Raw genomic sequence first — 48441 nt, 5'->3', positions numbered from 1 at the left:
CTGCCCTTGCTAACTGGAAGATGGATTATCGCCTATTTTGGGGTATTTTTCAGAGGTGCCCTAGACGGTGAGCCCTATGTGGATGGCGGCGTTGCCGACTCGATTCCGGTCAAACACGCTTATGACATGGGCGCGCGTGACATTACCGTGGTGCTGTCTCGGCCGCGTGGCTATCGCAAACGCCAATACCCGCAAGCCATGCTGGACGGGCTGCAGCAGCGCATGCAACAGCGTTTTGGCGACGAAGCACAATTGCTATCGGCCATGATGCTGCGCGCCGACGACTACAACGGCAGCCTGGAGTTTATCGACCAGCCACCCGAAGATTGTCGCATTCGCGTGATTGCGCCGCCGCCACAATTTGCGGTTGGCCGCTTGACCATGAACATTGATCGCCTGCATCAGGGCTATCGCATGGGGCTGGCGGCAGGCACCGAATATTTGCTGAGCTACGACGAGTATTTTGGCGCCAACCTACAACAAAGTGCCGGCCATTCGCTGTTTTCATTATTGCAGCGTTAAAGGCTGGCGAAGGAAAAACTAATCAGTCAAAAACAGCGCCAGCAGTTCGTTTAAGTACTGCTGGCCGCGCTCGGTGGCATAGATGCGTTCGTTTACCTCAAGCAGGCCTTTTTGCTGGGCTAGCTTGAGCGGTTGAGCCACGGCATCCAGTGACAAACCGGTGCGGTCAGTAAAATCTTGTGCGCTGATGCCTTGGCGTAAACGCAAGGCATTCATTAAGCACTCCAAGCCGGCGTCATCACGCTCGATGCGCTGTTCGGCGCTTAAAAACGCTTTGTCTGGGTTTAAATAATCGCGTGGCAAGCGGGTTTTTTGGCTGCGAATAATCTCGCCTGAGGCCAAAGTGATCTTGCCATGAGCACCAGCGCCAATGCCTAAATAATCGCCAAATTGCCAATAATTGAGGTTATGGCGTGCGGCTTTTCCGTGCTGTGCAAAGGCGGAAATTTCGTAGTGTTCAAAGCCGGCTTTTGCTAGGCGTGCAAAGCCCATTTCTTGAATGTCCCACAGTGCATCGTCTTCTGGTAGCCGTGGCGGGCGCTTATAAAACTCGGTATTGGGCTCGATGGTCAGCTGATACCAAGACAGATGCGGCGGCGCAAAGCTGAGTGCAATGTCTAAGTCAGCCTGAGCTTGCTCCAGGGTTTGCTCTGGTAAGCCGTGCATTAAATCGACGTTAAAATTATCAAAGCCAGCTTGTTGGGCGATTTCAATGGCACGGCGTGCTTCGTCGCCGTCGTGCACGCGGCCAAGGCGCTTTAAATGCTGAGGCTGAAAGCTTTGAATGCCCATCGACAAGCGGTTTATGCCAAGCGCTCTGTAGGCAGCGAACTTGTTGCTTTCAAACGTACCTGGGTTGGCTTCTAGGGTGATTTCACAGTCATCGCTCAAGGTCAGCACACGCTGCAAGCCCTCAAATAACTGCTGGTAAGCCTTTGCTGAAAACAAACTCGGCGTGCCGCCACCAAAAAAAATGCTGTGTATTGGGCGCGCTTGTACCCAAGGTAAATCCTGCTGCAAATCCGCTAGTAAGGCTTGCACGTATGCCTGCTCGGGCAGCTCACTGCCTGCGGCGTGAGAGTTGAAATCGCAATAGGGGCATTTGCGAATGCACCAGGGCACATGAATGTACAGACTGAGCGGGGGTAGCGGCATGTGACGATCCAACGAGAAAATGCTGAGCAGCCGATACACGGCCGAGCAGGTATCTTAGGCGAAAAAGCTGCGATAAGCAGCGGGGAGCTTGCTTATTGTGGAGCAAGCCGCCTGCCTTTCCATCACGTTGACTGGCGTCGTTATTGAAAGGCAAGCGCTGTCATGGCCATTAGGAGGCTTGGCGCTGCTCGCTGTCGCCGGTTTGCTCTAACGCATCCAGCAATGAGGTCACACGGGTTTGCCATTCGTGCTGCTGGTGGGTCAGTCGAGTGTTGTTTTTCTCCAGCTCGGCGTTGCTCTCTTGCAATTGTTGCAGCTGCTGTTGCAGTTGCTGATTTTGCTCATTCAGTTGCTGGTTTTGCTGCTGCTGTTGTTGCAGTTGCTGCTCGGTTTGCTCCAGGCTTTGCTGCTGCTCTTGTTGCAGCTGCTCCATGACTTCTAAATCTTCGCGCAGTTGTTGGTTGTCTTGGCGCAAAGATTCAATGGTGGTAACTGCCTGACGGATTTTTTGTTCTAACAATTCAAAGCTGTTCAAAATAACTACTCACACTGTTGTACGTGGAAATATAAAAATACGCCGGCCTTATGCCTGCCAGCGCTGTCGCAATTCTTGTAGGGCCTGACCGCGATGCGATAGTTCATTTTTTCGTGCCTTAGTGAGTGCGGCAGCAGTGCAGCCCTCACTGGGCACGAAAAATAGAGGGTCATAGCCAAAGCCCTCATTGCCATCGGCGCTCAGGGCAATGCGGCCTTCCCAGCTGCCCTGAAACACTTGCGGTGTTGGGTCGTTGGCGTGACGCATGTACACCAATACGCATTGAAAGCGCGCGCTGCGCTGCTGTTCGGGCACATTTTCTAGCGCCTGTAATAACTTGGCATTATTGGCGCCATCACCGCTGCCAAAGCCATCGGCGTCGCTGGCATAGCGCGCACTGTAAATACCGGGCGCGCCGTGCAGGGCATCGACCTCCAAGCCGGAGTCGTCAGCCAAGGCGGGCAGGCCAGTTTGTGCGGCGGCATTGCGGGCTTTGAGAATGGCGTTTTCAACAAAGCTGAGGCCGGTTTCCTCAGCCTCTGTTACCTGCAGTTCGTTTTGGGCGATGAGCTCTACCTGTTGGTCAGCAAAGTGCTGGCTGAACATGGCAGCAAATTCGCGCAGTTTTCCAGCGTTGCCGCTGGCGAGTACGATCTTGTGGCTCATTCTTCCTCGTAGAACTTCTGGCTAAATTTAACGTTGAAGGTTTGGCTGCTGTCTTCCGGTGAGACCTGTAAATCGACATGATACAGGTCGCCATCATCAAAGCGGAAGGTGGTGAGATAATACACCGCGTTGCGCTCTTTAACCTCGTTAAAGGTCAAGGTTTTGGCCTGGCCAATTAAATTGCGTAATTGGCCTTCGACACTGGCGGTCATGGCGACGGGCAGTGGCTCACCGGCGACGTTTTTCAGCACCGAAATGCTGACAAATCCTAACGCTTTGGAGCGGGTAATGCCGTACGCTGCGGCGGTTTCTGGCGTTAAAAAGGTCGAGTTTAGGCCGATGTAATGCACCTCATAGTCGCCGAACACCTGCTTTTGCTCACCTTGGTTTTGTGCCTGTGTCAGGCTGGCGAAGGCCAATAAGGCTAGGCTGGCAATGGTCTGGAGCATGCGTGTCATCTGAACTACCTCAACGGCTGATATGATAAACGGCGATTTCACCCAGCATGGATGGCCACAAGCGAATGGCCCAATGGCGTTTGTGCTGCCCATCCACCACGGCCTTATGCAAAATGCGGATGCCGCGCTGGCGACACAAAATTTCAAAGTCGCGAAAGGTGCATAAGTGAATGTTGGGTGTGTCGTACCAATTGTACGGCAAGGTCTCGGACATTGGCATCCGGCCTTTAAACATTAAATAGCCGCGCGTGCGCCAGTAGCCAAAATTGGGAAAAGTCACAATCGCTTCTTTGCCAATGCGCAGCATTTCTTCCAGCAACAGGTCGGGCCGACGCACGGCTTGCAGCGCTTGCGTCATGATGACGGTATCAATGCTTTGATCGGTAAAGTTATCCAGACCGTCATCCAGGTTTTGCTCAATCACATTGACGCCATTGGCAATGCAGGCGGTGATTTTATGCGGGTCAATTTCCAAGCCATAGCCACGCACATTTTTATGCTGTTGCAGGTAGCGCAATAGGGTGCCGTCACCACAGCCAAGATCCAGTATCTGGCTGCCTGGGCGAATATGCTGCTGCAGCAGCTTGAGGTCGTCGCGTAACTCCAAAGCGGTATTCATACATTGACCTCCCGCGCGACGCGCTGCATGTAGGCACTAAAAATCGCCAAATAGCGCGGAATCGGTAGTAAAAAGGCGTCATGGCCACTTTCCGATTCGATGCAGGCGTAAGTGACGTCTTTATCGGCATGCACCAAGGCGTTGACGATTTCTTCCGAACGCTCCGGCGGAAAGCGCCAATCGGTGGTAAAGGAAGCCACCAAGAACCGACACTGAGTTTGCGCCAGGCAAGCGACCAAATCGTTATTGTAGTCGGCAGCTGGGTCGAAATAATCCAGTGCTTTGGTCATCAACATATAGGTGTTGGCATCAAAGCTGTTGGAGAATTTTTCGCCCTGGTGGTGCAAATAGCTTTCGACCTGAAACTCTGGCGCAAAGCTGTAGTTGAGGCGGCCTTCTTTTAACTCGCGGCCAAATTTCTGCCGCATGGCATCGTCGGATAAATAGGTCAGGTGCCCCAGCATGCGGGCCTGCATTAAGCCGGCTTTGGGAATGGTGCCGTGCTTGAGGTAATGGCCGTCGTGAAAATCCGGGTCTTTGGCGATGGCCTGACGCGCCACTTCATTAAAGGCGATGTTCTGCGCTGACAACCTGGGTGCCGAGGCAATCACCACCGCATGGCGCAAGCGTGTCGGAAACTGAATGCTCCAACGCAATACTTGCATGCCACCTAAGCTGCCGCCCACCACCGCCGCCCATTGCTCGATACCGAGCACATCGGCCAAGCGCGCTTGACTATTGACCCAATCACGCACGGCGACGATGGGAAAGTCCGGGCCATAAACTTCGCCGGTTTCTGGGTTAATGCTGGTGGGGCCGCTGGAGCCGTTGCAGCCACCGAGATTATTCACCGCGACGACAAAAAACTCGCGCGTATCAATGGGCTTGCCCGGGCCGATGCAGCTGTCCCACCAGCCCGGCTTGTCGTCGTCCATGCTGTGATAGCCGGCAGCATGATGACTGCCGCTTAATGCATGACATATCAAAATGGCATTGGAGTGGTCGGCGTTGAGTTCGCCATAGGTTTCATAAACCAGGTCGTAGCTGGGCAACACCCGCCCGCTACGCAGCGTCAGTGGCTGATCAAAGTGCTGTGTTTGCGGTGTTACCAGCCCGACCGAATCAGTAGGAATAGTGTCCGGCATAGTGGCGAAAGGTCCACAGTAAAAGCGCTGAGTGTATCAGCTCTGCCCGGCCCAAACAGCCACCCGCCGTATGTTGGTCAACGATTGCTCAATCGGTGTCCGGTAGCAGGTCGTCTTGGAATTGCTCCCAATTATCCGACACTTCATCCGGTTGGCTAAAACAAGCAATGTGGTAAACAGCTTCGCCCTCTTGCACCAGTGGAATGTTTTGCTTGCCGATGATGATGCCATCTTGCTTGGTGATAATGCTGTCTAACAAGGTGCCATAAGGGTCGACGATGTCGGCCAAGATATCGCCCCGTTCCACTTGGTCACCGAGCTGTTTGCGGTGACGAATAAAACCGGAATCGGTGGCACGCAGCCAGCGACTGTAATGCGCCTCTACGGGCTCATACGAGGGTTTGCGGCGCGACGCCGGCAGCATCCCTAGGGCGCGCATCACATTTAACGTACCGCGCACCCCAGCGCGAATGGCCAACTCGTCAAAGCGTAACGCTTCGCCAGCTTCATACAGCAGCACTTTGGCGCCTTCTTCGGCCGCGGATTGGCGTAGCGAGCCGTCGCGCACATTGGCATTTAAAATCACCGGCACACCAAAAGCAGAAGCCAAGCGCTTGGTGTCGTCATCGCTTAAATCGGCGCGAATTTGTGGCAAGTTGGAGCGGTGAATGGCGCCGGTATGAAAATCGATGCCGTAATCACAGCGCTGCACGATTTCGCGCAAAAATAAATCGGCCATGCGGGCGGCCAGTGAACCGCGTGACGAGCCAGGGAAGGAGCGATTTAAGTCGCGTCGGTCGGGCAAATAGCGAGTTTGGTTGAGCACCCCATAAACGTTCACCATGGGCACGGCCAGTACGGTACCGCGCACTTTCTGCATGGCACGGCTGTTGATGAGGCGCTGAATAATTTCCACGCCGTTGAGCTCGTCACCATGAATCGCAGCACTTAAAAACAAGGTGGGGCCGGCTTGCTTGCCGCAATGCACCTGCACCGGAATCGACATTTGCGTGTCGGTGTAAAGCTTAACAACGGGTAATTCGATCTTGCGTACTTCACCCGGGTGAACCGTAGTGCCAGCGAGGGTAACAGGGCTGTTTTTGCTGGTCATATTGCTCTTCCTGGGTCAAAGTCTGGCTTATTCTAATGTAGGTGTTATAGCAGGTAAGCCGCGATCGGCGAAGAGGAAAACATTTATGGTGACGATCAAAGAACGCCATCAGGTATTGGATTGGTTGGTCAACAACTTGATGTCGCCAGAGGCGCTGGCACACCCGCTAGCAACGCGTGACTTCAGTGCCGACGACTGGGCCTATGTGGTGGAAGGGGTGCCGCATGAGTACCGCCCACTGTTATGGCGCTCGCTGCTGCCAGCATCGCAACCCGCCATTTTGTGCGCCATGCGCGATGATGCTCGCAAACATTTGCTGGCGGAGCTGGCCAGTGACGAGGTCAATGAACTGCTCGCACTGAGCAGTGCCGATCAGCTATTGGTGTTGTACGAGCAATTGCCGTCAAAGCTGGCGCGCCAGGTGATCTCAGAGCTACCCAAGCAGGCGCGCAGCTCGGTGAAAGATGCCCTGAGCTATCACGAAGATCAGCTTGGCCGCTATGTAAACCATGATGTGGTAACGGTGTTGCCGCAAACCCTGGTGGCGGATGTGCTTTTGGATTTAAAACAGCGTCAGTTGCCGCCTTATACCGATGTGCTGGTGGTGATGGATGAGCAAGAGCGCTACTTAGGCTTGGCCAGCCTCGATGCTTTATTCAGTGCTTCGCGCAAGGTGGCCGTCAGTGAGGTAATGATGTCGGAAGTGGGCATTTTACCGAACGTAAGCTTGCTGGACGCCTCCAACCGCGTCAAAGCATCGGGCTTGAGCATGTTGCCGGTGGTGGATGAGCAGGGCATTTTGCTGGGGCGTTTTTCGCTGCGTGATTCGTTGGATGTGATGCAAGAGCACTACGAAGAGCAGCTCTCGCATATGGGTAACGTCAGCGATGAAGACCTGTTTGCACCCGTGGCCATCAGTGCGCGGCGTCGGGCCGTGTGGTTAGGTATTAATTTGGCGACCGCATTTTTAGCGTCTGCTGTGATCGGTTTATTTGAGGCGGTATTGGTACAGGTGGTGGCGCTGGCGGTGTTGATGCCCATTGTCGCCAGCATGGGCGGCATTACTGGCAGTCAAACCCTAACTCTGACCATTCGTGGCCTGGCTACCGGGCAGCTGTCGGCGGCCAACTTAACACCACTGGCGAACAAAGAGCTGCGGGTGGCGGCGATCAATGCCGTATTGTGGGCGGCGGTGGTCGGGGTCGTGGCTGCCTGGTGGTTTGGTAACGGCTGGTTGGCCTTCATTATTATTTTGGCCTTGGTTGTTAATATGTTGGTGGCCGTTGTCAGTGGCATTGTGATTCCCGTTATTCTCAATCGGGTTGGCATCGATCCGGCGCTGGCAGGTTCGGTGATTTTAACCACGGTTACCGACGTTGTGGGCTTCTTTGTTTTTCTTGGCTCGGCGACGTTATTGTTCTTATAGAGGTTGTTCGTCGTTCTGGTATTGTCTGGCAAGTATCTGCTTGTCAGGCAGCGCTTTTATCTAACCGCAAAACCTTTAACTACAAGGAAGCATTTTGGATTTTCCCGAATTTCAAACTCAACGACTGACACTGAGCCAGCTCACAGAGCAGGATGCGGCCAGTATTTTTCAGCTTTTCTCCAATCCGTCAGTGATGACCTATTACGATATGCCGGTGTTTACCGATGTCGAGCAAGCGCAGCAGTTTATTGAGCGCATGCGCGCAAGGTTTGAAGCCAAAGCTGGCATTCGCTGGGGTATTCGACTGCAAACAACGGGTGAGCTGATTGGCACTTGTGGCTTTAATGTATGGAATCCCCACACCCAAGCGGCGACGGTGGGCTACGATTTGCGCCCTGATTATTGGGGCCAAGGCATGGTTGCAGAGGCGCTGCATGAGCTGGTGCAGCGAGCGTTTGTAGGTGGTCTATTCGACTGCGCATTAAATCGCATTCAAGCCGATACCGTGCCGGGCAATACTCAGTCTGAGGCGGTGCTAAAAAAGGTAGGGTTCAAAGAAGAAGGTCTGCGCCGCGAGTGCGGTTACTGGCAAGATCAATTTCATGACCTGAAATGTTTTGGCTTGCTGCGTCGTGAATATCAAGCGCCCTAAGGGGGGCGCCAGAAAACTCCAGCTCTGTGGCGCCGATTTTTGCTGTAGCTCTTGCTAGAGCGGCAAGCCGGCTTGGTGATCTGGAGCCCACTGGTGACCCAGAGCGGGCACCGAATTATTCAAAGGTTCTCTACTGTTACGAGTGTTGAATGCATTGTTAAACGGAGCTATGCCTATGTCGATAAATCCCTTGTTAGTACTTTGCAGTCTGTTATTGCTGACGGCCTGCAGTGAGCCGTTGCCTCAGGATAAGCTCGACTATGCCGGACACTGGCAAGGTCAGGGGATGGAGTTGACCATAGAAGCAGATGGCAAGGTGTCTTATCGGCGTCGCGAGGGCATTACAACCACCACCATTAACGCACCGCTAAAGCATTTTAAAGGCGACGATTTTATCGTCGGCATAGGGCCGTTTGATACCACCTTTGTGGTGAGTCAGCCGCCTCAAATGACAGCCGAGGGTTGGCGCATGACGGTGGATGGTGTGGAGCTGTATAAATAGCGCTGTTCGTTTTTATTAATATCCGCAGTTTTATCAAGATCGGGTGGCGCCCTCGTGTACGCTAACAGAGCTGGTGCGCCGCGATCGTTTGACAGGAGTCTTTGCTGTGTCTTTTCCCTCTCCTTTGGTTGATTGCCAATGGCTAGCCGAGCATTTATCGCAACCAAATTTGGTGTTGCTGGATGCCAGTATGCAAACCGTGATCGGCCGAGAGCCCATAGTGTATGAACAGCCGGCTTATATTCCTGGTGCTCAAGTCTTGGACCTTGAGCAAGAGTTTTGTGATCAAACGTCGTCCCAGGTGCATGCCTTTCCCACGGCGGATATTTTTGCGGATGCTGCCCGAAGGTTAGGGATTAATCGTGACAGTCGGGTGGTGATTTACGACAACCAGGGCATTTATTCCGCCCCCAGAGCTTGGTGGATTTTTAAAACCATGGGGGTTGCGCAGGTGGCTGTATTAGACGGTGGCTTGCCGCAATGGCTGGCGCTAGGGCACGAGGTGGTGGCTGAGCTCGCCAGCCCGCCCATTACAGGCAATGTCTGCGCTCAGTACAACGCCAGCCATATCATTAATAGTCAGCAACTGCTGGCACAATTGCAGCAACCAGGCGCTTGCATCATCGACGTGCGCTCGGCGGAGCGCTTTGCAGGAAAAGCGCCGGAGCCACGCCCAGGTGTGCGCTCTGGCCATATTCCAGGCTCTATCAATATTCCCTTTGCCAACGTCCTAGATGGCAACCGTTATAAAACTGCAACGCAGTTGCGCGCTTTGTTTGCTCGACAGCTGCCAGATATGCCCAAACCTCTGGTGTTTTCATGTGGCTCTGGCATTACAGCTTGCATTGTTTTATTAGCCGCTGTGATCGCCGGCTTCGATCAGCCGGTTTTATACGATGGTTCTTGGGCTGAGTGGGGCAGTGATCCTGAGTTACCGATCGAGACTGAATAAATGATAGTGCTAGTAAGACATGGGCAAATCGAGACGGAATAAATGATAGTGCTAGTACGACATGGGCAAACCGAATGGAATCTAAGTAAACGCTTACAAGGCTGGCAAAGCTCGCCTTTAACAGCGTTATGAGAGCAGCAGGCGCAGGATGCGGCGCGCGCGGTCACTGAGCTTGTGTCATCGCAGCCACTGTCTTTAATCACCAGCCCATTGGGGCGGGCGCGCCAAACGGCGGCGTTTTTTGCCGCAGCGTTGAATGCCAAGCCACAGCCACAGCCACTGATAAAAGAATATGGTTATGGCGAGTGGGAAGGATTGACCTCTACCCAGGTACAGCAGCTGCACCCACATGAATGGGCCGCGCGCCAGGCCGATAATTGGAATTACGTTGTGCCGGGTGGTGAAAGCTACGCTATGGCCTTTGAGCGTGCCCGCCAATGGCTCGCAACACTCGATGCCAACCAAATAATCGTAGCTGTGAGCCATCAAATGATGGGGCGGGTCATTCGCGGTGCGTATTTAGGTTTAACAGCACAGGCCACTATGGCTCTACAGCAAAATAATGGCGAGATTATTCTGCTGGCCCAAGGGCAAGAGCAGGTCGTGCGGGTTTGAGCGCATTAGCCGTCTTTAAGGAGCAGGCTCACACTGATGGCGATACACACAGCCACCGTCATCCAGCGAATAAATCCGGCACCCTGCTTCATCGCCGTTGCTGCGCCTAAGCGCGCACCAACGGCCTGACCTAGGGCCATGCTCAAGCCCACCACCCATAAAATATGGCCGCCAATAATAAACACCATCAGCGACACAATGTTGGTGGTGAAATTCAGCAGCTTGGCGTGCGCGGTGGCATTGACCAAGCTCAGGCCTCGACCGACGGTATGGCCCAGAGTAAAAAAGGTACCGGTACCCGGGCCAAAGGCACCGTCATAAAGGCCCACGCCAGTGACCACGCTGGCATTAAAGCTGCGGCGACTCATGCGTGGCGCTTGGTCGGTGGTGCCTGCTTGCGGCGCCAGAATTAAATACACAGCAATCAGCATCAAAGCGATGGGCATGGCAGTCATCAGCCAATCGCTATTAATTTGTTGAATCAGCCAAGCACCCACGGCGGCACCGATGGCAGCGCATGTGATGGCGGGCCATTGTTTGGGCACAGAAACTAAGCCCTCGCGTACAAAAAAGCGTGTGGCAGAAAAACTACCAAAACAGGCTTGTAACTTATTGGTTGCCAGCGCAGCGACCGGCGGCACGCCCGCCAGCATCAGTGCCGGAATCGTCAGCAGGCCGCCGCCACCGGCAACGGCATCAATAAATCCGGCTACTAGCGCGACCAGCGCCAGCAGTAACAGAATCTCAGGAGCAAGTTCCATAGTATTTCCTGTATCAATAAAGTCGCGCATGATGCCTGAAACACCGGTTCTTTTGTACGTTTGAGCAGTTGTTTACTACTGAAGCTTTGCCTGCGTTGGCTAACAGTCTGCTAACGAAGTAGGCGTCATTTATGTCTACTCAGTTCAGCCAAAGGTGTGAGTTCGGTATAGTTAATGGCCTATCAGTAGCGGATATTTGCCGTCATTGGGTATAAATCGTCGTATTTTATCTATTGATTTGGCGCTGCTGCCTCTAGGTTCTGAGAGTTTTTCTTATTTGGGCGTTTTCGTTGTAGTCCGGGTTCGATAGCTTTGCGAACTCACTAAATGCATTAACAAGAAGAAACGATCATGAAGAAACTGGGTATTTTGCTCTCTGCCTGTTTGAGCTGTGTGGTACAGGCGGATGAAAAGCCGTCGGCCATTGTGGTGGGTGCTGGCTTGGCCGGCCTGACGGCGGCGTATGAGTTAGAGCAGCAAGGTGTGGATGTCACCGTGCTGGAAGCGCAGCAGCGCATTGGTGGCCGTGTGCACACGCTTTATAACGTCTTTGAGCAAGGCCAGTACGCCGAAGCGGGGGGCGAGTTATTGGATGGCATTGAGGTACACACCCAAGTGCATGCCTATGCGCAAAAGTTCAAACTCGATTTCGAAGAAGTGGGCTACGACTATGACACAGCGTACTTTATCGATGGCAAGCGCGTGCCTGAGTCAGAGCTGGAAGTGCTGATCGGCGCCAAAGCCATGGCTGACTACGATCGTTTCTGGGAAGAGCTAGAAGCATTGGCAAAGCTGGTACCTAACCCGGCACAACTGGATCAAGCACCCAATGCCAAACAGCTGGACCAACAGTCGGTAGCGCAATGGCTGGATGGCTTAAACCTAGCGCCCAAAGCACGCACATTGGCCGAGCACCACATTCGTGGCGAGTATGCCGAACCGACGCAAATGTCACTGCTGTTCTTGGCGCATCAAGCCAAAGTTTATGAAGGCGTGGACGACGATCAAATCGAAATTTATCGCATCGCTGGCGGTAATATCAAACTGCCGAAAGCGCTGGCCGCAGGCTTAAAAAAACCGGTATTGCTGAATCATGCCGTCACCGAGATTCGTCACACCGATAAGGGCGTTGATGTCATCGCGGCTGGCAAAGCGTTTCACGCGGATTACGCTGTGGTCACTGTGCCCGCCAAGGTGCTGAGTCAGATCCGCTTTGTGCCGCAGCTGTCGGCGCCGCTGAGCAATGCTGCCGCATTGGGTTATGGCAGCCATACCAAGGTGATGTTGCAATACAGCAAGCGCTTCTGGCTAGATGCCGAGCTTAACGGCGATACCGTGGCAGATTTGCCCTTAGGTTGGACTTGGGAAGCCACTGATCAGCAGCAGGGCGAAGCCGGTATTTTAACTGTGTATACTTCCGGCCGCTTTGCCGACGGCGATCGCTATAAAACCGACGCTGAGTTAATTGCGGCTGCGCGCGAGCAAGTAGCGCAGGTTTACCCAGGTGCCGATGCGCTGTTTTTGCGTGCCGAAACCCAAGCTTGGCTGCGTCAGCCATGGCAGCAAGGCGGTTACAGCGCTTACGGGCCAGGCGATGTGACGCGTTTTTGGCAGGCTTGGCGCCAGCCACAAGGGCGTTTGATTTGGGCGGGTGAGCACACTGCGGATCGCTACGTCGGCTATCTGGAAGGTGCCATTCGCTCTGGCCAGCGTGCTGCTAAGCAACTGTCTTTATAAGCTACCTTAAATTAACGGGCGCGCAAGGCGCGCCTCAACCGGAGACCCCTATGCGCATCCTAATGTTATTGGCCAGCTTGCTGCTGGCAAGCACTGCTGCCAGTGAAGCGCCAACGGCAGAATTTACCGCCAAGCACATTAAAGTGGTCAACCTCGTGGCCCCGGAATGGCCAGAGTTTTCTAACAGGGATGGCACAGGGCTCTATTGGGACCTGCTACGTGAGATTTACCAGCCTGCCGGTATTCGTTTAAAGCCGGCCACTGTGCCTTGGAATCGGGCGATGAAAATGGTTACCAAATATTCGGTCTATAACGGCATTATTGGTGAATATCGCGACACAGAAGAGCCGTTGCGCTTTCCTGATTATGCCATTGATGTTGAGCGCTTGGCGGTCTTGTATCCGATCAATAAAGGCTATCAATGGAACGGCTATGACACCTTCACCAATCGCACCGTCGGTTGGATCAAAGATTACGAGCTGATCGATGAAGACAAGCGCGACTTTACCCTGCGCGAGTTCCGCGATACTGCCGACGGTGTGGCGCTGTTGATGGATGGCAGTCTCGATATCTTAATCGATGAGTGGGATGAAATTGCCATGGCACTGCAAGAAGCGGGTTACGGCATTGAAAACTTTGAAATGCACGACATGCCAGAAGGCACGGATGTGTATGTGGGGTTTGCTGATACGGATATCTCCGATCATTTAATCAAGGTATACAACCGCCGCATTCCAGAAATGGTGAAGTCAGGCAAGCTGCAAGCCATTTACGAAAAATGGGGGGTGGGTGAAATTCCTGCCAACGTTCAGCGCTTAATTGACCAGCAATAAAGCCTGCCCCGGAATAAAAAAGCGCCTATTGCTAGGCGCTTTTTTTAGGCCTATTGATAGCGTTGGCCTAAACAGTCTAATGCTTAGCGTTTGTTTTTCTCGCCTAGGAAAATAGCGACTTAAAATTGACACACTTCGCCGTCACCCTGCCGACTTTCTTTTCATGCAGGGAACCAAGATGCAAAAAATAACGCTTAGCCTGGCGCTGCTGATGGCCAGCAGTGCGCAGGCGCAGTTCATCATTAATGAAGTCGATGCCGATCAAAGCGGCACCGACAGCAGCGAATTTATCGAACTGTATGACGGTGGCCTGGGCCAGCAATCGTTGGCTGGTTACAGCCTGGTGTTGTTCAACGGCAGTGGCGCCAAAAGCTATCTCAGCGTTGATTTGAGTAATTATCAAACCAATGCCGAGGGCTATTTGGTGCTGTGTGGTGATACCAGCGCCGTTGCCAATTGCGATGTTGATATCGGCGTCAACACCAACTTGATTCAAAACGGTGCGGATGCGGTAGCGCTTTATCAGCGTCCTGCGACGGACTTTCCGAATAATACCGGCGTGGATGCCAACGCTGTGGTCGATGCGTTGGTATATGACACCAACGATGCCGATGCCACTGACTTGCTGGTGCTGTTAAACGCGGGTCAAGGCCAGATCAATGAAGACGCTAATGGCGATAAAGATAGCCATTCCAATCAGCGCTGTGGCGCAGGCGTGGCGCGCAATACCGAGGGTTATCAGCAGGCCGTGCCAACGCCTGGGGCAGACAATCATTGCGGCACGGTTGATCCTGACCCAGATGTGGGCCTGGGTGCTTGTGGCGACGTTTCACATAATCAGTATCAACTCATCAGCGCAATTCAGGGGCGCATGGACGACGCCGATAACGACGCCAGCCCATTGCGCGGCCAAACCGTGGTGGTCGAAGCGATTGTCACCACAGATCTGCAGGGTGGCACCCTGGCCAATGGCGACAGCTCTTATCAATACAGCGGCTATTGGCTGCAGCAGGCTGAAAGCGAATACGACAACGATCCACACACCTCCGAGGGTGTGTTTGTTTACGACTATCGCTCCGAGGTTAGCGTGGGCGATCGTGTGCGCTTAGTGGCACAAGTCGATGAATATAACCAAATCACGCAGCTGAAAAATGTCACTGACATTAAAGTGTGTGCCAGCAACCAAGCATTGCCAGCGCCGGTGGCGGTGACTTTGCCGGTCGCCGATCTCAATGTTTGGGAAGCGCTTGAAGGCATGCGCATTCACAGCCAGCAAAACCTGGTGGTGAGTGACTTATTTGGCACGGGTTACGGTTTTGGTAATTACGGCCAGTTTGTGCTGTCGTCGCAATTGCATTACCAGCCAACCGAGGTGGCATTGCCAGGCAGCAGTCAAGCTCAGGCATTGGCCGCAGCAAGACCGCTGGATGTGTTGTTGGTCGATGACGGCGTCTCCAGCCCGTATCCTGAATTTATTCCCTTCCCAGATGAATCTGGCTTTGCTGCCAGCAACCCAATGCGCATTGGTTATCGGGTACCGACGCTCACCGGTGTGTTGCATGAATACCGCAATCATTACAGTGTCATTCCCGAGCAGATCATCATTGACCCGGTGGCAGAGCGCACGACGGCGCCAGAAGTGGCGTTAGACGCTGAGCTGGTGATTGCCGGCATGAATGTGCTGAACTTCTTTAATGGCGATGGCCAAGGCGGTGGTTTTCCGACTGAGCGCGGTGCACCGACGGCAGCGGCGTTAGCGATGCAAACCGCCAAAATTGTCTCTGCCTTGCAGGCAATGGATGCCGATATTGTCGGCCTGATGGAAATAGAAAACGACGGCTACGACAGTCGCAGTGCCATTGCCGAGCTGGTAAATGCACTGAATGCCGTGCAAGCGGCGGGCGATGAATATGCCTACGTGAATCCAGGGCGTAGCCGGATTGGCGACGATGCCATTGCCGTGGGGTTGTTGTATCGCCCAGCGAAAGTGAGTCTGGAAGGTGGCAGCGTTATTTTAGACAGCAGCAACTCGCCTTTGGATGAGCAGGGTGAGCCCCTGTTTATCGATGATAAAAACCGCCCGTCTTTGATTCAGTCGTTCCGCTACCGCGACTCGGTATTTACCGTGTCGGTGAACCACTTAAAATCCAAAGGCTCGGCCTGTAATGAACCCAATGAAGGCGAACATGGCGTTGGCAACTGCAACCTGACGCGCACCAAGGCGGCACAAGCACTGGTGGAGTTTTTGGCCACTCAGCCGACGGGAGTAGAGTCGCAAGCAACCTTGATTTTGGGCGACTTAAACGCCTACAGCCAAGAAGATCCGATGCAGGTGTTTTATCAAGACGGTTTCACCAACTTGAAATACACGGATAAAAGCAGCGAAGCAAAACCGTTTTCTTACAGCTTTAGCGGCTTTTTAGGCAGTTTGGATCATGCGCTGGTATCGGCAGATTTATTAGAGCATGTGGTCAGCGTGGATGCTTGGCACATCAACTCGGTTGAAGCGCCGATTATGGATTATTTAACCGAAGCCAATGGTCAGCGCTATGACTCGGTGGATAATTATGCCGCCGCCGATGCCTACCGCTCTTCCGATCACGATCCGATTGTCGTGGGCCTGACCTTTGCAACTGCCAACCAGGCGCCGGAGCAAAGCGCTGTGATCAGCGATGTTGGCATTGAAAATACGCATACCCGCTACCAAGTCGACTTAAGCCAATACTTTATTGATGCCGATGGCGATGCCCTGAGTTATGAGTTGCTGGCTGAGTACCCGGGGATTACTTTGCAGCCGCAAGGTGAGCTGCAGGTAGAACTCACGGCTAGTCAGTTGGACGCTTTGCCGCTGACAGTCGAGTTCAGCGTCAGTGATGGTCAGGCAAGCTTGGTGGCCAGTGTGACTTTGCTGGATGAGCGTGAGCCACAATCGCCTTGGCAGCGTTGGTGGAAGTGGCTACAAGACTGGTGGCAGTCGCTTTGGCCTTGGTAAACGACTAACCCCAGTGCGGGCATTGCCCGCACTGGGGTTTTCTTTTTGTGCTTAAACTTCGACGCCAGCACTGGCGAGAAACTCGGCCTCGGTCATCTTGGTGGTGGCGTTTGCAAACTCATAATACGGCGGTTTGTGATCGATATATATTTGTGATGTCAGGGTGAAATCGACATCCGCTGGGAATAACCCCGCTGGCACAATATATTCTTGATTGTGATTCAGCTGGTAAAACAAATGTGTGCCGCAGTGTGTGCAAAAACCACGGTTTGCCCATTCTGATGATGCATAACGAGTGATGGCCTGCTCATCGCGAATTTCAACTTCAGTGCCAACATGCACGGCCATCATGGGGCTGCCACTCCAACGACGACACATACTGCAATGGCAAATACCCACGTCGCTGATGTCTGTATTCACGCTAAGGCCTGCTTGGCCGCACAGGCAAGATAACGAATAATGCATAACAATCTCCTTATTTGAGTCGGATGGCACAGCGCTTTGAATATACCTACCTCGCCAAGATGATGCTTGCGATCGCGCAGGCTAAGCGCAAGTTGGTACTTTTGAGCTATGCTGGTGTCCTGAGTCAGAAGTTCGCATGCTTTCAGCGAGCCATCCAAGTTCTGTGGCGAGGTGTGCCTCACAGGCAATGGTGGTTCCATTGGCAAGAGGCAGAACGAAGCCAGAGGGCTTGAAGGGCCCGCCCTAAGGGAACGAATGGAAAGCCCCATTACGGCGTTGCTGTTCTTGAAAAGATCCCGATATTTCCTGCAAACAGCGCCTTGTACTAGCGCTTTCCATTCGCTCTGAAACTACGCGAATTTCTGACTCAGGACACTAGAGCGCACATCTTTGGGGAATTAACGCATGTCTCACTCTGAAATGACTCTGATCGCCGGCACGGAATCCACCTGGTCATTGCGGGTGTGGATGTGTTTCCAATTGCTCAAACAGCCTGTGCAACTGGAAGTCATAAACCTGGCAGCGCCAGGGCACGTATCGCGGGTGATGCGCCAATCCCAATCGGGCTTGGTGCCGGTGCTAAAAACCGAGCACGGCGCCATTCACGATTCCCTGGCCATTATCGAATACTTAAACGAACGCTTTGACGGTGCGCTGTATCCCGAATCCACCAGCGAGCGTGCACTGGCGCGCAGCCTATGCGCAGAAGTGCATGCCGGCTTTAACAATTTGCGCGCCCATTGCGGTTTTTCGGTAAAACCGGTGGCACCTATGACTCAGCGGCCAATGGAGCTCAGTGATGAGTTGCAGCGCCTAGAGCGCATTTTTGCTCGTGCCAAAGGACGCTTTATGTTTGCCAAACCGGGTGCCGTCGATACCATGTTCGCCATCACCGCCTATCGGCTCGAGTCCTATGGGATTCAGCTCAATGGCATGGCGGCGAACTATCAAAAGTCGTTAATCGAATGGCCGTTGTTGCAACAAACTCTGGCGGAAGGGCGGCGTTGGCTGACCGTTGCCGAGTAATGCTTCGACGCCAGCCGCCGCTAATTGAGAACGGGCGAACGAATGCTGTTAAAGGTCGAGCTTAAATAACTGGCCGTGGCCGTTATTAAAGATGACGTCAGGAAAAGCAAAATCATTGTCGATTAACTCAAAACCAAACTCTTCATGCAGCGCAATAGACGTGTGGTTATTGACGTTAGCAAAGTAATAAACCGTGTGGGTGTGTTGTGCCAATTGCTGTAACCGCTGCGCGGTTAATGCGCGGGCAATGCCACCACGTCGATAAGCCGGGTCGACAATCAAACCCGATAAATACCAGCCTTGCGGCGAATAATCGTCGCCCAAGAATTGTGTTGCTTTGCCATAGCCCACCACACGATCCCGTTCGATAGCGACGAGTGCAATGGTATTTTCTGCTCGCAATAAACGGCGCAAATGCGCACGATCGATGGCATAGCCCTCACGTTGTTCTATCAGTTCGGCGATGGCGGCAAAGTGCTCTCGGCCTGCGGTGACGATGTGGTAATCGAGAGGCTGGGATTGGGCGTTGGGCGCAAAGGGTTCAAACATGACATTCATAGTGCGGGCGGCGCCGCCAAACAGCGGCACCGGTTTATCTCTACAGCGACATTTTAGGGCGCAGAGCATAGAGATCTAACTGCCCGGCGACAATGATTAAAGCGTTTCTTCATACGATGTCGCACCAACCGATAAAAGCCTAGCTGCTACACTTTAGCCGATTGAGTTGAGGTGTCACTATGGGCATACGCAAATGGCTAGCGTTACTGATGCTTGGGTCTGCTAGCGCACTGGCAGAGCCTGAGCAATTGCGCCTGGCGGTACCAGATTCAGCCTATCCTCCTTATGTGATTAGCGACGAAACTGGTGTGCACGGGACGTTAATTGCCCCTCTGCGCGCTGCTGCGGCGGCAGCAGGTATCGAGCTGGTATTTACTTTGGCACCCGAGCTGCGTAGTCACAGATTGCTACAGCGTGGTGTGATTGATGGCCGTATGGAGTCGCCGGATTGGATTGAGAACCCAGATGATTTTTTATGGACGGCGTTGATGCTGCCAATGCGGGATGTCTTGATCTATCACCAGCGCCATCGTCCTGCAAAAGAGAGCGACGTTGCGTTAAAAAACTACGAAATTATCGCTCATCTGGGCTACGCCTACCCGCAGCTGCAAGCTTGGTTCGATAGCGGCCAGGTGGCGCGCTTGGATAAAACCTCGGAGCTGAAAATGCTGTTGGCATTGACTAATCCTAATGCCACACGAAATGGTCGAGCGGCTGTGATGGAGCGCGGTGTGGCGCAATGGTTGCTCAAACAAGCGCCAGAGTTGCGCCAGCAGCCTCTGGTAATAGGCGAGCGCACATTTGGCTGTGCTTTGATGGGCTTTCAGTTGCGTAATACAGAGCGCATCGCTGAGTTACTGCAACGTTTAAATAAGCACAGCCAGGAATCAGCCAACCATCGGTGCTAAAACACCTGACGATTTAGAGCGGGCGTATTTAGAAATTCCTTAACTGTATGGCCGAAAGCGCTTGTGACTGTGGCTAGCGCACTTTGCACGGCGGCTTTACTCTGGCGTTTTCTCGCTGGAGTGGTGTATGCATATTCCTTCTTCTTTTCGTAGCACGGACCAGGCGCTGATGCTGGATCTGATTCAGCAGCAGCCGTTAGGCACCTTGGTGGCGCACAGCAGCGAAGGCCTAAGCGCGCATCATTTGCCACTTATCGTCCGCCATAGCGGCGAGGCGCTGCAGCTGCAGGGGCATATTAATCGCGGCAATGCTTTGTGACAGCAGTGCCCTGCGGGCAGCGAGGTGTTGGTCATCTTTACTGGGCCGGATTGCTACATTAGCCCCAATTATTACCCCTCGAAACAGCGGACGGGTAAGGCCGTACCCACTTGGAATTATTCCGCCGTGCATGTGCGTGGCCGCATTACGTATCAGCACGATGATGAAGAAATTACTGCTTTTTTAGCCGATCTTTCCCAGCATTTTGAAAATCAGGGGCAAGAAAAACCTTGGCAGTTGTCTGATGCACCGGCCGATTACATTGAAAAGCTCTGCCGTGCTGTGGTGGGCGTTTTTATTGATGTTGAACAGATCGAAGGGCAGTTTAAGTACAGCCAAAATAAATCGTCGGAGGATTTTGCCGCCTTGTTGGAGGGCTTGCAGCAAGAGGGGCAGCGTCAACAAGAGGTGGTTCAGTATATGAAAAGACTGGCGAGCAAGGAGTCAGGTCTTTCGACCTGACTCCAAACATCTGATTTAAAGCGCTGGGCCTCAAGCGTACTCGATGCCATTGGCCTCCAACGTAACTACTGTGCCTGCTTTGCCGGCGAGAATATCAGCCAAGTCGCTTAGCCGACCAATGGCTGCCATTTTGCCAGTGCTTTGCACAAATTCGCAGGCGCCCAGCACTTTCGGCCCCATTGAGCCGGCGGCAAAGTCCATTTCTAGTAGTGCATCAGGGTGCGCGCGGCGAATGGAGCGCTGGTCTGGCGTGCCAAAATCAACGCAGACTTCCGGCACATCGGTGAGCATGATAAAAGCATCAGCATCCAGCTGCTTCGACAGCAAACCGCTGGCCAGGTCTTTGTCGATGACGGCCTCCACGCCGTGCAAATGCCCCTGCTCATCAAAGCTCACTGGAATGCCACCGCCACCAGCACAAATGACAATCACGCCTTTGTCGACCAGCATGCGAATGGTGTCGATTTCAATGATGCGCTGCGGCTTGGGCGAGGGCACAACGCGTCGCACGCCCGTGCCGTCGGCAGCCAAAGACCAGCCTTTTTCTGCGGCTAACTTTTCACCGTCTTCGGTACTGTACACAGGGCCGATGGGCTTGGTGGGTTTTTGAAAGGCTGGATCGTTGGCATCCACCGCAATTTGTGTGAGCAGGGTTACAATATGATCGTCTTTGGGCACCACATTGCCCAGCTCCTGCTCAATCATATAGCCGATCATGCCGACGCTTTCTGCACCCAATACATCCAGCGGAAAGGCCGAGCCACTTTCATAAGCGGCATCCATTAACGCCAGTAAGCCGACTTGTGGGCCATTGCCGTGGGCAATGACCAGTTCATGCTCGGCATGCACAGCGGCTAGGGATTTAACCGCCTGGCGCACATTATCGCGTTGGTTTACGGCATTCAGCGCTTGGCCGCGCTGTAACAATGCATTGCCCCCGAGGGCGACAACAATTCTCATAACGCCTCCGGCTTTTTATTGGCCTAGGGTAGCAACCAGCAGCGCTTTAATGGCGTGCATGCGGTTTTCAGCTTGCTCAAATTGAATGGCTCCGGGCGACTCGAATACGTCTTCAGTCACTTCCATGGCGCTTAAGCCAAAGCGCTCTTCAATTTTTCGGCCCACTTCGGTTTCTAAGTTATGGAATGCTGGCAAGCAGTGCATAAATTTCACCATTGGGTTGCCAGTAGCAGCCATTAACTCGGCATTGACTTGGTAAGGTTTGAGCAAGTCGATGCGTTGTTGCCAGGCATCGTCGGATTCACCCATAGACACCCACACGTCGGTGTGTACAAAGTCTGCGCCTTTAACGCCTTCTTGCGGATCTTCGGTGAGGGTAAGTTTGGCGTTGTAGCGTTGCTCCAACTCGCGCGCGGCGGCGATGTATTCGTCCTCTGGCCATAACTCTTTGGGGGCGGCAATGCGTACATCCATGCCCATCAAGCAGCCAGCAATCATCAGTGAGTGGCCCATGTTAGAGCGTGCATCACCGCTGTAGCAGTAGCTGATTTCATGCCATGGCTTGCTGTTGCTGTATTCACGCATGGTCATTAAATCGGCGACCATTTGTGTTGGGTGGTATTCGTCGGTTAAGCCATTAAAAACCGGCACTCCAGCGTGCTCCGCCAGTTGCTCGGCGATGACCTGGCCAAAGCCACGGTATTCAATGGCGTCGTATAAGCGGCCCAACACCCGAGCGGTATCGCGTACCGACTCTTTTTTACCCATATGTGAGCCAGTCGGATCAAGATAGGTCACGTTGGCACCTTGGTCATAGGCTGCGACTTCGAACGAGCAACGAGTACGAGTTGAGGATTTCTCAAAAATCAGCGCAATGTTTTTGCCTTTTAAATGCTGTACTTCCGAGCCTGCATATTTGGCGCGTTTTAAATCGCGCGCCAAATCCAGCAAAAACATCATGTCGCGCTGGCTAAAGTCGATCAGTTTTAAAAAGCTGCGGTTGCGTAAGTTAAACGCCATGGTAAACCTCCGTGGGGCTTTCGCCCCATTGCTAACTTCATGCAGGCTCGGCCTGCATAAAGTGAATTAAAATGTAATAGCTTCACGTTCGATTGGGCAGGTCATGCAGTGGCCGCCACCACGGCCGCGGCCCAGCTCAGCCGAGTTAATGGTGATGACTTCAATGCCGGCATTGCGCAGTAAATCGTTGGTATACACATTGCGGTCGTAGGCCACGACTACACCTGGCTCTAATGCCACCACGTTATTGCCGTCATCCCACTGCTCGCGCTCGCGCTCGCAGGCGTCGCCGCCGGTGGTAACAACATGCAACTTATCTAGGCCCAAACAATTGGCGACCACATCAAACAAATGTGCTTTTTCTTCGGTTAACTCCAAGCCGCCGTCGTTACCTGGGCGCAACGAGAAACAATGAATTTGATCGCACACTTCTAGGTAGGCCGTGGCTTTATCGACATCGCACAATGAGAACACGGTATCTAGGTGCATGGCGGCGCGTGAACGCGGCATTTGGCAGGCAACCACACGCTCAGCAGCACCGGCGGCAAACAGGGATTTGGCCACTTGCCCCACGGCCTGACGGGTGGTGCGCTCGCCCATGCCAATCAGTACGCAGCCATTGCCAATGGGCATGACATCGCCGCCCTCTAAGGTAGCCAAGCCATGGTCTTCATCTGGGTCGCCCCACCAAATATTGAAATCCTTATCGGCAAAGAATGGATGGTATTTATAAATCGCTGCCGCCAATAAAGTTTCTTGCCGGCGCGCGGGCCAGAACATTGGGTTCAGGGTGACGCCACCGTAGATCCAGCAACTGGTATCACGGGTAAAGGTGGTGTTAGGCAGCGGTGCGATTAAATACGCTTCTTCATTGGTGTAGCGAGCGAAAATATTATCGTGCATAAAGGGCGTTTCTGCGGCGGAAACACCACCAATTAAGCACTTGGCCAGATCTTGGGGTGCTAGCTCATTAAGCCAACCACGAAATTCGTCTTTAAGAATTTCGCCCACCATATTGGCAGTGAGTTTATGGTCAAGAATGTACTGCCGGCCTTCGGGTAAAGCGACGGTTTCTGCCAGTAACTCGTGCATTTCCAATACGTTCACGCCGCGATCGCGGACTTTTTCAACAAAGTCGCGATGGTCCTCGCGTGCGCGCTTGACCCAGATAACGTCGTCATACAGCAGGTCACTGCAGTTGGTGGGCGTCAGGCGCTCATGGGCCAAACCTGGTGTGCACACCATGACTGTTTTTAACTTGCCAACTTCGGAATTGGCGCCCATTAATTTACTCATAATTAACACCTTAAAAAAATTAGAGCATGGTACCCAGGCTCAGTACCGCCATAATGAAAATGGTCAAAATCAGCAGCAACGGCCAGGTAAATTTCAACCAAGTTTCGTAAGGCACACGACCAATGGCCAAGCCACCCATCACCACAGCAAAGGTCGGGTTAATCATATTGACCAGACCGCTGGCAGATTGAAATGCAGTCACTACCAGGTCGCGGCTAACACCGGCAAAATCGCCCATGGGTGCCATAATCGGCATGCTCAGTACGGCCAAGCCAGAAGACGAAGGCACAAGAAAAGACAAGGCGACTTCGATCCAGTAAACGACATTAATAAAGACAACAGGCGATAAGCCTGAGACTATATCTTCAGACCAAGCCAGAGCCGTATCGCTTAAGTGGCCGGCCTCCATGATGACGACAATGCCGCGGGCCAAGCCGATAATTAATGCCACACCTAATAAGTCACGTGCGCCGTCAATAAAGTTATCGACTAGGTCTTGCTCTTTCATGCGATTGACTAGGCCAACGACAATGGCACCGACAATAAACAGTGCTGCCATTTTTGCCATCCACCAACCAGCAACGGCAACGCCCCAAATCATGATGGCGAAAACCGCGGCAAAGATAACCAAGGTTAAGTCTTCTTTGAGGGTCATTTCCTGCGAGTGACGGTCTTCACTGCTGCCGAGAAAATGCTGTTTATTTTCTTCGTGTTTGTCTTTCACCAAGGAATGGTTGATATCGGCACGCACGCGTGCAGCGTAGCGCATGACGTAGATCACGCAGATCAGCCAGCCGCCGCCCAAAATTAAAAAGCGCAGGCCCATGCCTTCGGTAAAGGCAATGCCAGCGGCATCCGAGGCAATAACGGTGGCAAATGGGTTAATGGTGGAGCCGAGGGTGCCGATGGCACAACCCAGCATAATGACTGCCACGGCAGTGACCGTGTCATAGCCGGCGCGCAACATGATGGGAATCAAAATCGCATAAAATGCCAGCGACTCTTCTGCCATGCCATAAATGGTGCCACCAGCAGCGAATAACGCCATCAGAATGGGAATGAGCCACTGCTCGCGCCCAGCGAATACGTCCATAATGCGTTGAATGGCGTGGTCGATGGAACCGGTGGCGTTCACAACGCCTAAAAAACCTCCAAGCATTAGCACAAACAAGGCGACATCAATGGCGCCGGCTTCATAACTGTCGCTGTTATAAAAACCATTAATGGGCGCAAGAGCGATATCTGCCAAGCCTTGGGGGTTGGATTCCACCGCTTCAAAGCTGCCCGGTACGGGCACTTCGCGACCTAATTCTTCGTTCATGACGCGTTCGTATTGGCCAACGGGAACCACCCAAGTGAGGGCGGCCATCAGCGCAATCAGCGCGAATAAAATGGTGAATGCTGTCGGAAAACGAAAGCCTTTCATAACTCCTCCGATCGTTTACAGAGCCAACACGCTTCGATTGGTCTCTGGACTCCTCGCTACTGGCATCTGTGGCCAGCTTTTGTTTTTTACTGATTGATTTGTCTTTTATTTTCGTGGCAGATAAATCAGCAGCAGTGATTGAGCATAGTTACGATATAAGACTTCGCGAGTTTGCCGTCATGACTTGGGTCATTAACGGAATCTGGCTTGAAAAAAATAGACGTTACAGGGAGGAGGAGGTTAGACAACTCATGCTCGCAGACGTGATTAGTCGAGACGTATTCAGCCTTTTATGCGAAAAATATTTATAAGAGCAGGTGTAAATATTTTTTTATAATGTTGTTTTTACTGAGTATGTAGGTACTAATACCAGCTAGGCTGATTTATAAAAAACATGCCATATAGACGTGACAGTTCAGGCCAAACTGTCACGCCTAGCAAAAATTAAGGCTGTGGCATTACAACGCTGTCGATGCCCGACTTTAATCCGCACAGCGTGGCATTGTCGTCGCCATCGCAGGTGTGGGTAATGGAGCCATCGAAGTCGTAGCGATAATACAAGCGCTCGCCCACCGCCTCGATGCCGCTCACCATAGAGTTACGTGGCAGGTCCAGTGTGACGACTGGCTGCAGCTGTTGCTCTGAGTTCAGCGTTAAGACGGTGCCATAGCCGTAACTGATCTGGCTGTTGCTATCGACCTGTTTATAGCCACTGATGCCGGCCAGCCATAAGCGGCCATCGGCGGAGACGGTGGCGTCGAGCAGGGCATCTTCTTGGTCAAAATGCAATAAATGCGCGCTTTGCAGCTGCGCCGTAGCGCCATCTAGGATTTGCAGTGCAACATCCCACTCGGTGCTGCCTGCGGCGGCGTTATTTTTGGCCACTCGGCTATTACTCACCAGCACCAGCTGATCTTGCTGCCACACGGCATTGACCAGCGACTCGCTTTGATCTGGCACGCCAACAACGGCGCGTTGCAAAAGCTGGCCGTTGGCATCATAAATGGCCACGCCGGTATCTGAGCCTTCGCCTGGGTCGGTTAGCTGAGTATTAAAGTGCGTGTTAAGAATGGTGAGGTCGTCGTTTTCGTACAGCTCAAACGCCACGGCAAGGCGGCCATCCTCGTGCACCGCTAGGCGGCTGATGTTGGTGAGTACGGTTTGCCATAGCCAGCTGTAGGCCGGCATTACCTGGCGACTCCAACCAATGGTGAAATCGTCCTGCAGTTGGTAGAGCTGCACCCCATAGGTATGGGCCAATAAATACAACTGGCCGTTGCGGTACTCAAGCTGGGCTAAGGTGCTTTCCGACAGTTGAGGGCGATCATCAACGCTGGCATAACGAAAATCGGTGCGCACCAACTGGCCGACTTCAAAATGGTAGTAAGCAAGGTCATTTTCGCTCGGCGGATGCAGTAGCCAAGCCTGGTGCTGAAGTTCACCGGTCAAAGAATAACGGCTTAACCGTAACTCATAGGCGGTAAAAGAGGAGTCGTTATCGGCTGCGCTTGGCAGTGCTTCCAGTACGATCAGCTGCTGGGCATCGGTTAGGGCGATATCGACCAAAATGGCGTTAGCGGGTTGATATTGCCAGGTCTGTTGCTCGCCGCTGTAACAGTGCAGTTGTTGTTGCCAACCTTCTTGCCACGGTCTGCTGGCCAATTGAATGGAACTGCCATCTGACGTGCGTTCGATAACGCACCAATGGCCTTCCTGGCTCACGTTTAAGTGGCTGTACTGTGATTTGTAGGCCGCCGTTAATTGCTGTGGCGTGATCTGGTTGACGGGCTCAGGCAGCGTAGGTGTTGGCTCTGGTTGTGTCGTGGCAGAATCTGAGCTAGAGCTGCTGCCGCCACCGCAGGCAGTGAGCAGTACGGCCGTGATAAAAGGCATGAATAGTCGTTGCATAAGTCTTTCCTTAACGTTGCGGCGGGCGCTCAAATATTGCCAAGATCTATGCCAGTAAAGGTTTCCCTAAGCTCTAACATGCGCAGCCATAAATCCCGGCATTGCAGCGCCGGCAGAGGCGGACAAGGCACGGGAAAGTTATCCACATCGACAAAAAACGCATCTGGACCATTTTCAATGCCGACACTTAAGGTGACATGGTCGGCAATGCCATACAGTCCTTGTTGCTGGCCGGCTTGGGCTTGCAGCAGTTCACGTGCTGCTTTCAGGCAGTGAGCCCCTGTCCAATGTGGTTGCTGCGTCTGTAATTGTTGTTGTTTATCTAGCAACCGTTGCATGACCCAGCGCTGCAATTGTACCTGTTCAGGATGTGCTTGGGCGCGATAACGGCGAATGCTGTGTTGCAGGGTTGGATTAATATCCTGCGGCGAGGTGAGCTGCGCCGCAAACTGATAGCGGCGCTGGGGGCAACTGACTAAAACGGATAATAGGCTGTTCATGCATTATTTTGGCGGCAGTCGCAGAGTAAACGCAACTGCCAGAGCCCAGTTGGGTGTCACCACTTCAGTGGACTTAGAATAACAGAGCAGCCGGTTGGTATCGGCGCATTAGCCTCTGGTGGCTACCGAGTTATTCCCCGGCTTGTTGGCGGACGCTGCCTGGGTTAACAATCAAGTTTCGCAGATCAAAGCCGGCCTCACGGGCAGTCTGCTTGAAATGCGCTAACTCGGCTTGGCTAATGCGTGGTGTGCGCGATAGTAGCCATAAATAGTCCGTGCTGGGGCCAGACACATAGCTACGCTGGCCATTCAGCCAAAACACCACATAAGAACCATAAAACGGCCCAAAAAAAGACACCTTTAAATGCGCGGTATCGGTTGCGCCTACAAAATACGCTTTGCCCTCGGCTTGCTGGTACTCGTTATCTTGCTGATGAAAACCCCTATTAATCACCCTGACGCCGCCATCGTCGCGTAAGGAATAGGTCGCGGTAACATCGATAAGCCCCTCCTCAAAGGAATGCGGTAAGCGCGCGATTTCGTACCATTGCCCTAGGTAGTTGGAGAGTTGAAACGATCTAACAGGTGTTACTTGCTCGGGCATGCCGGTCGATTGCAACGCGCTGCAGCCGCCGAGTGCCAGCAACAGCACAAATAGCAAGCTTGTAGCGATGATTTGTTTCATCTTATTTATCCTGTCCATCCCATTTGCACCAAGGTCATATAAGCCGCCGTGCCGGCCACAATACTCAGTAATGCTTGGCGAAACAGCACATGCAACAGAGCTACCAGTGCCAGACAAGCGGTGGGGGCCAGAATATCGGTACTGAACGTAACGTCCTGTTTAATGGCGTATAGCACCAGCAACACCATTACCATGGCGGGTAAATAGCGCCCTAAATGAGTTAATACCGGGTGGTCGGCCACTTTATATAGCAACACGAACGGCAGCAGCCGAGTGGCAAAGGTTGCCAAGGCCAGAAGTGCGATCACACTGCTCAAATACAGGAACGACTCCATCTCAACTCCTACCGGCGCGCTGTAACAACAGCACGCACAAGCTTAAAAGAATAGCGATCAGCAACATATGCTCGCGACTGATGAGCAACAAAGTTCCCAAACCAATGCTCAGCGCCAACCAAAACGGCCACGGCTCACGAATACTGTGATATTGCTCAATGGCAAGCACCATAAACAGTGCCGGCAGTACAAACTCGATACCTGCGGTAGAAAAGCTCACCTGTGAGCCGATAAAAGCGCCCAAAGTACAGCCTAATACCCAGTAGATCTGATTGAAGGCAGCGATGCGTAGCTGCAACTGTCCTTCATCTATGCCCTGAGGCGCTCGGGTAGAAGACAGCAAGGAATAGGTTTCGTCGGTCAGGCTAAAAATCTGATACCAGCGTCGCCAACCGCGACTGCGGATGCGATTCAGCAGCGACAAGCCATAAAACAGGTGACGTGCGTTTAACAGCAGCGTGGCAATAACCATTTCTGTTAGCGCTGCCTGGTTTGCCAGCAGGCCAACGGCTAAGAACTGACCCGCACCAGCGTAAATAAACAGCCCCATTGCCGTCGCATACAGCCAGTGGTGCCCAAGTTCGGCAAACAACACCCCAAATGCCGCCCCCAAGGGCAAATAACCAAACAACACTGGCAGCGATGTGCGTAACGCCAGTTGATTGACCGATAACATAGCGAGCCTGCGCCAGACCAAAGAGGCGGGGATGATAATTGGGTCAGCAGAGAGAAGCAAAGCAGGCCTCTGGGCAGGCACCCTTAAGCCTTCGGCTTTGCTCTGCATCTAGCCAGTGGAGCCACCACTGCTTGAGCGGCACACCTCGCCAGAGAATTCGGGTGGCCCGTTGAAACCATGCGCAGTATGGTAAAAGTTAATTCGAAACGCGAGCTACACCAACCAGATAACAATGGCCGCCGCACTGAGCGCCAGGGTCGTCAGCGTCAAATAACAAACACCGCTAATACGGCGGCTATAGCGCCGCTTACGTGGGCCACCCTGCAACTCAATGGGCGGTAGGCCTGCCTCTTGACGTGCCTGATTCTCTTGCTGCAACACCTGCGTTTCATAGGCGCGCAACTCAGCTTGCTTGAGGTCGTATTCTTGTAATAACTCGGTGGTATTGCCGCGTTGTTGGCGCGTATTCAACCACGAAGCAGGTCGGTGCAGCGGGTTGCGCTGGTTGACCATTGAAAGTGCGGGGTCAGGCATTGGAGATCGTCCGATAAAACCCTAGTGGTGGATGGCGTGAATACTAGCAAAACTACTGCCTACGAAGTAGCTACAAAATGCGCCGTTTAGTAAAAAAAGTGCTGCCTATCTCACGCTTTTGTCCAGCACCCATGCTGTCTAGCGGCTAGGGCACCAAAGTGGTGCATTTTGATATAAGAGTTACTAATTGCGGGAAACACGCACCAATGTCGCTAGCAAACACTGGTTCAGCCAACCTCGTCACAAAACGCGTAAGTAGTTAGTCGGGTGTGTTGCTGCCATAGGGCTAACAATCCCCATGAGCTGGGGCTATTCGTGCACCTAGCTCATTGGTAGTCACAGTCAAACAACAGGGCAGCAAAGACCAAGATTCGTTCGCTTTATGTGTGACGGCTGCATTTCACGACGATGTAGGTAACAACGGCGCTCATATGTCACTTTTGGCGACATGTGTTTTTATGCAGCATTGGCATACAGCAGGATCAAGAGAAAATGACGACAGGGAGAGAGGGGAACGCTGTCTGCTCGTCTCATGCGGATGGGGTCAAGCACTACTAGCATTTTTAAGGAGTTTTTTATGCGCGTGGCAGTTACGCTAATGGCGGTTATCGCTTTACCTGTGGCAGCAGGGCAGATGTATGTCTGCACGGCCAGTGACGGCAAAAAAACATTTCAGCAGCGCCCCTGCCAAGGTGAGGTGCAGCAGTCTACACGAAGCTATAAGATCAGACAGACGTCGGCAGACAGTCAGCCTAAGCCGGTATCGCTGGAGGGCAATGAAATCTACCAGCAAATGAAGGCAGACAACCGCCGTGCTGAGATCAAGCGAGAGTTAAAACGCTTGTACCGCGATTTGGATAAAGCCCAAGCCAACATGGATCGCGAACTAAGAGTGCTGCGGGCCAAGAAAAGCCGTGCCAACAATAACTTGGCGGGGGCTCAATGGGAGTCGAGCATTAGCGCTGAAATGCAAGCCATTACCACCCGTTATCAGGTAGAAATGCAGCGTTATCAGGCAGATATCACGCGCTTAAACGCCGAAATGGCCAGGCTGTAATCATCAAAAGGAGGCGAGCGCTGGACCTACTCTTGCGCTCCTCTGAGTAATTTTGCACAGCTTTGCACGAGTGCGTCAGACATCCAGAACGGGTACTGAGTTATCCATAGGTGCTGTTGTAGAAAAATCCGCAAACATGGGTTTAGCCCACTGAAGAGCGCCATAGCACAGCCGAGCGCAGTGCCTCTGCCATAGCCACCCATGTGCGGATGCGGTTGGAGCCGCTGAGAAAAGTGTATATAATCCGGCACCTTACGGCATCGGCCTTGGTGGCTGTCCGTTTTCCGCCCGTAGCTCAGCTGGATAGAGCGCTGCCCTCCGGAGGCAGAGGTCAGAGGTTCGAATCCTCTCGGGCGGGCCATAGAAAACCCTCATATCCCCACTGCATGCAGTGGGGATATGAGGGTTTTTTTGTGCCTGCTTGAGCGACTTGGTTCAAACTCTCAGGTTCGACCAATGGCCGGGAGCCATTGGACCCGCCGTAGGCGCCCGCAGGGCCGAGGGCAGGATGCCTGAGGGGTTATCCTCTCGGGCTGCGCCTATGTTTCGGGGTCAGAACTTAAGTTCTGACCCCGGTAGTAAAGCTCCTCGAACTGCATGCAGTGGGGATATGAGGGTTTTTTTGTGCCTGCTTGAGCGACTTGGTTCAAACTCTCAGGTTCGACCAGTGGCTGGGAGCCATTGAACCCGCCGCAGGCGCCCGCAGGGCCGAAGGCAGGATGCCTGAGGGGTTATCCTCTCGGGCTGCGCCTATGTTTCGGGGTCAGAACTTAAGTTCTGACCCCAATGGGGCGCTGTAAGCAGCGACGAATCCTAGCCAACTTGTTCAAAACAACATCATTCATCTTTAACCTCCTCGAGAAACGCTTGCACAATGGCCTGCCTAGATTCCTGCAAATCGCCATACATGCTGTACACCTGCACGGCAAACGCATCGTCATCATACTGGCTGCCCAGCAGCAGCTGACCTTGAGTCACCACTTGTAGTTGCAGCACGGTTGATGCTTGGGATAAATCGACCAAGTCAACATCACTGCCCAAGGTGATGGCCAGTTGCTGGGCCAGCTCCCAGCGCTCGGTGTTGGTCAGTCGGGTGGATGCCAGAAAGGCAATGTCCCAATCACTGTGCTGTGTTGCTTGATGCTGGCTTCTGGAGCCAAACAGGTACACCAGCTTTAGGTCGGCAATGGCTTGCAGTTGCTCAATAATCTGTGTGGTTTGCGCCGGTGAAATGGCTGGGGAGGGCATCGTACGTCACCAGGGGCCAAAGGGAAGAGCTGCATCATAGCAATGGCTAACAGTAGCGGCCAGACGATGGCCCACCTCTAAGTTGCTCGATAATCGGTTGCCTGCATACGGGTGCTGAAAAATCATTGCCAGCGGGTTGAGCTGTAACCCTTACATCTCGCCTGGCCAGTGTTGTGCCGGCATAACGGCGGGGGCATCGCCGGATTGCAGTCGGTCTTCACTGGGGGCGCGGTCGAAGAAGCGGCGATAGGCGCGGGAGAAGTGCTCGAGTGAGCCAAAGCCGGCACTGCTGGCGACCTCAGCCACGCTCATATCGGTTTGTTGCAGTAGCCGATGGGCGCGCGTCATACGCAGCCACAGGTAATAGCGCATGGGGGTAACGCCGACTTCGTGTTTGAAACGACGCTCCAGCTGGCGCACAGATAAGCCCACACCATCGGCTAAGGCGCTGCTGCTGAGCGGGGTTTCCAGATGGCGGCGCATCAGGTGGATAACGCGGCGCACTTGCGCCGAGGTCTGTAATTGGCGCTCTGGGGCATGGCTAAGTTGTGGCTGCTCGGCCGAGCGCTGGCGGCGTTCGAGCAGGTGGTTGCGGAGTTCTTCTAACAGCGCCGGTTCGATGCGTTGTTGCAACCAGGCCATGACCAAGTCGAGCACTGCGGTACCGCCGGCACAGGTCAAGCGCTGCGAAGTCAGGCTGTAGAGTTGGCTGCTGGCGTCGACTTGGGGGTAGAGTTCACGAAAGGCCTCAAGGTTGTCCCAATGCACGGCAGCGGGCTGCTCGTCCAGTAGGCCAGCAGCGGCCAGCACCTCGCTGCCCATTTCAATGCCGGCCAGCGGCACGCCAGCTGCGGCACATTGGCGCAACCACTGGCTGAGACGGCGATCATCTCGCAGGGCTTTGGTTTCAAAACTGGCCAGCACCCAAACGCTGTCGAGGCTGTTGGCGGCGGGCCAGTCACTGTCGGTACTGAGGCTGACGCCGTTGGAGGCGGGTGTGTTGTCGCGGCTACCTAGCAGCTGCCAGCGAAAGCGCTGTTCACGCGCCAGCCAGTTAACGATGAACAGCGCATCCAGCAATGCGCCTAGCCCAGCAAAGGAAAACTGCGGTAGCAACACAATGCCAAGCCGGTGCACGGCGGAACTTGAGGCCATGGGGTGATTATCTCCGGAACGGGTCGCCGTCGCGGTCCAGTAGGCGCATCAGAGCGGCGAAGTGGTCATGGCTGAAGCCGTCTGCCAAGTACTGTTGCCATTGGGCGGCGGTCTTGCGCGCCACGGCATCACTTACGGGGCGCAAGGGCAAGCCGCTGGCCCGAGCGGTAAGGTAGTAGCGACAGGCGCGTTCAAAATAATAAAGATTATCAAACGCGGTGGCTACGTCGACGCCGGTGGCGATGACACCATGGTTGCCCATCAGCAGGATATCGGCAGCGCCGAGTTGCTGTGCTAGACGCTCACCTTCATCCTCCAGACCCATGCCATCGAAGCCGCGGTCGATACTGATGCGCTCAAAAAAACGCATCCCCGCTTGCTCCAGTGGCGGCAGTTGCGGTTGCTCTAGGCAGGCCAATGCCGTGGCGTATTGGCTGTGCGCATGCAGTACGCAGCCGACCTGATGGCCTAGTCGGTGCAGCGCACCGTGAATCGACCAGGCCGTTGGGTCGAGGCGTGGGTCGGGCTCGCCCCAAGCGTCCACTTCCAGCAGGTCGCTGGCGCACAGCTCTGCAAAATGATAACCCGCTGGGTTGATCAGGAAGCGGCTACCGTCATCGCTGGTGGCCAGGCTGCAGTGATTGGCGGCGGCTTCGTGCATGTCCAGTCGCGCCATCCAGCGAAAGGCGCAAGCCAGTTGTTCGCGTGGGCTGCCTAAGTGACGACTTGGCATAGCAACTCCTTACAGTTGGTAGTGAATCCAGCAGGTTTTCTGCGCCATGTATTTGTGCAGACCTGACAGGGCGTAATCGCGTCCGATACCAGACTGTTTCATGCCACCAAACGGTGTTTGTGGGCTTACGGCATCGACACCATTCACCGTCACGGTGCCAGCTTGCAGCGCCTGAGTGAGGCGATGAGCGCGGCTGAGTAACGTGGTCCAGACGGAAGCTGCGAGGCCGTAGTCGCTGTCGTTGGCCAAGGCGACCGCCTCATCTTCATTGCTAAACCGAGTGATAGTTAGCACAGGGCCGAAGATTTCCTCGCGGAACAAGCGCTGATCTGGGCCAACACGATCAAACACGGTGGGAGCAACAAACAGTTGGCCGCCGGCGACTTGCAGCGCTTCACCGCCACATTGCAGTGTTGCCTCACGCTTGCCGGTGTCGAGGTAGTGGCACACCTTGTCAAACTGCGCCTGGCTGACTAGGGGGCCTAAGCGTGTCGCAGGGTCGAGCGGATCGCCGGGCTGTAAGCGCGAGATGCGATCAACTAAAGAGGCCACAAAGGCATCGGCGATGCCGTCTTGCAATAGCAAACGTGAGTGCGCCGAGCACACTTGGCCTGCGTTGGTGAAAATGCCGGCAATCACGGCATCCACAGCGGCGTCTAGGTTGGGGCAGTCTTCAAAAATCAGATGTGGGCTTTTGCCGCCACACTCCAGCCATACAGGTTTCATATTGGATTCACCGGCATACACCATAAAGCGCTTGCCGATCTCGGTGGAGCCGGTAAAGCCAATGGCATCGATATCCATATGGCGTCCCATGGCTGCGCCAACGACTGGGCCCAAGCCAGGAACCACATTCAACACGCCATCTGGCAAGCCCGCCTCACGGCACAGCTCGGCTAGACGCAGTGCCGATAGCGATGATTCTTCCGCCGGTTTGAGTACCACGCTGTTGCCAGCGGCCAGCGCTGGTGCCAGTTTGACCACGGCGTTGTGCAGGGGGTAGTTCCAAGGGACCACCGCACCAATGACACCCAAAGGCTCGTGCACCACTGTGGCTTGTACGCCGTTGGGCGCTGGAGCAACCTGATCGAACAGCTTGTCTTGCAGCTCGCCATACCAGTCAAATAAGACGGCGGCTTCTTCGACATCATCGAGGGCATCGCTGATGCATTTGCCCACTTCTAGGCAGTCGAGCAATGCCAGTTCGTGCCGGTGGGCGCGAATCTGGCTGGCGATGGCCAATAAAATACGCCGCCGCTCGCTGGCATCGGCGCGTGACCAGTCGCCTTGGTTAAAGCTGCGTCGCGCCGCCGCCACGGCGATGTCCACATCCTGCTCGCTGGCGGCGGCAATGCTGGCCACCGGCTGTGCAGTCATGGGGTTAATAGAGTCCAGCGTGTCGCCATTGGCTGCTGGGCAGCGACGACCGTCGATCCAGGCATTGCCGTCCGCCTGCAGTGCTGCGGCTTTGGCTTGCCAGTCTTGATGGCTTAAGTACATGGTTGCTCCTCAAATCTTGCGGTCATGGTGATGCCAGGCATCTTGGGCCGGGCTTTGTCGTTATAAATCCAGTACCAGGCGCTGCCCTTTGGGGGCGGATACACAGGGGTAAAGGGTGTCGTGACACTGTTTTTCGGCGTCGCTTTGCAGCACGTCGGCATGCTCCGCCTCGCCGGCAATGATGCCGACGGCACAAGTGCCGCAAGCGCCTTCGCCACATAGGGTCGGGGGCGCAACACCGGCATCCTGTAGCGCCGCCATCAGGGACTCGCCCGGCGCCAGCAGCAGGGTTTTGCCACTGCGTTGTAGCACCACCTCGCAGGCCTGTGTGGTACGGCTATCGGCATCGCTGTCGCCGCGAAAGCGCTCTAATCTGAGCACCCCAGCTGGCCATTGCTGCGCTGCTTGCTCCAGACGGTCAAGAAACCCCTGTGGACCACAGGCATACACCTGGGTATCGGCCGTGACAGTGTCAATCAGGCTGGCTGGATCGACGGCGCCGTGCGGTTCAGACAGGTGCAACTGCCAGTGTGTCTCTGGCAGCCATTGCGACAGCTCATCGGCGTAGGCGGCATCATCGGCGGTACGCACCAAATAGTGCAGTTGGGGGCGCTCCCCGCGTGCTACCAGCGCTCGAACCATGGCGACAATCGGCGTGATGCCGATGCCAGCACCGAGCAGTACGCGTTGCTTGCCCGGGCTGTCGTCGAGGGCAAAGTGATTGCGCGGTGCGGAAGCCTCCAGTTGGGTACCGGCCGGCTGGCGCGTGAGCCAATCGGAGCCGCCACGCGATTGCGGATCACGTAAAACGCCAATGCGATAGACGCCGTTGTGACCGTCGTCGAGCAGCGAGTAGTGCCGTACCAAGCCGTTGGGGAGATAGAACTCTAAATGCGCGCCGGCCTGCGCTTGTGGCAGTGGGCGGCCATCGCTGCTCGCCCACTCCAGCTCGTAGATGCGCTCCGTCAGGGCTTGGCTGCGTTGCAGCGTTAAGTTCAGGCGGGTGCTCATAAAGACCTCGTCATATTAACGCTGGCTGCGCTGCCAGTCTGGGTGAATCCAGCTATCGGCGTCCGAGGCTGGCAGGGGGTCATGGCCCAAAATCATATCGCTGGCTTTTTCGGCGATCATGATCACCGGCGCATTGGTGTTACCACTAACAATCACCGGCATGATGGAAGCATCCACCACCCGCAGTCCTTGCATGCCATGCACAGTCAAGTCGGGTGCTACGACGGCTTCAGGATCGTCGACAGGCCCCATTTTGCAGGTGCCAGCGGCGTGGTAGCCGGTTTCCATGGTATCCCGTGCCCAGAGATCGAGCTCATCGTCGCTCTGGCATTGCAGGCCAGGGGAAATCTCCTCGCCGCGCAACGCATCAAACGCCGGTTGTTGCACAATTTCGCGCACCAAGCGCACGGCGGCGCGCATGTCGGCGCGATCGCGCTCGCTGGCCAAATAGTTAAAGACGATTTCGGGTGCTTGGTTAGGGTCGGTACCGTTTAGACGCAAGCGTCCCAAGCTGGTAGGGCGCATCAAGTCGATATGAATCTGGAAGGCGTGCTCGCGCAGGCTTTCAACCGTGCCGGGCTCAACGGCCAACGACATAAAGGTGAGCTGCAGGTCTGGGTGTTCGACGCCCGGCCCTGAGCGAATAAAGGCGCCGGCATCAAACTGATTGCTGGCAGCTAGGCCGGTTTGGTTAATAAACCAGCGCATGCCTACCCACCATTTACGCGGTGCATGGGTGAGCGGGGCATTAGAAACTGGCTTACGACAGCGAAAGGCGACCACAGTATCCGGATGATCGCTAAGACGGCGACCAACCCCATCGAGGGTGTGCACGGCGGGAATTTGCCAGCGTTGTAGCTCATCCTGTGGACCAATGCCCGAGAGCAGTAGCAGTTGTGGCGTATTGATGGCGCCACCACACAGCAGCACTTCGCGTCGGGCGTGCACTTCCCGTGCTTGGCCATTTTGGCGGTAGCGCACGCCAACGGCACGCTTGCCTTCGCTCAGGATTTTTTCTGCCAGCGCACCGGTATGAACCGTGAGATTGGGCCTAGCGGTCGCGCGGCTAAGGTAGCCACGAGCGGTGCTCCAGCGCTTACCGGCAAATGTGGTGCGATCGACGCGGCCAAAGCCTTCTTGGCAATAGCCGTTAAAATCATCAGTGAGTCGATAACCAGCTTGCTGACCGGCGTCGATAAAGGCCTTGGCCAGAGGGTCCGATGGGTCTCCCTGGCTGACGTGTAAGGGGCCGTCGGCGCCATGATAGTCATCAGCGCCCCCAGCGTAGCTTTCACTGCGGCGAAAATAGGGCAACACATGTCGATAGCTCCAGCCTTTACAGCCGGCGGCTTCCCAGGCGTCGTAATCGCGGGCATGGCCGCGAATGTACACCATGCCGTTGATAGAGGAGGAACCGCCCAGAGTTTTGCCGCGCGGGGTGGCAATCTGACGACCGTTCAGATAGGGCTCAGGTCCAGACCAGTAGTGCCAGTTAAAATGTGGGCCATCAATAGCGGCCCCCATGGCTGCCGGCATATCAATGGTCCAAGAGCGGTCGCGTGGGCCCGCTTCGAGTAGCAACACTTGCTGCTGGCCACTGGCGCTCAGGCGATCGGCTAGCACACAGCCAGCCGATCCTGCCCCAACGATGATGTAGTCATACTGCTGAGCAGTCATGCGGTTCTCCTGTTAATCCGTCGCTGACTGGCCGTGCAGCGCTTGATAGACCAGCCGGTGGAAATGCAGCACTAGGTGCTCGCTTTCATTGCTGCGAGCGGCATCAATCATGTAGCGACCTTGGTCATAACCGAGTGAATGCAGGCCTTTTTGAACCGTGATGTTGAGGTCAATATCCTCCGGCCCTAGGTCTTCATTCATCCATTGAATGCTGGCTTGAGTGACTTCTGGCAATTGTTCGTAGGGGCTGTAGTAGCCAAAGCGCAAGATGGTGCGCTCAGCATCCAGCGGAATCATCATGAAGGTTCCCATGCACTGCGAGAACGGGAACTGATAAAAAGTATTGTGGGGGAATAAACCGATATTAAAGAAGCCATCCCCTTCTTCTGCTTGGCGGTCGAGCGCCACGCCGTAGGCTTCTTTGGCATCAAAGTTTGGCGGTGCGCCGTATGTCCACCAGTTGTCGAAGCAGCGCAGCTTGTAGTCAGAGAAATTAATTAATGAGGCCAAGTCGATGTGGTGCGGGCCGGATAATTGAAAGTGATAACCTTCAATGGAGTTATCCATAATCACTTTCCAGTTAGCCGGTACGATAACGTCGTCTTCCTGCACCAGTCGCATGTCGTCGAGCTTCGGAATTGCCGCCCGAATAGCATCCTCGGCACCCGGGAACAGGGTGTTCATATCCTCTGCATCGGCGTCAAAATTAAAATAAACGCTGCCAGCAAATACCTGTAAACGCACCTTAGGGATATGAAAGTCGTCGACATTAAATGCTTTGATATTTTGGCTGCGCGGGGCTGCACGCAAATCGCCATTATGGGCGTAGCACCAAGAGTGATACAGACAGCGAATGGTGCCTTTTTGTACACCGCGGGTTTCGGTCAACAGGCGGTTGCCGCGATGCTGGCAAACATTATGAAAGGCATTAATTTCGCCGTCTTTATCGCGCATTAAAATAACGCTTTGGTCAAAAATATCCCGTACAACGTAAGCGCCGGGCTCGCTCAACTCATTAACATGGCAGCCAAAGTGCCAGGCTTTCATGAATATCTCTTGCTGTTCTTGCGCAAAAATATCTTTGTCAAAAAAATAACGTGATGGCAGGGTCAGCGCTTGTTCTGGGTCCTGGGCATGCCAGGGAGTCTGCTTGTTATGCATTGTATTACCTCATCATGCCTTGGTTGCGAGGGCCGCAGTATAGGGAGGAGATGACGGCGGTAATTGAGGCTAAACGACATTAATTTTTGTGTGGTTTTGACTTATTACGGCATACATCTGTCGTAATAAATCAATATTGCCGTAAAAATAGGGGGGTGTGAGCTTGATAAAAAGCGACATAAGAGTGTCGTGAATGTCGCTTGTTGGCGACAGAGCCACTTAGTCATTGAGGGTCTAGCGCGCCGCTCTGCCGCCACGCAGCATGTTGCTGACGCGCACTGATGTATTGGCGCGCAAGCTGTCTTGCCGGGTTATCTTGCATAGGGCCTTTTCCTTTGGCCGGTTAGTTTAAATCCACCGGTGCCGTTTTTCTGAATCGTCACTCACCCCACCGCTGCCTTGGCTTTAAGGCGCCAGCAGGGCCAGCAGCTGCTCGCTGTTTTGCGGCAGGCCGGCGGCGTTGCTGTGGTCGAACAGTTGATCGGCCAGGGCTTGTTTATCGCGCTGCATTTGTTGGATGCGCTCTTCGACGGTGTCGCTGGCGACCAGCTTGTAGACGAACACGGGTTTGTCTTGGCCGATGCGGTGGGCGCGGTCGGTCGCTTGGTTTTCGACCGCTGGGTTCCACCAAGGGTCCATGTGAACCACCACGTCGGCGGCGGTCAGGTTCAGGCCGCTGCCACCGGCTTTGAGGCTGATTAAAAAGACGCGCGCGTCACCGCTTTGAAAGCGCTCAATGGCTTGCTGGCGCTTGCGTGTTTGGCCGGTGAGCTTGCTGTAGGTAATTTGCTGCTGTTTGAGTTGGCTTTCGATCAGCCCCAGCACCTGAGTGAACTGCGAGAAGATAAGTATGTTGCGGCCTTCTTCTAACAGTTGCGGCAGTTGCTGTTGCAGCCATTCAAATTTTGCGCACTCCTTGACCTTGGCGGCCTGGTCGAGCTTAACCAAAGCCGGAGAAATACAAGCCTGACGCAGCTTGAGTAGGGCGTCGAGAAACTGAATATGGCTGCGCTCCATGCCTTGGCTGGCGATCAGCTCTTGCATGCGCTTTTGCATGCTCATGCGAATGCTTTCGTACAGGGTGCGTTGCTGACCGCCCAGTTCGACGTATTGCACGATTTCGGTTTTCGCTGGCAGTTCACTTACCACTTCTTCTTTGGTGCGACGCAGCATAAAGGGGGCGACCAGTTTGGCTAATTCTTGCTGACGCTGGGAGTTGCTGTGTTTTTCAATGGGGGTGCGGTAGTACTGCTGAAACGATTTGCGCCCGCCCAACAGGCCAGGCAGGGCAACATCCATCAAGGCCCACAGTTCACCGAGGTGGTTTTCCAGCGGCGTACCACTGAGGCACAGACGAGTATCACATTGCAGCTGGCGTACTTGCTTGGCGGTTTTGGTGAGTGGGTTTTTGATGTTCTGGGCTTCGTCCAAAATCAGCAGGCTAAAGCGGCGTTTGCGGTAGCGCGCTGCATCGCGTACCAGCAATGGGTAGCTGGTGAGTACCAGATCGCTGTCTTTGATGTGGCCAAAAGCGTCGTCGCGCTCCGGGCCATGAATCAGGGTGACTTTGAGTTCTGGGGTAAAGCGGCTGGCTTCGTGCTGCCAGTTGCTCATCAAACTGGTGGGGGCAACAATCAGGGCGGGCTTGTCCAGCTCGCCGCGATTTTTCAGTGCTTGAATCAGCGCCAGTGTTTGCAGGGTTTTGCCCAGCCCCATGTCGTCGGCAAGAATGCCGCCAAACTGGTAGCGGCGCAAAAACAGCAGCCAGTCGAGCCCTTCTTGCTGGTAGGGGCGCAGGGTGGCGTGTAGGCCCTGCACTGGGCCATGTTGCTCGATGCCGTTAAAGTCCTGCAGCTGTTGACGCAGTTTTTGTGCTTGCGGAGCCTGGCGTTCGTCCAGCTCGGGCAGGTCGCTCATGCGGCTCAGTTGAAACGCTGGCAAGCGGTTGATCTGGTTGAGCTGCTTGCTGCTGTGCAGTTCGGTGATGAGCTGGGCCAGTTGTTGCAGTGGGCTGGCGTCGATTTGCACCAGGCCATCGTCGGTGGGCACCAGCAGTTGCTCGGGCTGGCCTTGTTCGAGCCAAATATCGATGGCTTGCTGGGTATCCAAAAACAACTCATCGCCCACCGGCAACGATAGGGCAAAGTCAAACCAGTGGCCGTCGTCATCGCGCAGAGTGACCTTGGGAGTGACCTGAATCGGGGTGGTGTTCATATCGTCGAGACCGCGAATATGCCAGCCTTGTTGCTGTAACTGCGGCACGCTGTCGGCGATAAACTGCTGCCACATGGCCAGCTCAGCGTGTAGGTCATGCGCCTGGGCCAGCCATACTTCGCCGTCGAAGGTGAAGAGTCCGAGGTGTATTAGCTCGTCGGCAAGCTCATCTTCCCGATCGTAATCGCGCTGAATGCACCATTGCTCGCCTTCATGCGAGTGCCAGCTTTGGCCGCTGCCAGTGTGCTGCCAAGATGGGAATTCTTGGCCAGCATAAATAAAGGTCAAACGTGCCCCAGGCTGGTAGCTTTCGTCGCCCCAGGCATGGCTGGTCAGCGTTAAGCACGGCTCTGGCGTATTGCAGTGGTTCAGCTCGGGTTCATCGATGGGTAGGGAAAGCTGATCGCGGTGGTAATGACGTCGCATGGGTATGATGGCCTGTTGTAGTTGCTCGGCGGTCATGGCGGGCATTTGCTGCAGGTGGCGGACTTGCGCTGGGTTAAATGACGATTGCAGCAGCCCCAGCTGGCCGTTTTGCAAATCCAGATAATACGGCGGTTCGGTGGCAATCAGCCAGAAATCGTCGCAGCCGCTGACCTCTGCCTGCAGCTGATAGGTTTGCGCTTGTTGTTGCCAGTGCCAGTCCAGCGTCCGGCTTGGGCCAGACACGACCGGCTGATTGCTATAGCGCAAGCGCCCAGTCGGCAACAGAATTTGCAGCGCCAGATAATCGTTAGGGGTTTGCAGTATGAGTTGCGATCTTGATGTGGCTTGCAGCAGCCGCAGGGCATCAATGTCTTCAGGTGCCAGAAACTCCGGATGCATATAGTCACTCAGGTGACTGGGGGTGTAGCGCTTAATGCGGCTCCATTCGCCGTTTTTCTTTAAATAGCCTTTATATACCTCTAACCGTACCTGCCCATGAACTTGGGTAAAGCTATAGAGAATATGGTCGCGGCCAGAGGCCAGCGGCGCACTGGATCGCTCCGTCGGTGCCTTACTCAACCACTGCTCTAGCTCGCGAGGCAGGCCTTGCAGCAGAGGGTCTACGTCTTGTTCAAGCCAGGTCAATGCTAAGGCGATGGCGTGCTTGCAGTTATGTTGCACTGGGCAGCTGCATACGGATTCCAGCCGACCACGGTACCAGCGCAGTAGTGTTTGATAGCGCTGTGTGCCCTCAATATCGGCCATGACTTCGTCCTCAGACAGCGGCCGAAAGCTTTTGACACGCTGCTGTTGAAAGTAGCGCTCGCCGCGCTGAAAGGTCGCAGCAGAGGCCATGGCCTCGATATGCTGGCGGGTGAATTGGGGCATGGGCATAAGCTTCACGGCAGTGAATCAGGGGTCGGCATATTAGCACTCTGTGAGCCGCTTCTTAAAACCCGTGGTTGCTGCTGAAACAGCTCACAGTTTCTAACACCTGCTCGGCTGAAAGCTTGAGTTCCGTTGCGACTGACTGACAATGCCTGCCTCAACACATTGCGATGAGGCATGGTTATGCAATCACCTTCTATGTTGGCGCTGTTGTTCGCCAGTGCATTATTAACCGCTTGTGGTGGCAGCGGTGACGATGGCCGCGGCGGCGAAGATTCGACGGGCGATGCCAGCGGTGGCACACAAACGCCAACGCCAGATCAAGGTGATTCCAATACCGATGGCGATCAAGACGGTGGCAGTGATCCCGGCGAAGATAACGGTGGCACCCCAGATCCTGGCCCAGAGGACGGGGGCTCGACCTCGGATGACTCTGATACTGGTCAGGAGGATGGTGACGGTACTGGTGATGGAAGTACCGATGATGGAAGTACCGATGACAGTGGCGATACCAGCGATGAAGGCTCGGGTAATGACACTGATGAAGGCGGCACCGAAGACGATGGCAGCGACGAAGGCGATGGCAATGACGAAGGCGATGGCAACCAGGACGACAGTGCTGAAGCACCCGTAATAGAGATGACCCTGGCCAAGGCCGTCAGCCAGGCGGGCTATGTCTTTCAACCAGATTTTGGCGAGCATTCAGCTAACGCCCGTTTCACAGCAGTGGAATTGCCGAGCTGGTTAGCGCTGGATGCCAATACCGGCACCTTGACGGGCATGGCAGCCGAACCAGGGCAATATGCCATTGCACTGAAACTCGATGATGGCGAGCAGCAAAGCCGTTTTAAGGGCGAGCTAACCGTCGTTGCTGGTGAGGCGTATCAAGGCAGCGATAAAATCGATTTTTATCAACTCAACTATGATGGCCAAGCACGCACCTTACGCAATGATTTAAGCGGCGATTTGGCCGCCGAAGTGCAGTTTGTGCAATCCCACAGTGTGGCGCCTAATGGCAACTATCAGCGCAATGAGGCCGATGAGCGCCAAAGCCGCTACATGCCCAGGTTGGTGGCCCAGCGCGAAGCCTTGCTGTTGGTATTGCCGCATCAAGCCAGCGAGCAGGGTATCAGCGCCGAGCTGCTGGTGAACGGTGAGCTGGTGGATACCCTGAACTTGAATCACCCCAGTACCCTACCGGCCAGTGACATCGCCGCCGATCAGGTGGCGTACTCCAAGCAGGCTTGGTGGGCGCGCATTCCTTGGCAGCATGTGCGCAATGGCATGGCGTTAAATGTGCGCCAGGGCGAGCGCAGTGGCTCCTTGTTGGCGGCGGATATCGACATCGGCCGTGCTACGCGCTTGGTACTTCAAACCATTCGCGTCGGCTTGCTGGCCGAACCACCTGCAGACAACGAGGGGCATTTTATCAGTCGCGATCCGCTGCTGGCGGCGACGGACTACTTCCAAACCTTGCCGGTTTCTGAGTTAGTGATGGCCAACTACGCCGATGTGCAGCTAGAGCGGGTCATGATCGCCGATGGCACTGTGTACGACGATGTCAGCGCCGATGAAGGTGGCGTTTACAGCGGTGATATGCGCGAAAACGTGGCCAAATCGCAGATCAGTGTCGGCATTAATATGGCCAACTTCGGCTATAGCAGCCATCACATGCGCCAGAGCCATCCGCATGTGATCAAGCAAATCACTAACCACCACGCTCGTGGTCATTATCAAAACGGAATGGTGAAGCACGGCCTCAGCGGTGGCAATGGCATTGGCACTTTGTACAGCAGCGCCGGTAATGAGGCCAGTCATGAGTGGGGCCATGCTTATGGTCTGGGCCATTATCCGGGCCAGTCGTTAACCGAAGATGGTCGCTGGGCGGTGCACCATGCCGACAGTGGTTGGGGCTATATCGCTCACCGTCAGCGCCTGCGCAGTAGCCTGACGGAAGTGGGCGCGAATGGTGAGTTCAGCTTTAATAGCGATGCTATGTCGGGTGGGCGTGACGCCTCACCACTGTCGCGCTACACCCACTACACAGGTTACACGGCACGCATCATTCAAAACGATTTAGAACGCTTCCCGCTGGCGGATACCCAGTTTGTCAGTGGTTATAAACGCTGGGATACCAGTCAGGGCCAGTTTGTTGAGTTTAACGATAACCGCCCGGTGCCCAGTCAGGTGGGCGTTAACGTCGTGACCATTATTGGTGCTTATGATCCAGACAGTGATAATGCGGTCATTTACCCACTGCTGCACGGCAACTACGGCAATGTTTTTGATTGGGCCGAGCCCGCTGCCAGCGGCGATCAATGCTGGCTCACCGTGCAGCATGCAGGTGGTGAGCAGCGCATTGCCGTAGCCACCGAGCGCCATCACGCCGATACGGTTAATCAGTTGCATGTGAACTTAAGCGCGGCTGTGCGTCCGACGGCGGCCAGTTTGAATTGTCGCCGCGCCGGTCAGGTCACTGAGCTGACCCGCACCGACTTTAGCGCTGCGGTACCCGAGCTGCCGCCATTGGCACAGGTGGGCCAGGCCCATGGCTTTGATGCTTTGCGCCAGCGCGAGTGGCAGCAGATAGATCAGCAACTGGCGGCGTTGCCCGCAGACAGCGTGGCGCTGCCGAGCGAATTGGCGCTATTGGTACAAAGCTATGAGCAAGAGGCGTTGTTAGCGGCCTTGTCTGCCAGCAGCCGTGAGCGCCTGGCTGCGATTTTGACGCTGCAACAAGCCGCCAACGGCGTGGCACAGTTGTTGGGCTATCACCAAGCCAGCAACCAGGCGGTTGAGTTGACGGCAGGCCATCTGCGCCATCATTTGAAGGTTACGGGTTTGGCTAGCCAAGCCATTGCCGACGTAACGGGCGCGGTGATCAGCGGCCAAGGGCGCTATTTTGCCGTGGCAGACAATGCCAACAGCGGCGCTGCGGTGCAGCTCCCCAGCTTGGACGACGGCCAACCACACACCCAGTGGCTGCTGGATGCGCGCGGTCGTTTGCATCCACGGCAACAGCCGTGGTTGTGCTTGCAGCCTGCTGCGGGGCAAATCATCGTGGCCGAGTGCCAGCTCAACGAGCCAGCGCAGCAATGGCACTATGAGGATGAGCAATTGCGCAATCAGGTCTCGGGCCAATGCCTAGATTACGCCCGCAGCAGCCAGCAGCTGATTCCTTATGGTTGCCACGGTGGTTCTAACCAGCGCTGGCAGGGTGTGGTGGCCACTGACCAGGCCTGGCTGGCCTGGCTCGAAGCCGACGCGCTGCAGTTTATCTGGCAGCAGCTGCGCTAAACCCGCCATCAGCGATGGCGAGTGGCCAAGGCCCGGTCTCAGCTTGAGATCGGGCGGCTGATGGCAGCCAGCACTGGTTAAGGTCGGTGAATGCCAAAGCTGGCCAGTCATCTTGCCAGACGCCGCGGCGGCGATAGGCACCGGGCGTCATCTGCAGATATTGCTTAAACACACGATGAAACTGAATATCCGATTCAAAGCCACAGGCTTTGGCAATATCGATCTGCCGCTGCTCACTGTGCACCAATAACCAGGTGGCCCGGCTTAAACGTCGCTGGCGCACGTAACTGGCCAAGGCAATGTTCAGCTCGGCAAAGGCACGCTGCAATTGCCAGCGACTGCAACCGGCGACATCGGCCAGCCCGGTGAGTGTCAGGTTGCCATCCAGGTGCTGCTCAATATGAGCGAGCACCACGCCAATGCGCTGTTGCTGTTTGCTGCTCAAGCGGCCCGCCAGTGCCATAGCCGCTCCTTTTGCTCATACAGCATTTGCACACCCAGGGTTACGGCCCAAGCGGGAATAATCAGCACTAAGGTTCCGGCTACGCTTTGGGTTTGAAAACCCACCAGCCCCATGCCCCAACAGATCAGCACCCACTGAATCACATACAAAGAGGTGACGCGCTCGCTGCAATAGCGCCAAGCGGCCATCAGCTTGGGTGGGTATTGCCAGCGCAAGGTGCATTGAATCAGCCACAGCGCGAGCAGGGTAATACCTAATAAATACAAGGTGCCCCCCGGGCCGTGATGGAAAAAATTGCCCATGTGTAATTCGCTGTTGTGCTGATAAAGAGCAAAGCCTATGGCCATGCTGATCGCACCGAGCCAAGGCAGGGCTTTAACACATTGGCTGGGCTGGGTTTTCCACCAATGTCCTAAGGCGGCTCCAAAAAAGATAAAGCTGGCCCACGGCAACATGGGGAAGTACACCTGATAATCTTGGCCTGCGATTAATTTCACCGCGTAATGCTCAGCGCTGATGAGCTCGCGCAACCAGGGCGTAGCCAACATCATTAGCAGCCCTACCGTGAGCCAACCGAAAGCGTTTTTTATTACTCGTTGCAGCACGGCATACAGGGCCAGAGTGAGGCCGGCGAGCTGTAAAATATCGCCAGTGGATAATAAGTACAGTTGCTGGCCAGAGCTGAGCGGCGCTTGCCAACCATAGGCCGCGATAAACTCAGCGGGCAGCCAGCCTAAATGTAGCGGTAGCAAAAATTTCAGTGCATTCATGACATAGCCCAAAGCAATTAACTGCAGCGCGCGCAGTAAATGCGCGCTACTGGTTTTTGCCTTAGCCAGTTGCAATGACATACCCATAAACAGCAAAAAAGCCGCCGTGCCTTTGCCTAATGTGTGTAGTAACTGACCCAGCCAAGTATTGCCTTGGGTGTCGACGCTGGCGTACATCCACATGACGTGGACACACACCATCACCATGACGGCCAGACCACGGCCAATATCGACTGCTTGAATGCGTTCGTTCATACCTTCTCCGGGATGTTTTTCATCATATTTTTTTGTTTGCGAGCTGTTTTAGGGCAACCCTCGCAACGTTCGCCGCCAGGGTTTAAATAATGAAAGCAGCAGCTACCGCGCTGTATGCGCCAGCGATTTTCTGCCGCCAAAAAATGCAGATCTCGCTGGCCCTTAATGGGTTGAGAAACAACGGTTTGTTGCCACCGTTGGCCTTGCTGATACCAGTCGTGGCGCTGACGGCCGGGGTGCCAGCCCGCTTGCAGCGCCAGCCACACTAAATCGGCCAATAAGCCCCACAGTTGCTGCGGCTTGCAGCGAATTTGGGGCTGAATTAATGAAAATGCCTGCTGGGCATAAGCGCGTAAAAGGTGCGCTTGCTGTTGCAGGCGTTGGTGGAATTCCGCCACTGGCTCAAGGCCTGGTAGCTGCTGTAGGCCATACACACTGCCGTGCTGGCAGCGCTGTTTTAAGCGCGTTAAATCCAGCGTACCGCTGCCATCATTGACCGCAGCGAGGGACAAAAAAACCGGCTGCCACAGCAGCAAGGTCCAGCAGCGATGGCGCGCGTACAGCTCAGCCTCGGGCGTATGCGCCTGTATTACCCGCTGCACCATTGCCTCAACGCTGGCAGGTGCTGTCAGCGATACCCATAAGGGCGCAGCGTCAACGGCCTGAATTGCCGGGTGCCAAGGTGTGAGCCACGGCGGCTGCTCAGCCACTGACCGGCTCCAGCGCAAACGTGGCCAAGGGGTTTTGCAGCTCGCCTGCAAATACCAGGCTGCCGGCTGGGTCGGTTAAATCGACCATTTGCTGATGATTGCGCAGTTGCAAGCGAT

Annotated in this window: 44 protein-coding genes, 1 tRNA gene and 2 pseudogenes (1 of these 47 cut by a window edge); 15 read left to right on the top strand and 32 right to left on the bottom strand. The window is 54.6% G+C overall.

Translation table 11 applies throughout. The features are described 5' to 3' along the window. On the top strand, positions 1-522 hold a 522-nt coding region (locus IE090_RS15545; RefSeq protein WP_229815796.1), incomplete at its 5' end, for a DUF6363 domain-containing protein. 18 nt (positions 523-540) lie between these two features. Here IE090_RS15545 and hemW read toward each other — a convergent pair. The 7 genes from hemW to IE090_RS15510 form a co-directional block, all read right to left on the bottom strand. Further along, the gene (gene hemW, locus IE090_RS15540; protein WP_189389763.1) at positions 541-1677 is read right to left on the bottom strand and encodes a radical SAM family heme chaperone HemW; all 1137 of its coding nucleotides are present in this window, start codon (positions 1675-1677) and stop codon (positions 541-543) included. 169 nt (positions 1678-1846) lie between these two features. Continuing rightward, entirely contained in the window at positions 1847-2212 is a 366-nt protein-coding gene (locus IE090_RS15535; protein WP_189389761.1) for a hypothetical protein, read from the bottom strand. 48 nt (positions 2213-2260) lie between these two features. Beyond that, positions 2261-2878, bottom strand: coding sequence for an RdgB/HAM1 family non-canonical purine NTP pyrophosphatase (rdgB, locus tag IE090_RS15530; RefSeq protein WP_189389759.1), 618 nt, complete (start codon positions 2876-2878; stop codon positions 2261-2263). Next, entirely contained in the window at positions 2875-3336 is a 462-nt protein-coding gene (locus IE090_RS15525) for a DUF4426 domain-containing protein (protein ID WP_189389756.1), read from the bottom strand. The genes rdgB and IE090_RS15525 overlap by 4 nt, the downstream gene beginning before the upstream one ends. A gap of 10 nt (positions 3337-3346) precedes the next feature. After that, entirely contained in the window at positions 3347-3955 is a 609-nt protein-coding gene (gene metW, locus IE090_RS15520; RefSeq protein ID WP_189389754.1) for a methionine biosynthesis protein MetW, read from the bottom strand. Beyond that, entirely contained in the window at positions 3952-5100 is a 1149-nt protein-coding gene (gene metX / locus IE090_RS15515; protein ID WP_189389752.1) for a homoserine O-succinyltransferase MetX, read from the bottom strand. Before metX ends, metW begins: the two co-directional genes overlap by 4 nt. Before the next feature lie 88 nt (positions 5101-5188). Continuing rightward, positions 5189-6211: a succinylglutamate desuccinylase/aspartoacylase family protein gene (locus tag IE090_RS15510; RefSeq protein WP_189389750.1), complete on the bottom strand. Its 1023-nt coding sequence runs from the start codon at positions 6209-6211 to the stop codon at positions 5189-5191. An 85-nt stretch (positions 6212-6296) separates the two neighbouring features. Here IE090_RS15510 and IE090_RS15505 point away from each other — a divergent pair, with 85 nt between their 5' ends. From IE090_RS15505 to IE090_RS15480, 5 genes and pseudogenes are all read left to right on the top strand, one after another. After that, complete coding sequence (locus IE090_RS15505) at positions 6297-7637, top strand: magnesium transporter (RefSeq protein WP_189389747.1); 1341 nt, start codon at positions 6297-6299, stop codon at positions 7635-7637. Positions 7638-7731: 94 nt separating this feature from the next. Then, a complete protein-coding gene (locus IE090_RS15500; RefSeq protein WP_189389745.1) occupies positions 7732-8289 on the top strand; it encodes a GNAT family N-acetyltransferase in 558 nt (185 codons plus the stop codon). Positions 8290-8464: 175 nt separating this feature from the next. Next, on the top strand, positions 8465-8791 hold the full coding sequence (locus IE090_RS15495; RefSeq protein WP_189389743.1) for a hypothetical protein: 327 nt from the start codon (positions 8465-8467) through the stop codon (positions 8789-8791). Positions 8792-8897: 106 nt separating this feature from the next. Beyond that, a complete protein-coding gene (locus IE090_RS15490; protein ID WP_229815795.1) occupies positions 8898-9743 on the top strand; it encodes a sulfurtransferase in 846 nt (281 codons plus the stop codon). Positions 9744-9785: 42 nt separating this feature from the next. Further along, positions 9786-10358: pseudogene (locus IE090_RS15480) on the top strand (histidine phosphatase family protein). Between the two features lie 5 nt (positions 10359-10363). Here the strand turns inward: IE090_RS15480 and IE090_RS15475 are convergent. Beyond that, entirely contained in the window at positions 10364-11119 is a 756-nt protein-coding gene (locus tag IE090_RS15475) for a TSUP family transporter (protein WP_189389738.1), read from the bottom strand. A 351-nt stretch (positions 11120-11470) separates the two neighbouring features. Between IE090_RS15475 and IE090_RS15470 the strand changes: the two genes are divergently transcribed. From IE090_RS15470 to IE090_RS15460, 3 genes are all read left to right on the top strand, one after another. Continuing rightward, entirely contained in the window at positions 11471-12856 is a 1386-nt protein-coding gene (locus tag IE090_RS15470; protein ID WP_189389736.1) for a flavin monoamine oxidase family protein, read from the top strand. Between the two features lie 50 nt (positions 12857-12906). Then, the gene (locus tag IE090_RS15465; protein WP_189389735.1) at positions 12907-13689 is read left to right on the top strand and encodes a substrate-binding periplasmic protein; all 783 of its coding nucleotides are present in this window, start codon (positions 12907-12909) and stop codon (positions 13687-13689) included. A 178-nt stretch (positions 13690-13867) separates the two neighbouring features. Beyond that, a complete protein-coding gene (locus tag IE090_RS15460; RefSeq protein ID WP_189389734.1) occupies positions 13868-16681 on the top strand; it encodes an ExeM/NucH family extracellular endonuclease in 2814 nt (937 codons plus the stop codon). A 51-nt stretch (positions 16682-16732) separates the two neighbouring features. Here the strand turns inward: IE090_RS15460 and IE090_RS15455 are convergent, their stop codons facing one another. After that, entirely contained in the window at positions 16733-17146 is a 414-nt protein-coding gene (locus IE090_RS15455) for a GFA family protein (protein WP_189389733.1), read from the bottom strand. Positions 17147-17551: 405 nt separating this feature from the next. Between IE090_RS15455 and IE090_RS15450 the strand changes: the two genes are divergently transcribed. After that, a complete protein-coding gene (locus tag IE090_RS15450; RefSeq protein ID WP_229815794.1) occupies positions 17552-18172 on the top strand; it encodes a glutathione S-transferase N-terminal domain-containing protein in 621 nt (206 codons plus the stop codon). Positions 18173-18220: 48 nt separating this feature from the next. Here the strand turns inward: IE090_RS15450 and IE090_RS15445 are convergent, their stop codons facing one another. Continuing rightward, positions 18221-18721 (bottom strand): GNAT family N-acetyltransferase, encoded by a 501-nt coding sequence (locus IE090_RS15445; protein ID WP_189389732.1) that lies wholly within the window; start codon positions 18719-18721, stop codon positions 18221-18223. 188 nt (positions 18722-18909) lie between these two features. On the opposite strand from IE090_RS15445, the gene IE090_RS15440 reads away from it, so the two are divergent. Both IE090_RS15440 and IE090_RS15430 read left to right on the top strand, forming a co-directional pair. Further along, complete coding sequence (locus IE090_RS15440) at positions 18910-19638, top strand: transporter substrate-binding domain-containing protein (RefSeq protein WP_189389731.1); 729 nt, start codon at positions 18910-18912, stop codon at positions 19636-19638. A gap of 127 nt (positions 19639-19765) precedes the next feature. After that, positions 19766-20419: pseudogene (locus IE090_RS15430) on the top strand (FMN-binding negative transcriptional regulator). Positions 20420-20449: 30 nt separating this feature from the next. Here the strand turns inward: IE090_RS15430 and arcC are convergent. The 10 genes from arcC to IE090_RS15380 form a co-directional block, all read right to left on the bottom strand. Next, on the bottom strand, positions 20450-21379 hold the full coding sequence (arcC, locus tag IE090_RS15425; protein ID WP_189389726.1) for a carbamate kinase: 930 nt from the start codon (positions 21377-21379) through the stop codon (positions 20450-20452). A 15-nt stretch (positions 21380-21394) separates the two neighbouring features. Next, complete coding sequence (argF, locus tag IE090_RS15420) at positions 21395-22399, bottom strand: ornithine carbamoyltransferase (protein ID WP_189389725.1); 1005 nt, start codon at positions 22397-22399, stop codon at positions 21395-21397. 66 nt (positions 22400-22465) lie between these two features. Next, positions 22466-23695 (bottom strand): arginine deiminase, encoded by a 1230-nt coding sequence (arcA, locus tag IE090_RS15415; RefSeq protein WP_189389723.1) that lies wholly within the window; start codon positions 23693-23695, stop codon positions 22466-22468. A 19-nt stretch (positions 23696-23714) separates the two neighbouring features. Beyond that, positions 23715-25121, bottom strand: a complete 1407-nt coding sequence (locus IE090_RS15410) for a YfcC family protein (RefSeq protein WP_189389715.1) — start codon at positions 25119-25121, stop codon at positions 23715-23717. 444 nt (positions 25122-25565) lie between these two features. Beyond that, positions 25566-27029, bottom strand: a complete 1464-nt coding sequence (locus IE090_RS15405; protein ID WP_189389713.1) for a hypothetical protein — start codon at positions 27027-27029, stop codon at positions 25566-25568. 29 nt (positions 27030-27058) lie between these two features. Then, positions 27059-27529, bottom strand: coding sequence for a hypothetical protein (locus IE090_RS15400; protein ID WP_189389712.1), 471 nt, complete (start codon positions 27527-27529; stop codon positions 27059-27061). Positions 27530-27659: 130 nt separating this feature from the next. Next, entirely contained in the window at positions 27660-28214 is a 555-nt protein-coding gene (locus tag IE090_RS15395; RefSeq protein ID WP_189389710.1) for a lipocalin family protein, read from the bottom strand. A gap of 5 nt (positions 28215-28219) precedes the next feature. Continuing rightward, positions 28220-28549, bottom strand: a complete 330-nt coding sequence (locus IE090_RS15390) for a branched-chain amino acid transporter permease (protein ID WP_189389708.1) — start codon at positions 28547-28549, stop codon at positions 28220-28222. Between the two features lies 1 nt (position 28550). After that, positions 28551-29225 carry an AzlC family ABC transporter permease gene (locus IE090_RS15385; RefSeq protein WP_189389706.1) on the bottom strand — a complete coding sequence of 225 codons (675 nt, stop codon included), beginning with the start codon at positions 29223-29225 and terminating at the stop codon, positions 28551-28553. Between the two features lie 213 nt (positions 29226-29438). Beyond that, entirely contained in the window at positions 29439-29759 is a 321-nt protein-coding gene (locus IE090_RS15380) for a hypothetical protein (RefSeq protein ID WP_189389704.1), read from the bottom strand. A gap of 577 nt (positions 29760-30336) precedes the next feature. Between IE090_RS15380 and IE090_RS15375 the strand changes: the two genes are divergently transcribed. Further along, positions 30337-30816 (top strand): DUF4124 domain-containing protein, encoded by a 480-nt coding sequence (locus IE090_RS15375; protein ID WP_189389702.1) that lies wholly within the window; start codon positions 30337-30339, stop codon positions 30814-30816. A gap of 284 nt (positions 30817-31100) precedes the next feature. Beyond that, positions 31101-31177: transfer RNA gene (locus IE090_RS15370), tRNA-Arg, on the top strand. Between the two features lie 476 nt (positions 31178-31653). Here IE090_RS15370 and mntA read toward each other — a convergent pair. The 8 genes from mntA to IE090_RS15330 all read right to left on the bottom strand — a co-directional run bounded on the left by mntA (position 31654) and on the right by IE090_RS15330 (position 42829). Next, positions 31654-32064: a type VII toxin-antitoxin system MntA family adenylyltransferase antitoxin gene (gene mntA, locus IE090_RS15365; RefSeq protein ID WP_189389700.1), complete on the bottom strand. Its 411-nt coding sequence runs from the start codon at positions 32062-32064 to the stop codon at positions 31654-31656. A gap of 150 nt (positions 32065-32214) precedes the next feature. Beyond that, complete coding sequence (locus IE090_RS15360; protein ID WP_189389698.1) at positions 32215-33219, bottom strand: GlxA family transcriptional regulator; 1005 nt, start codon at positions 33217-33219, stop codon at positions 32215-32217. A 7-nt stretch (positions 33220-33226) separates the two neighbouring features. Then, entirely contained in the window at positions 33227-33952 is a 726-nt protein-coding gene (locus tag IE090_RS15355; protein ID WP_189389696.1) for a class II aldolase/adducin family protein, read from the bottom strand. A 9-nt stretch (positions 33953-33961) separates the two neighbouring features. Continuing rightward, positions 33962-35452 (bottom strand): aldehyde dehydrogenase, encoded by a 1491-nt coding sequence (locus tag IE090_RS15350; RefSeq protein WP_189389694.1) that lies wholly within the window; start codon positions 35450-35452, stop codon positions 33962-33964. A gap of 60 nt (positions 35453-35512) precedes the next feature. Continuing rightward, positions 35513-36463, bottom strand: a complete 951-nt coding sequence (locus IE090_RS15345) for a PDR/VanB family oxidoreductase (protein ID WP_189389692.1) — start codon at positions 36461-36463, stop codon at positions 35513-35515. 15 nt (positions 36464-36478) lie between these two features. After that, a complete protein-coding gene (locus IE090_RS15340; RefSeq protein ID WP_189389690.1) occupies positions 36479-38140 on the bottom strand; it encodes a choline dehydrogenase in 1662 nt (553 codons plus the stop codon). 12 nt (positions 38141-38152) lie between these two features. Then, entirely contained in the window at positions 38153-39301 is a 1149-nt protein-coding gene (locus IE090_RS15335) for an aromatic ring-hydroxylating oxygenase subunit alpha (RefSeq protein WP_189389688.1), read from the bottom strand. A 405-nt stretch (positions 39302-39706) separates the two neighbouring features. Next, positions 39707-42829, bottom strand: coding sequence for a DEAD/DEAH box helicase (locus IE090_RS15330; protein ID WP_189389686.1), 3123 nt, complete (start codon positions 42827-42829; stop codon positions 39707-39709). 183 nt (positions 42830-43012) lie between these two features. Here IE090_RS15330 and IE090_RS15325 point away from each other — a divergent pair, with 183 nt between their 5' ends. After that, positions 43013-46126, top strand: a complete 3114-nt coding sequence (locus IE090_RS15325) for a M66 family metalloprotease (RefSeq protein WP_189389684.1) — start codon at positions 43013-43015, stop codon at positions 46124-46126. Here IE090_RS15325 and IE090_RS15320 read toward each other — a convergent pair. The 4 genes in view from IE090_RS15320 to IE090_RS15305 are tightly spaced (each overlapping or abutting the next) and all read right to left on the bottom strand, a layout consistent with a single transcriptional unit that may run on beyond the window. Further along, positions 46104-46589, bottom strand: a complete 486-nt coding sequence (locus IE090_RS15320; RefSeq protein ID WP_189389683.1) for a helix-turn-helix transcriptional regulator — start codon at positions 46587-46589, stop codon at positions 46104-46106. The two genes, IE090_RS15325 and IE090_RS15320, sit on opposite strands and share 23 nt — an antisense overlap. After that, the gene (locus IE090_RS15315) at positions 46568-47614 is read right to left on the bottom strand and encodes a heparan-alpha-glucosaminide N-acetyltransferase domain-containing protein (RefSeq protein ID WP_189389680.1); all 1047 of its coding nucleotides are present in this window, start codon (positions 47612-47614) and stop codon (positions 46568-46570) included. Before IE090_RS15315 ends, IE090_RS15320 begins: the two co-directional genes overlap by 22 nt. Beyond that, a complete protein-coding gene (locus IE090_RS15310) occupies positions 47611-48324 on the bottom strand; it encodes a (2Fe-2S)-binding protein (protein WP_189389679.1) in 714 nt (237 codons plus the stop codon). Before IE090_RS15310 ends, IE090_RS15315 begins: the two co-directional genes overlap by 4 nt. After that, positions 48317-48441: the end of a GNAT family N-acetyltransferase gene (locus IE090_RS15305; protein WP_229815793.1), read on the bottom strand. 2248 nt of this gene lie beyond the right edge of the window; the window shows 125 of its 2373 coding nt (coding positions 2249-2373); its start codon lies beyond the right edge, outside the window; the stop codon is at positions 48317-48319. Before IE090_RS15305 ends, IE090_RS15310 begins: the two co-directional genes overlap by 8 nt.

The organism is Bacterioplanes sanyensis (genome assembly GCF_014652515.1).
Classification (GTDB): domain Bacteria; phylum Pseudomonadota; class Gammaproteobacteria; order Pseudomonadales; family Oceanobacteraceae; genus Bacterioplanes; species Bacterioplanes sanyensis.
The sequence above is the reverse complement of the archived record's forward strand: the minus strand, read 5'-3'. Positions and strand labels throughout refer to the sequence as shown.

Excerpts from the sequence above, each read along its gene's own strand:
- IE090_RS15525 (WP_189389756.1), bottom strand. The coding sequence starts at position 3,336 with ATGACACGCATGCTCCAGACCATTGCCAGCCTAGCCTTATTGGCCTTC.
- arcA (WP_189389723.1), bottom strand. The coding sequence starts at position 23,695 with ATGAGTAAATTAATGGGCGCCAATTCCGAAGTTGGCAAGTTAAAAACA.
- IE090_RS15315 (WP_189389680.1), bottom strand. The coding sequence starts at position 47,614 with ATGAACGAACGCATTCAAGCAGTCGATATTGGCCGTGGTCTGGCCGTC.
- IE090_RS15350 (WP_189389694.1), bottom strand. The coding sequence starts at position 35,452 with ATGTACTTAAGCCATCAAGACTGGCAAGCCAAAGCCGCAGCACTGCAG.
- IE090_RS15405 (WP_189389713.1), bottom strand. The coding sequence starts at position 27,029 with ATGCAACGACTATTCATGCCTTTTATCACGGCCGTACTGCTCACTGCC.
- mntA (WP_189389700.1), bottom strand. The coding sequence starts at position 32,064 with ATGCCCTCCCCAGCCATTTCACCGGCGCAAACCACACAGATTATTGAG.
- IE090_RS15340 (WP_189389690.1), bottom strand. The coding sequence starts at position 38,140 with ATGACTGCTCAGCAGTATGACTACATCATCGTTGGGGCAGGATCGGCT.
- IE090_RS15335 (WP_189389688.1), bottom strand. The coding sequence starts at position 39,301 with ATGCATAACAAGCAGACTCCCTGGCATGCCCAGGACCCAGAACAAGCG.
- hemW (WP_189389763.1), bottom strand. The coding sequence starts at position 1,677 with ATGCCGCTACCCCCGCTCAGTCTGTACATTCATGTGCCCTGGTGCATT.
- IE090_RS15510 (WP_189389750.1), bottom strand. The coding sequence starts at position 6,211 with ATGACCAGCAAAAACAGCCCTGTTACCCTCGCTGGCACTACGGTTCAC.
- IE090_RS15320 (WP_189389683.1), bottom strand. The coding sequence starts at position 46,589 with ATGGCACTGGCGGGCCGCTTGAGCAGCAAACAGCAACAGCGCATTGGC.
- IE090_RS15325 (WP_189389684.1), top strand. The coding sequence starts at position 43,013 with ATGCAATCACCTTCTATGTTGGCGCTGTTGTTCGCCAGTGCATTATTA.
- IE090_RS15465 (WP_189389735.1), top strand. The coding sequence starts at position 12,907 with ATGCGCATCCTAATGTTATTGGCCAGCTTGCTGCTGGCAAGCACTGCT.
- IE090_RS15385 (WP_189389706.1), bottom strand. The coding sequence starts at position 29,225 with ATGTTATCGGTCAATCAACTGGCGTTACGCACATCGCTGCCAGTGTTG.
- IE090_RS15390 (WP_189389708.1), bottom strand. The coding sequence starts at position 28,549 with ATGGAGTCGTTCCTGTATTTGAGCAGTGTGATCGCACTTCTGGCCTTG.
- argF (WP_189389725.1), bottom strand. The coding sequence starts at position 22,399 with ATGGCGTTTAACTTACGCAACCGCAGCTTTTTAAAACTGATCGACTTT.
- IE090_RS15345 (WP_189389692.1), bottom strand. The coding sequence starts at position 36,463 with ATGAGCACCCGCCTGAACTTAACGCTGCAACGCAGCCAAGCCCTGACG.
- IE090_RS15355 (WP_189389696.1), bottom strand. The coding sequence starts at position 33,952 with ATGCCAAGTCGTCACTTAGGCAGCCCACGCGAACAACTGGCTTGCGCC.
- IE090_RS15395 (WP_189389710.1), bottom strand. The coding sequence starts at position 28,214 with ATGAAACAAATCATCGCTACAAGCTTGCTATTTGTGCTGTTGCTGGCA.
- IE090_RS15475 (WP_189389738.1), bottom strand. The coding sequence starts at position 11,119 with ATGGAACTTGCTCCTGAGATTCTGTTACTGCTGGCGCTGGTCGCGCTA.
- rdgB (WP_189389759.1), bottom strand. The coding sequence starts at position 2,878 with ATGAGCCACAAGATCGTACTCGCCAGCGGCAACGCTGGAAAACTGCGC.
- IE090_RS15505 (WP_189389747.1), top strand. The coding sequence starts at position 6,297 with ATGGTGACGATCAAAGAACGCCATCAGGTATTGGATTGGTTGGTCAAC.
- IE090_RS15400 (WP_189389712.1), bottom strand. The coding sequence starts at position 27,529 with ATGAACAGCCTATTATCCGTTTTAGTCAGTTGCCCCCAGCGCCGCTAT.
- IE090_RS15445 (WP_189389732.1), bottom strand. The coding sequence starts at position 18,721 with ATGTTTGAACCCTTTGCGCCCAACGCCCAATCCCAGCCTCTCGATTAC.
- IE090_RS15360 (WP_189389698.1), bottom strand. The coding sequence starts at position 33,219 with ATGGCCTCAAGTTCCGCCGTGCACCGGCTTGGCATTGTGTTGCTACCG.
- IE090_RS15440 (WP_189389731.1), top strand. The coding sequence starts at position 18,910 with ATGGGCATACGCAAATGGCTAGCGTTACTGATGCTTGGGTCTGCTAGC.
- IE090_RS15380 (WP_189389704.1), bottom strand. The coding sequence starts at position 29,759 with ATGCCTGACCCCGCACTTTCAATGGTCAACCAGCGCAACCCGCTGCAC.
- IE090_RS15455 (WP_189389733.1), bottom strand. The coding sequence starts at position 17,146 with ATGCATTATTCGTTATCTTGCCTGTGCGGCCAAGCAGGCCTTAGCGTG.
- IE090_RS15460 (WP_189389734.1), top strand. The coding sequence starts at position 13,868 with ATGCAAAAAATAACGCTTAGCCTGGCGCTGCTGATGGCCAGCAGTGCG.
- metX (WP_189389752.1), bottom strand. The coding sequence starts at position 5,100 with ATGCCGGACACTATTCCTACTGATTCGGTCGGGCTGGTAACACCGCAA.
- arcC (WP_189389726.1), bottom strand. The coding sequence starts at position 21,379 with ATGAGAATTGTTGTCGCCCTCGGGGGCAATGCATTGTTACAGCGCGGC.
- metW (WP_189389754.1), bottom strand. The coding sequence starts at position 3,955 with ATGAATACCGCTTTGGAGTTACGCGACGACCTCAAGCTGCTGCAGCAG.
- IE090_RS15375 (WP_189389702.1), top strand. The coding sequence starts at position 30,337 with ATGCGCGTGGCAGTTACGCTAATGGCGGTTATCGCTTTACCTGTGGCA.
- IE090_RS15330 (WP_189389686.1), bottom strand. The coding sequence starts at position 42,829 with ATGCCCCAATTCACCCGCCAGCATATCGAGGCCATGGCCTCTGCTGCG.
- IE090_RS15470 (WP_189389736.1), top strand. The coding sequence starts at position 11,471 with ATGAAGAAACTGGGTATTTTGCTCTCTGCCTGTTTGAGCTGTGTGGTA.
- IE090_RS15450 (WP_229815794.1), top strand. The coding sequence starts at position 17,552 with ATGTCTCACTCTGAAATGACTCTGATCGCCGGCACGGAATCCACCTGG.
- IE090_RS15495 (WP_189389743.1), top strand. The coding sequence starts at position 8,465 with ATGTCGATAAATCCCTTGTTAGTACTTTGCAGTCTGTTATTGCTGACG.
- IE090_RS15410 (WP_189389715.1), bottom strand. The coding sequence starts at position 25,121 with ATGAAAGGCTTTCGTTTTCCGACAGCATTCACCATTTTATTCGCGCTG.